We start from the raw sequence: 55,501 nt of genomic DNA, 5'->3' as shown, positions 1-55,501 counted from the left end.
CGCTGGGCGATATTCCCGGCACCCGATGCCAGCCCGGCCGTTGCCCGTTGTTCTCCAGCACCAGCTGGGCGCGGTTCCACGCCGCGGACAGCTCCCGCTCGTCGGCGCCGCGGATGCGCGCCACCCGCAGGCTGCCGGTGCACAACACCCTCGGGTCGATGACGATCGCGTCCACCCGGTCCAGGCGGCGCAGCGCGTCCGGTCGCAACGACAGGACCGCGTGCTGATCGGCCAACCCGCGCCCCAGGGCCGCGGCGAACGCCTCCGGGGTGGTGCGGGTGGCCTTGGGGGCGGTCACCAGCACGGCGGTCGCGGCCATGTTCAGGTTGCGGGTGGTGGCGCCGACCAGGCCGGCGCTTAGCGCCTGGACGAGCGCGAAACGACCGGCGTTGCGTTCCATGGGTCTGGACCGCGGTGGTCGGGGCGGCGCCGCCTCGGCGTGCGGTTGGTCGGCGTGGCGGGCAAGCTCGGGTTCGTGCTCGCGCCAGGCCCGCGCCTCGGCACGGCACTCGGCTGCCTTCAGCGACTGCATGAGGAGGCCGACGGTCAGGGATGCCGGGGACTGGGTGACCGCTTCGGCGGCCGCCATGGCGAGCGTCATCACGGTGTCGGTCGCGGGCCCGCCGATGCGGTCCTCGAGCAGGCGGCGCAGCCGCGGTTGGTACTCCACCGCCACCACGCCCGCCTGGAAGCCGATCGGCAATCGCGGCCAGCGCAGCGCCCGCCCGGCCACCGCGAAACCGAGCCCGGCCGCGTTGGCGGCGACGGTGACGGCCCTGGTCGCCGCCACCACGCCGTCGCCGGGCAGCGCGGCCCGAGGGACCGCTGTCCTCGTGCGGCAAGACTTTTCGGCACCCTCGACGATGCGGCACAGCTCACGCAGCGACGTGTCCGGGCCGTCGATGCCTACGACCACCCGCGACAAGGGGTAGTTCAGGCCGGCCGAAGTGACGCCGGGATGGTCCCGCAGCGCGGCGAGCACGGCCTCCCCGAGCTCATCTTCACCGCCGCCGTCGAGGCCGCGCACCTCGATCCAGGCGCGGCTCTCGCCCCGCCAGCAGCGCCGGCTCAGCGTTTCGTGGGGGAGGTCGCCGGTGAGCGCCCTGGCGCCTTCGCGCAGCGGTATCGCCGCGATGTGCAACGCCTCTTGCGCGAAGGCCCGCAACGGCATCGATCGTGGTAGCGACGGGACGATGCTCAAGGGCTGCTCAAACGGTTTCGTGTAGTTGTTGCCGCGCAACCTAATTGGTGCTGCGCAAGTTGGCGGACCCGGCCCGCCGCCCCGCCGCCTTCTTGGCCGCCGGCTTGCTGGCGGACTTCCGTGGCGCCGCCTTCTTAGCCGCCGGTGCCGACGGCACCGGCGTCAAGCTCGCCTTCGCCGACGCCGGCGTCCCGGGCTTGCGCTGCATCCGATGCAGCACCAGCGCGCCGCCGCCGACCGCCAGCAGCACCGGCCACTCGATCAGGCCGGCGACGCCCAGTGCACCCAAGGCCAGCGCGGCCGCCGGCGTCGAGTGGCTGCCGCTGCTGACGCCGCGCTTGATGCCCTCTGCGGCGCCGGTCACGCCGCCGACAATCCCATTGACGGCGGCCCCACCCACGGCGCCGGCGGCCGCAGTAGTCGCGTCCGCCGCACGACCCACCGTCCTGCTCACGTTCCGGACTGCACCGCCGACGACACCCATGATGACTCCCTAGTCCTACTCGCTCTCACCGGGAACCGCGTTGGCAAGATGTATACCCGTTGAACGCAAGGTTAACAGCAAAAACGAGGCCGTTTCTGCGCATCTATCAAGCGAAAGCCTGCCACGTTACAAACGCGCGTACAACGAGCAACTTTTGGATTTTGCTTGCCGCGGACGTGCATACCAACTTTCAACGCGACTCAAACGGGGCTCACATCGATCAGCACCGGCGCGTGATCGCTCGGCGCCTTCCCCTTGCGCTCGTCGCGGACGATCTGCGCGCCGGTCACGCGGCCGGCCAACGCGGGGGACGCGAGGATGAAATCGATGCGCATGCCCCGTCCCTTCTGGAACCGCAGCTGCGTGTAGTCCCAGTAGGTGTAGACCGCGGGGCCCGGGGTGAAAGGCCTTACCACGTCGGCGAACTGCGCGTCGACGATCGCGTTGAACGCGCGGCGCTCCGGCTCCGAGACGTGCGTGGCGCCCGCGTAGTATTCGGTGCTCCAGACGTCTTCGTCCCGCGGGGCGATGTTCCAGTCGCCGACCAGCGCGATCTGGGCCGCGGGATCGTCGCGCAGCCAGCCCGCCGCCGTATCACGCAGGGCTGCAAGCCAATTCAGCTTGTAAACGTAGTGCGGATCGCCCACCGCGCGGCCGTTGGGCACATACAGGCTCCACACCCGGATGCCGCCGCAGGTGGCGCCCAGCGCCCGGGCCTCCGCCGTGGCCGCCACGTCGGGCTTGCTGCTCCAGGTCGGTTGCCCTTCGAAGCCGATCTGCACGTCCTCGAGACCGACGCGCGAGGCGATGGCCACGCCGTTCCACTGGTTGAAGCCGACGTGTGCGACCTCGTAGCCCAGTGCGTAGAAGGGCAGGGCGGGGAATTGGCCGTCCGAACACTTGGTCTCCTGCATGGCCAGCACGTCGACCTCGGCGCGAGCCAGCCAGTCGACGACGCGGTCCAGGCGGCTGCGGATCGAATTCACATTCCAGGTGGCCAGCCGCAGCAGCGGCGATCGCAAGCGCGGCGAAGCCGGGCGCAGCGGGTCGCCGCCATGAACCGGCGATCGCAAGCGCGGCGAAGCCGGGCGCAGCGGGTCGCCGCCATCAGCCGGGTCGCCGCCATCAACCGTCCGCTCGGGCATGGCTAGACGGTATCGATTGCCGGCGCCGTGACGTAGCGGCGCCGGTGGTGCAGCCGGAAGCCCAGCGATTCGGCGAGTGTGATCTCATCGGTGTCGTCGTCGCCGACTTCGACGTACGCGCGGGTCGCCCCGCGGCTCGCACCCCAGGCCAACAGCGCCTCCACACCGGCGCGGTCGTCGGGCGCGCGTATTGCATCCACCCCCACCCACCGGGCGCCGTCGGGTGAGTCGGTCACTGCCGCGCGCCGGCTGCTGCGCGGCCGTTGCTCGAGCGTGACGCTCGACACGTCGCGCACCAGGACTCGTTCCGTGCGTTCGGCCGCCACGCCGGGAGGCAGCGACAGCAAGCGGTCGGGGATGGCCAGCCGCGGCGTCAGGCCCCGATCGCGATACCAGGCGACGATCTGCGGGAGCGCGCTTAGCCGCGCCGAAACATCAAGGGGTAAGGCCGAATTGGCGGCCAGCCGGGCTCCCGGTTCCGCCCGCAGCAGCCACCCGTCGAGCCAGGCTCGTTCGGCGCCGGGCCGGGCCGCCGCGGCCGCGTGCTCGAGCGCGCGGATCTGCGAGGTGCGGATCGGCGCGTCGGTCAGCACCCGTAGCGCTACGACGTCGGCGGGCGAGATTTCGACGACCGCACCCGTCTTCGTCCGCACCCGCACCACCGGATCGACCTCCAGCAGGTGTCCCACCGCGTCGGTCAGCGGCGGAACCGATCCGGCCGGGCGCCGGTAGCGAACCGTCACCCGCGTTCCCGGGTCCGGCCACGAGACCATCAGTGGCCGAACGGGTCCGGCCCCTCGCCCGGTAGCCACGACAGTCCCGGCACGCCCCAGCCGTGTGCCTTGACGGCCCGCTTCGCGCCGCGGGCGTACCGGCCGATGAGGCGGTCCAGGTACAAAAAGCCGTCCAGGTGGCCGGTCTCGTGCTGCAGCATCCGTGCGAAAAGCCCGGTGCCCTCGATGGTGACCGGGCTGCCGTCGGCGTCGAGCCCGGTGACCCGCGCCCACTTCGCGCGGCCGGTGGGGAACGATTCGCCGGGGACCGACAGGCAGCCTTCCTCGTCCTCGCCCGGGTCGGGCATGGTCTCGGGGACTTCGGAGGTTTCCAGCACCGGGTTGATGACGACGCCGCGGCGGCGGTCCGTCAACCCGCGGTCCTCGGCGCAGTCGTAGACGAAGAGACGCAGGCCATGGCCGATCTGGTTGGCGGCCAGCCCGACCCCGTGCGCGGCGTCCATGGTGTCGTACATGGTGGCGATCAACTCCGGCAGATCCGGCGGCGGCGAACCGTCGGTGCCGACTGGCACCGGCGTCGTCGGGGTGTGCAGGACGGGATCTCCCACGATGCGGATGGGTACGACTGCCATGGTCGGAAAGCTTAGGCCCGGCGACGATGCGCGCCGCAAAGCGGCGCGAGGAGGAGTCGGGCGATCGGGCCAGGCCCGGCGAGGATGCACGCTCGGGGTAGCCAGGGCAATCTCACCAGTCGGCCGACTCGCGGGTCTGGATTACGGCTTGAGGGTTCGTGGCGTGGTTCAATATTCGCGCGAAGCATGCCCTAAAACGCCTATATATAAGTCATTCGAGCACTTCGAGTATCTCCGGAAGGGTCCAGGAAGCGATATGGACAGCGCGATGGCGCGGGCAAATCGATCGGGGGACGACGCTGAAATCGCCGATGGGCTCACCCGCCGTGAACACGACATCCTGGCGTTCGAACGTCAGTGGTGGAAATACGCCGGGGTGAAGGAAGAAGCCATCAAAGAGCTGTTCTCGATGTCGGCGACACGCTATTACCAAGTGCTCAACGCGCTAGTGGATCGGCCCGAGGCGCTGGCCGCCGACCCGATGCTGGTGAAGCGGCTGCGACGGCTGCGCGCCAGCCGCCAGAAGGCGCGCGCGGCGCGGCGCCTGGGCTTCGAGGTGACCTGACTCGCTACAGTGGGGCTCGATGAAAGAGCGCGTCCCCGACTCGACGGGGCTTCCCCTGCGGGCCATGGTGATGGTGCTGTTGTTCCTCGGCGTCATCTTCCTGCTGCTGGGATGGCAGGCCCTGAGCTCCTCCGGGAAGTCCGACGACGACTCGGCGTCGGCGGGTTCGAGCGTCACAACCAGCGCACCGGCCGCGTCGACGAGTAGCAAGGCCCCGGCGACCCAGGCCGAGGTGCGCGTCTACAACATCTCGTCGAAAGAGGGCGTCGCCGCGCGCACCAAGGACCAGCTTGCCTCGGCCGGTTTCAAGGTGACCGATGTCGGCAACCTGGCGCTGCCGGAGGTCTCGGCCACCACGGTGTACTACACCGACGCCGACGACGAGCATGCCACCGCCGATGCGGTCGGCCAGAAGCTCGGAGCGCCCGTCCAGCCGCGGATCCCGGCGCTCACCAGCCAGCCGCCCGGCGTCATCGTTCTGGTGACGGGCTGACGCTCCGGCTGCTCGGAAAATCGGCGGTCGCCAAGATAGGCTTCCGCTATGCGTAAGCACCGCGTTGTCGCTGCCGCCGCCGTGTCCGCGATCTTTGTGGTGGCTGCGTGCTCGTCGCCCCAACACGCCTCGACGAACCCGGGCACCACGCCGGCGGTGTGGACGGGAGCTAGCGCACCATCGGCAACTTCGGGCATCGAGGGCGGCCAGCAGCCGGCGGCGGCACCGGCCGCGCGGAGCATCACCACGCTGTTGAAGGCGCCCGACGGCGCCGAGGTCGCGACCGCGAAGCTGGAATTCGGCAACGGCTACGCCACCATCACGATCGCGACCAGCGGCGCCGGTCACCTCGCACCGGGATTCCACGGCGTCCACATCCACAAGGCGGGCAAGTGTGAACCGAACTCGGTGGCCCCTACCGGCGGCGCGCCCGGCGACTTCCTGTCTGCCGGTGGGCATTTCCAGGCGCCCGGGCACTCGGGCGAGCCCGCCAGCGGCGACCTGACCTCGCTGCAGGTCCGCAAGGACGGCGTCGGCACGCTGGTCACCACCACCGATGCCTTCGCCATGGACGACCTGATCACCGGCGAGAAGACCGCGATCATCATTCACGCCGGAGCCGATAACTTCGCCAACATCCCGTCGGAGCGCTACCACCAGACCAACGGGACACCGGGTCCCGACGAGACGACGATGACCACCGGTGACGCCGGCAAGCGGGTGGCGTGCGGTGTCATCGGTGCCGGCTAGCAGGGCGAAAGCCCGCATCGATTTCGCGCCGTCACCGCGGCCGACCATTGGCGTGGAATGGGAGTTCGCGCTCGTCGACGCCCAGACCCGCGACCTGAGCAACGAGGCCACCGCCGTGATCGCCGAGATCGGCGAAAACCCGCGTGTACACAAGGAATTGCTGCGCAACACCGTCGAGGTGGTCAGCGGCATCTGCGACTGCACCGCTCAGGCGATGGAAGACCTGCGGCAGACGTTGCGCCCCGCACGGAAGGTCGTCCGGGACCGCGGCATGGAGCTGTTCTGCGCGGGCGCCCACCCGTTCGCTCGCTGGTCGGCCCAGAAGCTCACCGACGCACCGCGTTACGCGGAGCTGATCAAGCGGACCCAGTGGTGGGGCCGGCAGATGCTGATCTGGGGCGTGCACGTGCACGTCGGAATCTCCTCGGCGAACAAGGTGATGCCGATCATGACGTCGCTGCTGAAGTACTACCCGCACCTGCTGGCGCTGTCGGCCTCGTCACCCTGGTGGGTCGGCGAAGACACCGGGTACGCAAGCAACCGCGCGATGATGTTTCAGCAGCTGCCCACCGCCGGGTTGCCGTTTCACTTCCAGAGATGGTCGGAGTTCGAAGGCTTTGTCTACGACCAGAAGAAGACCGGCATCATCGACCACGTAGACGAAATACGTTGGGACATACGGCCTTCGCCGCACCTGGGCACGCTTGAGGTGCGGGTCTGCGACGGGGTGTCCAACCTGCGCGAGCTCGGCGCGCTGGTCGCGTTGACGCACTGTCTGGTCGTCGACCTGGACCGCCGGCTGGACGCCGGGGAGACGCTGCCCACCATGCCGCCCTGGCACGTGCAGGAAAACAAGTGGCGCGCCGCGCGTTACGGCCTGGACGCGGTGATCATCCTGGACGCCGAGAGCAACGAGCGGCTGGTCACCGACGACCTCCTCGAGGTGCTGAACCGCATGGAACCGGTCGCCAAGTCCCTGCATTGCGCCGACGAGCTGCGCGCGGTGGCCGACATCTGGGCCGACGGCGCGTCATATCAGCGGCAACGGCGGGTGGCCGAGGAACACGACGGCGACCTGCGGGCGGTCGTCGACGCACTGGTGGCCGAGCTGGACATCTAGGTGTAGGTGATGGCGGATCCCGAACCCGTTGAGCGGCCGATGTTTCCGCTCGAGTCGGCGCTGCTGCCCGACGAAGATCTGCCGCTGCGCATCTTCGAGCCCCGCTACGGCGCGCTGGGGCGGCGCTGCGTCGAGGGCGACGAACCGTTCGGTGTGGTGCTGATCTCGGCGGGCCGCGAGGTGGGCGGCGACGATGCGCGTTGCGACGTCGGTGTGCTGTCCACGATCGACGAATACGCCGATCTCGGCGCGGGCCGATACGTGTTGCGCTGCCGCACCGGTGCGCGGATCCGGGTGGCCGAGTGGTTGCCCGACCAGCCCTACCCGCGCGCGACGGTGACGTCGTGGCCCGACGAGCCCGGCGACCCGGTGACGCCCGCGGAGCTGCTCGACCTCGAGGACCGGGTGATGGCCCTGTTCGAGCGGATCGCGGCCGCCCGCGGCGCTTCGCTGCCGGGCCGCGAGGTGCTGCTTGGGCCGGGCGACGAAACCGATGCCGGGCAACGCCTTTACGCGTTGGCGTCTCGCATCCCGATCGGTGCGGCCGACCGGTACGCCGTGCTGTCGGCGCCGTCGGCCGCCGAGCGGCTCACCGCGCTCGGCGAGGCCGTCGACGCCGTCGCCGACATGGTGGAATTCCAGCTGTCCGAATAGGGGGCGATGCGATGAGCGCCGACGTGACGGTCGACATCGGCGGGGGCGTGGCGGTGCTCAGGCTCAATCGCCCCGAGCACCTCAACGCCTACACCGCCGACATGGGTCGGCTGTTGAGCCGGGCGTACTCCGACTGCGACGCCGACGACGACGTCCTGGCGATCGTGGTGACCGGGGCCGGGCCCGCCTTCTGCGTCGGAGCGGACTTCTCGGCCAACGTCTCGCCGTTCGACGCCCCGGCGGACGGCAGCACGTTCTCGGCCTCGCCGATCGATCCCGCCGCCTTCGAATTGCGCAAACCGGTGATCGCCGCGCTCAACGGCCACGCCATCGGAATCGGGCTGACCATTGCCCTGCAGGCCGACATCCGCGTGGTCTCCGACGACGCCAAATACGGTGTGGTGCAAGTGCGTCGGGGCGTCATTCCCGACTGCATGTCGCACTGGACGCTGGCGCACCTCAGCACCCTGGGGGTGGCCGCCGAGATCCTGCTGACCGGGCGCACGTTCACCGGGACGGAGGCGGTGGCGCTCGGTGTCGCGAACCGGGCGCTGCCCGCCGAGCGGGTGCTCGACCACGCGGTGGAGATGGCCCGCGACATCGCGGCCCACGTCGCCCCGATGTCGGCGGCGCTGTGCAAGCGGCTGTTGTGGGACGGCGCGATCAACAACTACACCCCGCGGCAGGTCGCATCGCTGGAAACCCAGCTACACCAGCGCGTGATGGGCACCGCCGACGCCCGCGAGGGGGTCAGCGCCTTCCTGGACCGGCGGCCGCCGCGGTTCAGCGCGCGGCTGTCGGCCGACTGGAGCGAGCTGCCGGAGCCCTGAGCGGCCGGGTCACGCTCTGTCACACAGCTTTTCGGAGAGCGTCCACCAGTCGGCCGCGCGCTGCTCGTCGCGGGCATAGGGCGCGACCGCCTCGCTGACCGCGCAATCCTGCAGGTACACGCCGCCCCGGCCTGCCAGCTGTGGGCTCACCGCCGCCCACACCTGCGTCGCCGCACCGTACTCGGGCGTGGTGACCTCGAGGCGGCCGGCGTTCCGGCGCAGCCGGGAGAAATCCGACCGCGACATGTGCCGCGCCAACGAAGTGGCCACGGTGCCGGGATGGACGGCGTAGGCGCGGATGCCGGTGTCCCGCAGCCGGCGATCGGCCTCGACGGCATGCAAGATGTTGGCCGTCTTGGACGCGCCGTACGCGACGAACTTGTCGTATTGCCTGCTCTCCCAGTTGGGGTCGTCGAAGTCGACGTCACCCATCATGTGGCCCGCGGAAGACAGGGCGACGATCCGGGCCTCCCCGGCGGCGGTCATCCGCGGGAGCAGCAGCCGGGTGAGCTCGAAGTGCCCGAAATGGTTTGTCCCGAGCTGCATTTCGAAGCCGTCGCGGGTCCGGCCGAACGGGGTGAACATGACGCCGGCGTTATTCATCAGGACATGGATCGCCGGCGCGATGTCGCCGATCGCGCTCGCCGCCGCACGGACGCTGGCCAGCGCCGTGAGGTCCAGCCCGACCGTCGAGGTCCGCGCGCCGGGCACCTCGTCCCGGACCCACGCGGCGGTCTGTGCCAGGGCGTCGAGGTTGCGCGCGGCCAGAATGACGTGTGCGCCGGCGGCGACCAGCGCGCGGGCCGATTCCCTGCCGAGCCCCGACGAGGCGCCCGTGATCACACACACCTTGCCCGACAGGTCGATTCCCTCGGCGACCTGTAGCGCGGTGCGCGCGTGGCCCGGGCCCGTCATAGCTGTCTAGTGCATCACGGGACCGTCGCCGCGTCGCGCTCGGCCAGCGACTTCAGCGTGAGCAATTGCTTGCGCATCATCACCAGGTCTCCCAGCGCCAGCACCCGCGCGACCACCCGCGGCCCACCGAACACCACGCGGGCGTGCAGGCGTGAGCCGGTCCCCTCGGGCCGCACGCGGTATGTCACGGCCACACCCTTCGACCGCAGGGTGAGTTGCTCGCCGTCGGTGAAGGATTGCAGCGTGAACACCGTCATGAACCGCTGGCCCGCTTCCAGGCGAACCAGTTTGGGATCCCTCGCCCGCGGGCTGCGACGCCCGCAGTTGTCGAGCGCGTCGTAGCTGTACGGGGCGACCCGCAGCTGGCACAACCACGCGAACGCGATGGCCGGCGCCGCGTGGATGGTGATTGCCCGGTCGGCTTGGATACCGGGGCGCACGAGCAGCCCGTCGCAGGGCAGGGGCACGGCTCGTTCTGCCGGCCTGACTCCCCACGTCAGCCCGGGCATCACGGGGTCGCCGCTCCACGCTCCATCAGCCGCGGTGCCACGGCCCGATGCAGCGGGCCGACCAAGGCCCAGACCGTTCGGGCGGCGACCTTGCGGCGATACTGCAGGCGCGTGACGAGCTTGGCGCGACCGTCCCGGCGTCGCAGCGTCAACTGGCCGAGCATGAGCGGCCCGCCCGTCTCCAGCACTATCTCGTCGTGACCCGAACGCACGATCCGCCAACCGATTACGTAATCACGACCCGAAGACGGACCCAGTCGGAACCTCAGAACGTGGCGGTGGATCCACAAGACGAGGCCCCCGAGCGCGCCGGGTGCAGCCCCGAGGGCGTCGCGGAACGCTTGTTCGGCACTGCGCGAGTCGCCGTCACGGATCGGGACTTCGAAGACGTCCGCGTAATCGGCCGGCTCCGTGGTCGCCGCCGCGGCAACGCGTTTCAGCGTCCATCGCACCGCGACGCGGTGCGCACCGGTGCCGATCACGAGCGCGCGGTAGATCTTGCCGTGGACACCCGGGAAGCGCGCCCAGGTTTGCGCGCTCAGGCGGGTGCGCCGCGGTGCTTCGTCCTCCAGCTCGAAAACCCAGCGGTAGACCGCGAAGGGATGGCGGCCCTTCAGCGCGAACCGTTCGGGCGGTCGCGCTTCATCCAGGACGAAACCGGTCGGCACGGTCGACGGATCGCGGGTGTCGCGGCACATCACCCGCAGCAACGCCGACCACGTTTCGTCCGGGCTCGCGCCGACAGTCAGGGCATGCGCGTCGATATAGGGCAATCGTTCCATATAGAAGGATCATACTAGTTTGTCAAGCCGGCACCAGTTCGTCGGGTGCGGGCTCGGCGGCAGCGGCGTGGTTTCTGATGGCCAGGCCGATGACGGCGCCGACGAAGAACAGCGCCGCGCTGACCTGGAGCAGCCGGACGAAGCTGGCGTCGGTGAGCCTGTTGGCGGTGATCACCCCCATGAAGGCCACGGCGATCAGCGCGGAAGTGCGGCCCGTCGCGTTCTGGATCGCGGCGGCGATCCCGCTGTGCGCGGACTTGACCGCAGACAGATTGACCACGGCCAGGGGTGTGATGGCCAGGACCATCCCGGCGGCCAGCACGACCCGGCCCGGCAATACGTCTGTGACGACGCGGGATCCGTGTGTCGTGGGGCCGATGAGCAGCAGCCCCAACCCGGCCAGCGCCGGACCCGCGACCAGGAAAACCCGGGGGCCGATCCGTGCGGCCATGTTGCCGACGCCGCGGGCGAACAGCAACGTAAGGATGGGGCTGGGCAAGGTGACCAGGCCCGCGGCGGTGGCCGAGAATCCCGCGACCTCTTGGAGGTACAGGCCGACGGCCAGCGAGCCCATCGTGATGCCGCCGTAGACGAACGCGGTGGCCAGGTTGACTCCCGCGAAATTGCGGACGGCGAACAGGCTCAGCGGCACCATCGGGTGGGGCGCGCGGCGCTGCCACGCCACGAATGCCGCCAGCGCCGTGACCCCCACCACCAGCGCCGCCGTGACCGCGGGGTCGCCCCATCCATGCCGCCCCTGTTCGATCAGTGCGTACACCGTGCCGGACAGCCCGACCGCGGACAGTGCGACGCCGACGATGTCGAGCGGGGCGCGTCGGGAGGGGCCCGGCACCCGGTGCAGCCAGAACGTCAGGGCGAAGCCGATGGCCATCGGGATCGCCGACAAGACGTAGATCCAGCGCCAGTTCAGGTAGTCCACGGTCAACCCGCCCAGCAGCGGCCCCACCGCGAAGGCGGTGCCGGTCCAGGCCGTCCAGGTCCCGATCGCCGCGGGCCGGTCCGCCTGGCCGAAGGACGAGTTGATCAGGGCCAGCGAGCCGGGGACCAGAAACGCGCCCCCCAAACCCTGAACGAGCCGACCCGCGATCAGCATCGCCGGGCTGGTCGCGGTCGCCGCCAGGAGGCAGCCCGCCCCGAAGGCCGCCAGCCCGAAGCGCATCACCGGTATCCGCCCGAACAGGTCGGAGATGGCGCCGCCCGGCAGCACTGTGGCCGCCACGGCGAGCAGGTAGCCGTCAACCACCCATTGCTGCGAGCACATGCCCCCGCCGATGTCGCGCGCGGTGGCCGGCAGGGCCAGATTTACGACGGTGCCATCGAGGAAGACAACCATCGACACCATGATCGCCACCGTCATCACCCGCATCGTCGGCGGGACGTCGCGCAAATTCACGCGTGATCCTGCCCTGGGCGCAACGGCGACGGAGCCGATACCGGCAGGCCGCGGAACGGCGATCATCTGTTCTCCTTGAAGGCGTTGGCACAACCCTTTCGGGATGATGTATGCGATGTGGTTACGAACGGCGGGGCCGGCGTGTTCAAGGGCGGTCCCGCCGCAGCGCCCGGATGGGAGGGATGTCACAGCTCGTGGCACCACCGCGGAAGCATGAAACCGATGTGATCCTCGACGCCGCGCGGGCGCTGGTGCTCGACGGCGGGCCGAGGGCGGCGAGCGTCGCGGCGATCGCGAAGGCGAGCGGCGCGCCCGCCGGCACCCTGTATCACCGCTTCGGCAACCGCGACGGAATTCTGACCGCGGCGTGGCTGCGCGCGCTGGAACGCTTCCAGGCCCGGGCGATGGCGGCCGAAGCGGAGACGGCGGCGGATACCGCCGTGGCGATGGCCGTCGCCGGCATCACCTTCGCCCGCGAGCTGCCCGAGGACGCCCGGCTGTTGTTGACGATCCGGCCGGGGGACCTACTGGACGGCGAGCCCGACGCGGCGTTTCGGGAAACGCTCGCCGCGATGAATGCGCCGCTGACCGAGCGGGTTTCCGCCTTGGCGGCGCAACTGTACGGCCGCGGCGATCCGCGATCCGTCGACGCCGTCGCGCGGGCGGTCGCCGACCTGCCCTACGCCGTCATTCGGCGCCACGCGCATGACGAGCCCATGCCGTCCTGGCTGGAAGCCGACGTCGCGGCCTCGGCGCGGGCGGTGCTAGACGGCCACTTAAACGGACCCGCCGAACGCGCGTAGGGATTCCACCTGCGTGCGATCCAACGAGGGGCGCACGGTTTTGCGGGCCGCGGCGAGGTCGTCGGCCGTCACGTCGGCGGCATCGATCGAGCGACGCATCGCGGTGAGCGCGGCCTCCCGCAGCAGCGCCACGCAGTCGGCGGCGCTGTAGCCGTCGAGCCCGGCGGCCACCTCGTCCAAATCGACGTCGGGACTCAGCGGCATGGATTTGCCTGCGGTGCCCAGGATTTCGCGGCGGGCCGCGGCATCGGGCGGTTCGATGAACACCAACCGCTCCAGCCGGCCGGGCCGCAGCAGCGCGGGGTCGATCAGGTCGGGCCGGTTGGTGGCGCCCAGCACCACGACGTCGCGCAGCGGGTCGATCCCGTCGAGCTCGGTCAGCAGCGCCGCCACCACCCGGTCGGTCACGCCGGAGTCGAAGCTCTGCCCGCGCCGGGGGGCCAGCGCGTCCACCTCGTCGAGGAACACCAGCGACGGCGCCGAATCCCTTGCCCTGCGGAATAATTCGCGCACCGCCTTCTCCGAGGCGCCCACCCACTTGTCCATCAGCTCGGAACCCTTGACGGCGTGCACGCTGAGCTGGCCGGTGCTGGCCAGCGCGCGGACCACAAAGGTCTTGCCGCAGCCGGGCGGCCCGTACAGCAACACCCCCCGCGGGGGATCGACACCGAGCCGGGCGAAGGTGTCGGGATGCTGCAACGGCCACAACACGGCCTCGGTCAGCGCCTGCCTGGCCTCGGCCATGTCGCCGACGTCGTCCAGGGTGACACTTCCTAGCTGCCAGCCGACGGCTAGCGACTCACTGGCCGAGCGGGACAGTGGCCGGATGACGGTCAGCGCGCCGAGCAGGTCGTCCTGACTGAGCTTCGGGGGTTGGCCGTCGCCGCTGGCCCGAGACGCCGCCCGCAGCGCCGCCTCACGGACCAGCGCGGCCAAGTCGGCAACGACGAAACCCGGCGTGCGACCGGCGATCTCGTCCAGATCGAGAGTGCCGGTGGGCGCGGGTTTGAGTAGCGCCTCCAGCAGCGCCTTGCGGGTGGGGCCGTCGGGCAGCGGAAGGCCCAGCTCGCGGTCGCACAAGTCGGGGGCGCGCAGCCGTGTGTCGAGCTGGTCGGGCCGCGCCGAGGTGGTGATCAGCGCGACCCCCTCGGTGGCGACCGCGGTGCGCAGCTCGCCCAGGATGAGCGCGGCCACCGGCTCCGCGGTGGCCGGCAGCAGGGCGTCGACGTCGGTGATCAGCAGCACACCGCCGCGGTCACGGACCGACTTCACCGCCGCGGCAACCGTTTTCAGCCGGTCGTCGGCAACCAGGGCACCGACCTCCGGGCCGTCCAGCATGATCAGCCGGCGGCCGTCGCACACCGCGCGGACCAGCGTCACCTTGCCCACGCCGGCCGGCCCGGACACCAGCACCCCCAGGTTGGTGCCGGCGCCCAGGGTCTTCAGCAGGTGCGGTTCGTCGAGCGAGAGCTTGAGCCATTCGGTCAGCTTGGCGGCCTGCGGCTGCGCGCCTTTGAGCTCCTCGACGACGATCTCCGGGGTGGCCACGTCGATCGAGTCGATCGATTCCCGCGGGGCCGGCCCGACGCCGGCGCCCCAGCTCACCAGCGAGTTGGGCTGCACGCTGACCGGTCCCTCGGGGTCGGCGCCGGTGACGGTCAACAGCTCCGATGTCCAGCTGATCCCGACCGCGGCCGCCAGCGCACGGGTGGCCGCCGACGTGGAGGTGCCGGGACCCAGATCGCGGGGCAGCAGCGACACGGCGTCGCCGACCGTCATCACCTTGCCCAGCAGCGCCTGCCGCAGCGTGATCGGCGTGATCGAGGCGGTGGCCAGCGCCGAGCCGGACAGGGTCACCGACCGGGCGCCGTAGACGGTGACCGGACCGACGATCACCGCGTTGCCCTCCCGCAGCCCGGCGTTGGACAGCGTCACGTCGTCGAGTAGCGCGATGCCGACCGGGGCGCCCGGGTCGGCCAGGCCCACGACCGCCGCGGTGGTGCGCGAGCCGGCCAGCGACACCGCGTCCCATTCCCGGATGCCAAGTGCGGCAACAGCGTTCGGATGCAGTCGGACGACGCCGCGGCGGGAGTCGACGGCGGAGGTGTTCAGCCGGGCGGTGAGGGTCAGTTGTCGGCCGCCCGGGCCGGGCATCATCGCGGGCGCCCGCTCGGCTTGCGCAGCCCGAGCCGCGTCATCGACCGGCGGTGCGGGCGGGCCTGACGGACCGCGCGCCGCGCGGCGCGCCGTTGCTTGGAATCGCCGTCCCAGGCCTCGGGGTGCGCGGCCAGCCAGCGCTGGTTGCGGACCGCGAAGGGGACATGGCACAGGTAGGCGATGATGATCACCCAGATCAACACGTAAGGGGCCAGCACGGCGGCGGCCGCGCAGCCCGCCAGCGCCAACAGCAGCGGGACCGCCCAGTTCGGTGGCACCGCCACGGCGTGCATCTTCTTCATCGGAATCTTGCTGACCATCAGCAGCGACGTTCCCGTCACCCAGATGCACAGGAACACCGTCGACGTCCACCAGCCCTCGCCGAACTGCAGCTTGAGCCCGATGAGACCGATCATCGAGACCGCCCCGGCCGGCGCGGGCATCCCGACGAAGAACTCGTGCGCGTAGGCGGGTTGGGTGCCGTCGTCGGCCAACGCGTTGTAGCGGGCCAACCGCAGCACCACGCACACCGCGTACAGCAGCACCACGACCCATCCGGCCGGCGACCCAGACAGCAGCGTCACGTACAGCACGATCGCCGGTGTCACGCCGAAGTTCACCGCGTCGGCCAGCGAGTCGATTTCCTCGCCCATCTGCGACTGGGCGTCCAGGATGCGGGCCACCCGCCCGTCCAGCCCGTCCAGGATGGCGGCCGCGGCGATCAGCGCCATCGCGGCCTTCGGCTGGTGCTCGAGCGCGAATTTGATCGACGTCAGGCCCGCGCAGATGGACAGCACCGTCATCGCGCTGGGCAGGATCTGCAGGTTGACCGGTCGCCTGCTGCGGGGCTTGCTGATCATCGCAGCTCGGCCAGCACTGTCTCGCCGGCCACCGCGCGCTGGCCCACCTTCACCAGTGGCTGCGTGTCCGGCGGCAGATAGGTGTCAAGCCGGGAGCCGAACCGGATCAGGCCGTAGGTGTCGCCGATCGACAGCTTGTCCCCGACGTGGGCGTCGCAGACGATGCGGCGCGCCAGCAGCCCCGCGATCTGCACCGCCACCACCTCGGCGCCGGTGTCCGTGCGCAGCCGCAGGCTGGTGCGCTCGTTTTCGGTGCTTGCCGCGGCCAGGTCGGCCGACCCGAAGCGGCCCGGCCGGTGCTGCACGGCGATCACCTCGCCGCTCACCGGGGCGCGCTGCACGTGGGCGTCCAGCAGCGACAGGAAGATGCTGACCCGCGGCAACGGTTTGTCTCCCATGCCCAGCTCGGCCGGCGGGGCCGCCGAGTCGATCACGCAGATCACCCCGTCGGCGGGCGCGACGACGGCGCCGGGCCGGCTGGGCGGCACCCGCGGCGGATGACGGAAGAACGCCGCGCAGGCACCGGCGGCCAGCAGACCCGCCCGGCGCAGCCACCGCGACCTGCGCCCCGTGACGGCGAGCGCCAGCCCGGCCGAGACGAACGGCAGCCCGGCGGGGTGAACCGGCGGAACGGTGGAGCGCACCAACTCGAGCACGTGTTTCGGGCCGAACGAGGGGTCCTCGGCGGTCGGGCCGAGAGTGCGGGGGCGTCGTGCCACCCGGCCATCTTACGAAGCCGCGGCCCGGTTCGTTTGTGCCCGCATCGGGAACGCCCGGGGAGAAATGCAATCGACTGACGGTCCGGCGGCACGGCTGCGCCGCGCGAAGATCGGTGTCACCGCCGCCTTCATCGCCCACGCCGTGGTGTTTTCGTCGTGGGCCGCGCACATCCCGCACGTCAAGGCGGAGCTGGGCCTGTCCGACGCGGCGCTGGGAACGGCGCTGTTCGGTGCGCCGCTGGGGTCTGTTGCGGCCACCGTGCTGGCCCACTGGGCGCTGCCGCGTTGGGGCAGTCATCGACTGGTTCCGATCCTGGTCGCGGGTTACGCCGCCGCCGGGACGACGGTGGGGCTGGCCACGTCGTGGTCGTGGCTGCTCGCGGCGTTGGGGCTGTGGGGGTTTTTCCAGGGCGGTCTCGACGTCGCGATGAACACCCAGGCCGCGACCCTCGAGCGGCTCGCCCGGGCGCCGATCATGGCCCGCTTCCACGGGATGTGGAGCGTCGGCGCGCTGCTGGGGGCCATGATCGGGGCCGCGTGCGTCGGCTTGGGCATCGGCCTGTTCCCGCAATTGGTGGTGGTCGGGGTCGTCGTCGTGGTGGTCGTGGAGGCGCTCACGTGTCGCCTGATTCCCGACGAGGTGACTCGGCCCGCGTCTGATGCCGGTCCGCGGCGGCGGGCGTGGATAACGCCGACCGTCGCCGTGCTGGCGGCCGTGGCGTTCGCGTCGTTCGTGTGCGAGGGCGCGGCCACCGACTGGTCGGCGACCTACGTGCGCGACGTGGTCGGCGCCGGGCCGGGCGTCTCGGCGTGCAGCTACGCCGCCTACACCCTGACGATGGTCGTCACCCGGTTCGGCGCGCTACGCCTGCACTCGCGGGTGCCCAGCCGGGTGCTGCTGCCGGCCCTCGCGCTGGTGGCCGCCGCGGCCATGGGCGTGACGCTGGCCACCGCCAACCCGATCGTCAGCGTCATCGGGTTCGCCGGGGTGGGGGTCGGGGTGGCGCTGCTGGTGCCGACGGCGTTCAGCGCCGCCTACTCGGCCAGCAGTGCGGGATCGGCGATCGCCCTCGTCGCCGCGACCGGCTGGGCGGGTTACCTGATGGGTCCGCCGCTGATCGGGCGCCTGGCCGGATGGTTCGGGCTGTCGGTGGCGCTGGTGATCATCCCGGTGATGCTCGCGGTCGCCGCGATCGCCATCCGTTGCACCGCGGCCTTCGACAAGGCCGACGAATTCCACCGGGAAGTGGCCACAGCGCAACTCAAGGGGGCCGGCTAGCTCAGGTCCCACACCTGCAGCTCGGTCCCGGCTGCCACCTCGACCACGTCTTCCGGGATGTCCAACAGCCCGTTCGCCGACGCCAGCCACCGCAAGTGGTGTGACGCCGGCGGCCCGTAGCTGGTGACGCGACCGGTCCCTCCTTCAGTGCGGTCGAGGATCGCCCGGCGGAACTGGCGCTTGCCGCGCGGCGAGGTCAGCGATTCGGTCAGCACCGCCGGCCGGTGCGGGCGGTCCGGGTCGGGCAGGCCCATGGCCTTGCGCAGCGCGGGACGGAGGAACACCTCGAAGGACACCAGCGCGCTGACCGGGTTGCCGGGCAGGGTGACGATCGTCGCGCCGGCCACCCGCCCGATGCCCTGCGGCATTCCGGGCTGCATCGCCACCTTGACGAACTCCACCCCCTGGTCGCCGTCCCGGCCGAAGGCGTCCTTGACCACCTCGTAGGCGCCGGCGCTGACGCCTCCGCTGGTGATGATCAGGTCGGTGCCACCGGCGTAGCGGTCGAGCAACTCGCTGAACTGTGCGACATCGTCTTCGGCGGTCTCGACGCCGATGACCTCCGCGCCGGCCTCGCGCGCGGCCCCGGCCAGCATGATCGAGTTGGACTCGTAGATCTGCCCCGGCCGCAGCGGGCTACCGGGCGACACCAGCTCCGAGCCGGTCGACATGACCAGCACCCGTTGGCGCGGGATCACCGGCAGTTCGGCCATTCCCAGCGCCGCGGCCAGGCCGAGCACGGCCGGCGTCACGACCTGGCCCTTGCGCAGGACGGTGGTGCCGGGGGCGACGTCCTCGCCCGCTCGCCGGATGTGCGCGCCCGGCGGGCGGGGCTGGCGGATCGCCACGGCCTGCACGCCGCCGTCGGTGTCCTCGACCGGCACGATTGCCGTCGTCCCGGCCGGCACCGGCGCGCCGGTCATGATGCGGTGCGCGGTGCCGGGTTGCAGCGTCAGGTTGTCGGTGCGCCCGGCCGGAATGTCCTCGGCGACCGGCAAGACCACCGGGCGCTCGGGCGTCGCCCCGGTGACCTCCTCGGCGCGCACCGCGTATCCGTCCATCGCGGAGTTGTCGAAAACCGGCAGCGCCAGCGGGGCGACCACGTCGTCGGCCAGCACCAACCCCTGCGCCTCGGTCAACGTGACCGCGGCCGCCGGGCGGGCGCAGATCATCTCGGTTACGACGCGCTGATGCTCTTCGACTGACCGCACCCGGCCATTATCGGTCGCTCACCCCGTCCCCGATCCGCACCGCCCGTCGTAGAGTCGAGAACGTGATTACCGGACTGGCCCACACCGGGGTGTGCGTACCCGACTGTGAGGCCGCGGTGGCGTTCTATCGAGACGTGTTGGGCCTGCGTGTGCTGTCGCCGCCGTATGTCATGAGCGGTAACGCCATTCGCGACGACATGGGCGAGCTGGTGTCCGACCCCACCATGAAGGCGGCCATCGTCGGATTGCCGGACGACGGCGACCGGGTGCTCGAAGTGATCGAATACCTCAACGTCGAAGGGGGCCCAGCGCATGGGCGGCGTGCCACCGCCCGAGCGCTGACCGATCACGGGCTGTCGCACGTCGGGCTGGTCTGCGAGGACCTCGACGCGACCCGCGCCGAACTGGAAAGCAAAGGGGTGCGCTTCCTGGTCAGCGGGATCGCCGACGTCGCCCGGGTGCGCACCACGTGGTTCGTCGACCCGTGGGGCGTGGTGTTCATCCTGGTGGAAAAAAGCCGGCCCGAGCGACCCTACTTCTCCCAATGGGACTAGGACGACCCAGAATCGGGATCATCGGCGCGGGTGCCGGCGGCATCGCGATGGGAATCCAGCTGGCCGAGGGCGGGTACGAGTTCACCATCTTCGACCGGGCCGACGGATTCGGCGGGACCTGGCGGCACAACACGTTCCCGGGCGCGGCGTGCGACGTGCCGTCGCATCTGTACTCGTATTCCTTCGCGCCCAACCCGCGGTGGAGCAAGACCTACGCGAACCAGCCCGAGATCCTGGCTTATCTCGAGAAGGTCGCTGCCGACCACGGGCTGGGCCCACACCTGCGGCCCCACACCGCCATCACCACGGCGCGGTGGTCGGACACCGCTCGGCGCTGGACGCTCACCGACGGCGACGGCCGCAGGCACGACTTCGACGTCGTGGTGAGCGCCGTCGGGATGCTCGACGTGCCCCACATCCCCGAGATTGCCGGGGCGCGGCGGTTTCGCGGCCGCCAATTCCATTCGGCGCGTTGGGATCACCGCAAGTCGACGGCCGGGGAGCGGGTCGCGTCCATCGGGACCGGCGCCAGCGCGGTCCAGTACGTGCCCGCGATCGCGCGAGAAACCGCGCACCTGACGGTGTTTCAACGCACACCGATCTGGATCGCGCCGCGGTTCGACTTCCCCTTCACCCCCGAGCAGCACGACCTTTTCGAACGCGACCCTGCGGCGGCGCAAAAGCTGCGCGACGAGGCCTTCGATGCCTATGAGTCGTCGAGTTTCGACGTCGACGCGCAGCAGACGCGCGAGGCGACGGAGCTCGCCCGCAGCTACCTCATGCGCAAGGTGGCCGACCCGGGGTTGCGCGCGAAGCTGATGCCGGACTACCCCGCCGGCTGTAAGCGGCCGCTGATGTCACGCGAGTGGTACCCCACGTTCGCGCTGCCCAATGTCAGCCTGGAGACCACGGCGATCGCCGAGCTGACCGAGCGCGGGGTGCGCACCGTCGACGGCGTGGAGCACCGCGTCGACACCGTCATCTACGGCACCGGATTCAAGGCGGCCGAGTACCTGGCGAGTATCGACGTGTACGGAACCGGCGGCCGTCGCCTTCGCGAGGAGTGGCACCAGGGCGCGGAGGCCTACCTCGGCACGCTGGTCGCCGGATATCCCAACCTGTTCGTCCTCTACGGCCCAAACACCAACGGGGTCAACTCAATTCTGTACATCCACGAGGCGCAGACGACGTTCATCCGCCAAATCCTCGAGGTGATGGGCCGTCGCGGCGCCCGCACGGTGGAGGTGACCCCGGGGGCGCAGCGCCGCTACAACGACGAGATCCAGGCCGCCATGGTGGGCAAGGTCTGGCTGGCCTGCACCAACTACTTTCGGCACCCCAGCGGCAAGGTGGTCACCCAATTGCCCTACAGCGGCCGGGAGTTCTACGAACGGACCCGCGAGCTGGTCGACGGCGACTACCGCTGGGGCCGTTGAGCTCAGCGCCGGTGGGCCCGGAAAGCCTGCGCCCGCGAGGGCTCGTCGGCCGCCCGTTTCGCTTCCGCCAGGTCGGCGCCGGCGGCAAGGCTTTTGGCGCCGGCGAGCGGGGCCGCACGCCGGGCTTGCTGGGGTGTCTCAGCGCTTTGACCCGTTCCCCGGTTCTGATCGGGGCGCTGAACGCCGTCTCGACTTTCATCCGCAGCCACGCGGCGGCGCGCTTCGTCCGCTTCTTCGGTTGCACGGCCACACCTTACTGCGGCTACTGGAGCCAGAAGTTGTCGTGGCGGATGAACCATTCGCGGCGTTCGTCGTCGGTCATGTCGGCCAGTGCCCCGAAGCCCTCGAAGTAGGCTTCGCGCGGGGCGCCGGGGGCGAACAGCATCAGGATCGATGCCGGTTCGTCGGCCTCGTTGCGGAAACCATGGATGCCGCCGGGCGGCACGTAGAGGAAGTCGCCCTGATGGCCGTCCACCCAGTCGCTGCCGTCGTAGAGCTTCATCGTCCCAGACAGGACGAAGAACGCCTCGGACATCGCACGGTGAAAGTGCGGTCCGGGACCACCGCCGGCCGGGGCGATGTCGACCCGATAGAGGCCGTAGTCGCCGTCGGTGGCCTGTTGATTGGCCAGGTAGTGGTACTTGGTTCCAAACGTCTCGTAGTCGGGCGGCTCATCCGAGCGCTTGAGCCAGGCGCTGACCTCCGGCTCGTCCTTGGTGTAGCGGGGCGGTGGGTAGGGCGGCACGGCGAGGGACATGCCTCCAGTGTGGCCCCGGGCGCCGCTCAGTCGACCGGATAGACCACGCCGGTGAGTTCCTCGGAGACCGCCCACAACCGGCGCTGCACGTCGACGTCGTGCGACTTCTCGCTGGAGGCAACGACTTTCGGGTAGCCGCGTGTCTGGCCGAGGCCGTCGGGTCCGTAGTACTGCCCGCCGAGCACTCCCGGATCGGTCGCTGCGCGCAGTTGCGGCAGCGCGCCCATATCCGCGCTTTGCGCGATGAGCCGCTCGAACAGCAATGAGGCACCGGCAAGCCATCCCGGCATGTTGCGCATCAACTCGGTGTTCGACCCGCCGGGGTGCGCGGCCGCGGCGATCGTCGTGCCGTGCGGCGCAAGCCGTCGCTGTAGCTCGTAGGTGAACAGCAGGTTGGCCAGCTTGGCCTGCCCGTAGGCCGCCACCCGGTGGTAGCGGCGTTCCCACTGCAGATCGTCGAAATGAATGTCGGCCAGGATGCGGTGACCGACGCTGCTGACCGTCACCACCCGCGAACCGGCGACCGGCAGCAGCCGATCCAACAGCAGGCCGGTGAAGGCGAAGTGGCCCAGGTGGTTGGTGCCGAACTGCAGCTCGAAGCCGTCTTTGGTGGTCCCCTTCGGCGTGTACATCACCCCGGCGTTGTTGATGAGCAGGTCGATGCGGTCGTGCGCGGACCGCAGCTCGTCGGCGGCGGATCGGATCGAGTCCAGCGAGGTCAGGTCGAGCTCCTGCAGCGCGACGTCGGCGTGCGGGCTCCGGGCGGCGATGCGTGCGGCCGCGTCCTTGCCCTTGTCCAGGTTGCGCACCGCCAGCACCACGTGAGCGCCGTGGTCGGCGAGCGCGGCGGCGGTCTCGTAGCCCAGGCCGGTGTTGGCTCCGGTGATGACGGCGACCCGACCGGATTGGTCGGGAATGTCCGCGGCTGTCCATTTGGCCATGACGGGCTCCTTGAACTAGTAGAGTAAACGGGGCGAGTGCTCCGGTTGACTTCACTATACGGAACGGGCGCCCCGCTTTGTCAACCGATGGGTGGTGAATAGATGGCGCAGCCCGAACGTCGGCTGCGTGCCGACGCGGCGCGCAATCGTGCGCGGGTGCTGGAAGTCGCCTACGACACCTTCGCGGCCGAGGGCTTGTCGGTGCCGATCGACGAGATCGCGCGTCGCGCCGGCGTCGGAGCCGGCACCGTCTACCGGCACTTCCCGACCAAGGAAGCGCTGTTTCAGGCGGTCATCGAAGATCGCATGCAGCGATTGGTCGACGACGGGCGCACCCTGCTCGAGTCCGTCGGAGCCGGGGAGGCGCTCTTCAGTTTCCTGCGGTCGATGGTGCTGCAGTGGGGTGCGACGGACCGGGGCCTGGTCGACGCGCTTGCCGGGTTGGGCATCGACATCGCCAGCGTCGCGCCCGACGCCGAGGACGCGTTCCTGGCCGTGCTCGGTGAGCTGCTGGGCGCCGCGCAGGAGGCCGGGACGGCGCGCCCGGACATCGGCGTGCGGGAAGTGAAGGCGATCCTGGTCGGATGCCAGGCGATGGAGTCGTACAACTCGGAGCTGGCCGAGCGGGTGACCGACGTGGTCGTCGACGGTTTACGCGCCCAGCGATAAGGAGGAGGGCCCGGGGCTGCATCGTCGCCGTGCCCGTCCTGATTGCCCGCCTCCTCCTCACCCCGCTGCGCGGGCTGCATCGTCGCCGTGCGTTCTTGCACTCGGCATAGGCGAGTGCTAAGAATGATCTTGGCACTCGCGACCGGTGAGTGCTAGGTCGGGACGGTGAGACCAGCTCTGGTCGTCCGTCGCGGGCACTGCACCCGGCCAGAACGTGTCATCCCCAATCTGGAGGAATCACTTCGCAATGGCCAAGACAATTGCGTACGACGAAGAGGCCCGTCGCGGCCTCGAGCGGGGCCTGAACGCCCTCGCCGACGCGGTAAAGGTGACGTTGGGCCCCAAGGGCCGCAACGTCGTCCTGGAGAAGAAGTGGGGTGCCCCCACGATCACCAACGATGGCGTGTCCATCGCCAAGGAGATCGAGCTGGAGGACCCCTACGAGAAGATCGGCGCCGAGCTGGTCAAGGAAGTCGCCAAGAAGACCGACGACGTCGCCGGTGACGGCACGACGACGGCCACGGTGCTGGCCCAGGCGCTGGTGAAAGAGGGCCTGCGCAACGTTGCCGCCGGCGCCAACCCGCTCAGCCTGAAGCGCGGTATCGAGAAGGCCGTCGAGAAGGTCACCGAGACCCTGCTGAAGTCGGCCAAGGAGGTCGAGACCAAGGACCAGATCGCGGCCACGGCGGCCATCTCGGCCGGCGACCAGTCGATCGGCGACCTGATCGCCGAGGCGATGGACAAGGTCGGCAACGAGGGTGTCATCACCGTCGAGGAGTCCAACACCTTCGGCCTGCAGCTCGAGCTCACCGAGGGCATGCGGTTCGACAAGGGTTACATCTCGGGCTACTTCGTCACCGACGCCGAGCGTCAGGAAGCGGTCCTGGAGGACCCCTTCATCCTGCTGGTCAGCTCCAAGGTGTCGACGGTCAAGGACCTGCTTCCGCTGCTGGAGAAGGTCATCCAGGCCGGCAAGCCGCTGCTGATCATCGCCGAGGACGTCGAGGGCGAGGCGTTGAGCACCCTGGTCGTCAACAAGATCCGCGGCACCTTCAAGTCGGTGGCGGTCAAGGCCCCCGGCTTCGGTGACCGCCGCAAGGCGATGCTGCAGGACATGGCCATCCTCACCGGTGGCCAGGTCATCAGCGAAGAGGTCGGCCTGACGTTGGAGAACGCCGACGTCAGCCTGCTGGGCAAGGCCCGCAAGGTGGTCATCACCAAGGACGAGACCACCATCGTCGAGGGCGCCGGTGACCCGGACGCCATCGCCGGCCGGGTGGCCCAGATCCGCACCGAGATCGAGAACAGCGACTCCGACTACGACCGCGAGAAGCTGCAGGAGCGCCTGGCCAAGCTGGCCGGCGGTGTTGCGGTGATCAAGGCCGGCGCCGCCACAGAGGTGGAGCTCAAGGAGCGCAAGCACCGCATCGAGGACGCGGTCCGCAACGCCAAGGCGGCCGTCGAGGAGGGCATCGTCGCCGGTGGTGGCGTGGCCCTGCTGCACGCGTCGCCGTCGCTGGACGAGCTGAAGCTCACCGGTGACGAGGCGACCGGCGCCAACATCGTGCGCGTTGCGCTCGAGGCTCCGCTGAAGCAGATCGCCTTCAACTCCGGGCTGGAGCCCGGCGTTGTCGCCGAGAAGGTCCGCAACTCGCCCGCCGGTACCGGCCTGAACGCCGCCACCGGTGAGTACGAGGACCTGCTCAAGGCCGGCGTTGCCGACCCGGTCAAGGTCACCCGCTCGGCGCTGCAGAACGCGGCATCCATCGCCGGGCTGTTCCTGACCACCGAGGCCGTCGTTGCCGACAAGCCGGAGAAGGCGGCCGCTCCCGCGGGCGACCCGACCGGCGGCATGGGCGGCATGGACTTCTAAGTCCCTTCACGAAGAAGCCCGGTCCCTCTGGGGGCCGGGCTTTTTCGTGTCGGCGACACGCTTGCCGAGACTGCGTACAGCGCTACCGAATCACGCCGGAGCACGCGCTCACCGCAGGCTCGGCGCGAAGAGGCTTAAGCCGGCAGCGAGAACACCACGCAGTCGTGCAGGCAGCCCTTGGCGGCCGACGGGGAATCGGCCTCGCGGTGCAGCAGCGCACGGGTCGGCACGACGCCCAGGTGGGCGGTCTCCGCATCGGCGTCGCTGACCTTGGCTTCGCCGTCGACGATCAGGGAGTAGCCGCCGGGTTCCCGCGGGGGCCACAGCAGGGTGACGTCGCGTCGGTGGTTCAGATTTTGCCGGGTGCGGCCGCCGATCGGCCCGACGTCGACGATCGCGGCGGGCCCGTCCGGGCCCTCGGGGAGGTCGCGCAAGCGCGGCTCGACCGTCACGGTGTGCACGCGGTAGCCGTCGTCGACGGTGATCAGATACGCGAAGGGATAGTCGGTGAGGGCGGCGGCCAGGCGCTTGACGTCCACCTTCTTCTTGGTGCGCATAATGCCGAGGATAGGCCAGGCGGACCGCTAGTCCGGTATGTCCGGCACCCGGATGCCCGGGCCGGGAACCCCGGGGGTGCGGTCGGGCTTGTTGAAGAATCCGGAGCTGGGGATGCCTGACTCGCGGGTGGCGGGGCCGCGGAACTCGTTGTCCCCGGGGGCGAAGAAGCCCGGGGGTGCGGAGGTCGTAGTCCGCAGGGCCGGCGGTGTGGGCGTGGACCCACTTGCCGCGCTGACGACACCGGAGCCGGTGCCCGATTGGAGGTTGCCGGCGATCGCGCTGGGGTCGGCCGCGGCGGCGAAGGCGGCGTTGGCCGCCGGGCCGAGCATGCCGGCGTTCGGCAGGCCGGCGTTGAGGCCGCCGGTCGCCGCACTGACCGAGCTGAGGACGCCGGAGCCGAGGTTGGCCGCGCTGACGCCGCCCGTGACGTAGTGGCCGGAGTTGAGCGCGCTCGAGTCCATGCCCTGGCCGGCCAGGGCGCCGTTGTCCTGGAAGAAGCCCGCGTTGGCGGTACCGGCGTTGAAAAATCCCATGTTGGACGACCCGGAGTTCGCGAAGCCGGTATTGAAGTTGCCCGAGTTCCCGATACCAAAGTTGCCGTTGCCGGAATTGAAAAACCCGATGTTGTTGGTCCCGGAGTTGAACAACCCGATGTTGCCGCTCCCGGAGTTGAAACCGCCAAATCCGATCTGGTTGCTGCCGGTCAGCCCGATCCCAAAGTCGTTGTTGCCGGTATTGCCAAACCCGATATTTCCGCTGCCTAGGTTGCCCCAGCCAAGATTGTTGTTACCCGAGTTTCCGGAGCCGACATTTTGATTACCGCTGTTTCCGTAACCGACGTTCGAATTGCCGGAGCCGAACAGGTTGAAATTGAGTTGGCCGTTGTTGAAGGTAATTCCGATCTTTTGCAGGACCGCCTGCCATGGTGCCAACTGGGCCGCGGCGGCCGACGCGTCGGCGTGGTAACCGAACATCGCCGCGACGTCCGACGCCCACATCTGCTCGTAGGCCGCCTCGGTGTCCATGATCGCGGGGGTGTTGAGCCCGAACCAGTTGGTCGACGCCAGTGCCTGGATGAGGGAGCGATTGGCCGCCACCATCGCGGGCTGGATCGTAGCCGCCAGCGCGGTTTCGAACGCGGTCGCGATGGCTGCGGCCTGGCTTGATGCCGCCTCCGCCTGGGCCGCCGCCGCGCTGAGCCAGCTCACGTACTGGGTGGCGACGGCCATCATCGCCGCCGCCGACGCCCCTTGCCACGAGCCGTTCGCCAGGTCCGACGTCACCGAGAAAAACGTCGATGCTGACGACGCCAGATCCTCGGCCAGCCCATCCCAGGCGGCCGCGGCAGCAAGCAGCGGCGCCGCCCCCGGACCGGCGAAGATTAGTGCCGAGTTGATTTCTGGCGGCAACCACGCGAAATGCGGGCTCGTCACTAAGCCAACTTAACCGGGATGGCCTGCGCTTCGTGGCGTTATCGCGCAGGTAAGGGGGTTGGCTTTCGGCCGCGGACCAACCTGCCGGGACGAGCATTGGTGGGAATGCCATTTTCGGCAATTATTTCGCCGGAAACAATCGTCGCCACATAGCCGTCGGCGGTCTGGTCCAGGCGACGTCCGCCCGCCGGAAGGTCATAACGGATCACCGGCTTGTGCAACCGCAGCCCCGCATGATCGATGACGTTGAGGTCCGCCTTGTATCCGACGGCAATGCGGCCGCGGTCGCCCAGCCCCGCCACCCGGGCGGGCACGGACGTGAGTTCGCGGACGGCCTCGGGAACCGAGAACCGCGCGGCCTTGCGGTCGCGCGCCCAGTGCGCCAGGAAGTACGTCGAGTAGCTGGCGTCGCAGATCATGCCGTAGTGGGCGCCGCCGTCGCCGAGCCCGAGGACCACGTCCTCGCGGTGCAGCAACTCGCCCACGGTGTCCAGCGAGTTGCCCTGCAGGTTGCTGGTCGCCACCAGCAGCATCGCGCGACCGTCGTCGTCGAGCAGCCGGTCGTAGGCCTCCTCCATCGGGTTGAGCCCGCGGGCCCGCGCGCGGGCCCCGATGCTGTCGGCCGGGTTCGGCTCGTAGTTGGGGTCGTCGCCCAGCGGGAAAATCCAGTCCCACATCTGGGCGACGTACAGGATCGGGTGACCGATACCCGGCTTGTCGGCCAGGATGCGGGCGCGGACCTCGGGTTTGCGCATCTCGGCCACCCGCTCGGGCAGCGGCAGGTGAGCGATCTCGCGGTAGCTGGGGTAGAGCACGAACGGGTTGGCGCTCAACTGCAGGCCGATGATCAGCCCGATCGGGCGCGGCAGCAGCTGCGCGGTGAATTGTGCCCCACCGGCCCCGGCATTTTTGTTGGCCTTCTCGATCATGGTGATGGCGTCCGGCCAGTTCGGGTCGCCCTGGTTGGCGACGACCAGGGTGAAGGTGACCGGCAGGCCGACGTCCTCGGCCACGTCGAACACCGTCTGCAGGACCGGCTGGTAGCCGCCGGCCGGGATGTCGGGCACGAACTGAAGCAGGCCGCCGCCGCCGTCCACGACGCCGCGGGCGATCTCTTCGATCTCCTCGCGGGCGGCGTCGTAGCTGGGGATCGGCGAACCGCTTTCGGTCTTGTGGATGGTCAGCCGCGACGACGCGAAGCCCAGCGCGCCCGCCTCGATGGCCTCCTTGGCCAGCGCCCGCATCTTCGCGAGATCGTCGGCGGTGGCCGGCTCGCGGTCGGCGCCGCGCTGGCCCATCACGTAGACGCGCAGTGGGGAGTGCGGCAGGTAGGCGGCCACGTCGATGTCGCGCTCGCCGGCTTCCAGGGTGTCCAGGTATTCGGGGAAGGTTTCCCAGGTCCACGGCAGGCCGTCCGTCATGACGACGCCGGGAATGTCCTCCACCCCGGCCATCACGTCGACGAGCACGTCGTGGTCTGCCTGCCGGCACGGCGCGAAACCGACCCCGCAGTTGCCCATCACCACCGTGGTCACCCCGTGCGCCGACGACGGGGTCAGGCGGTCCGACCAGATGGACTGGCCGTCGTAGTGGGTGTGCAGATCGACGAAGCCCGGGGTGACGAGCAGCCCGGTCGCGTCGATATCCCGCGCGGCGCTCTCGCCCTGGAGGTCGCCGTTCGACCCCACCGCCGCTATCACGCCGTCGCGCACCGCGACGTCGCCGACGTACGGCTCGCCCCCCAGCCCGTCGACGATGGTGCCGTTGCGGATGACGAGGTCGTAGGTCATCTAACTAATCTACGACCAGCCCGGCGCCTCGTGCCAGAATCTTTTCCCTGATCGATCACCCCGGATAATGCGGGGCCTTCGTCCGCGACCCCGACGGCAACAACGCCGAAGCGGTCTGGGACGGACGGCCGTAATGTCGCTGATATGCCAAGCACCGACGCCGCCACCCAGGAACTGCTGCGGGACGCGTTCACCCGGTTGGTCGAACACGTCGACGAGCTCACCGACGGGCTGACCGACGAAACGTCCGACTACCGGCCGACGTCGGCCGCCAACAGCATCGCCTGGCTGATCTGGCACAGCGCGCGGGTGCAGGACATTCAGCTGGCCGACGTGGCCGGCGTCGAGGAGGTGTGGATCCGAGACGGCTGGGTGGACCGGTTCGGGCTGGACCTGCCGCGCAACGACACCGGCTACGGGCACGGCCCCGAGCAAGTCGCGAAGGTACACGCGCCCGCCGACCTGCTGTCCGGCTATTACCACGCGGTGCACAAGCTCACCCTGGAATACATCGCCAGCGTCACCACCGACGAACTGTCCCGGGTCGTCGACACCAACTGGGATCCGCCGGTGACGGCCAGCGCGCGGCTGGTGAGCATCATCGACGACTGCGCCCAGCACCTCGGGCAGGCCGCGTACGTGCGGGGGATCGCGCCGTAGGGTCTAGACCGTGCGATCGGCGGTGACGGCGCTGTTGTGGCTGACGACGACCGTTGCCGTGGCCGTAGCCATCCCGGCGGTGTGGCTGCAGCTCAACGTCGTCGACGAGGGCGGCTACGCCGCGCTGGCGCGCGAAGCCGCAAGTGACCCCGCCCTGCAGTCGGCCGTGGCGGGGGAACTGACCACCCGGGCAATGGCGCTCATCGCCGAACGGGGCGGGGGGCGCTACCCGGTCGACAGCACGCAGGTCCGCGACGTCGCCGCCGCCTTCACCGCCGGCCCGGCGTTTCCGCCGCTGTTCGCGCAGCTGAACCGGGCGGCGCACGGCTGGCTGTTCACCGACCCGGGCCAGGGCCAAAACGGCAATCAATGGGTCGTCGACGTGGCCCCGATGCTCCAAGAGCCCTCGTTTCAGCAGGTGTTGAGCAGCCACAACGTCAAGGTGCCGGCCAATCTGGCGGTTCCGCTGACCGTGTCGATGCCGGGATCGCTGCGGCAGGGGCAGCTGAGCCGGCTGGCTGCCTGGGGTCCGTGGGTGAGCATCGGCGCGGCCGCCCGCGGCGGCCTCTTCGCGCTGCTGACGCTGGCCGCCGCGCGCCGCCGCGGCAGGGCCCTGACCGGTCTGGGCGTCTCGGCGCTGCTCGCCGGCGCGGCCGGATGGGCGGGCATCGAGGGCGGCGGCCGGTACGTCAACGACGCGCTGAATCGCACCACCGGTGACATCCGCCGGATCGCCGAGGTCATGGTGGACCACGCGGAGGCCGGCCTGCGCCACTGGCTCGACCTGACGCTGGTCGCCGGAGCCGCGCTGGTGGGGCTCGGCGTGCTCGTCGCGATCCTGGGCGGCCTGCGCAAGAAGTGCTAGCCCGTGGCGATCGCGAGGGCTGGGGAGCCGGACGAAGCGGGTCGCCACCTAACTAGCCGAGCGGCAGCTGCGCCAGGATCGGCGTGGTCGGCTTGGGCGATCCCGCGCCGGGTTCGACGGTGAACGCCAACGCCGTCGACGATCCGAGGTTGGTCAGCGTCTCCGTCGTCGACGGTGTCACGGCCGCGGTGCCCATCGTGCCCGCCGAGGTCGGGCCGTTCGACCCGATCAACCACATCTGGTACACGGTGCCCGGGGCCGGCGGCGGCACATTGTTCATCACCAGCACTCCTGCGTTGCGGTCGCGGGAAAACACCACGGTGGCCGTGCCGTCGGCGAGCGGGCGCGAGACGGTCCGCAGATCCGGTGCCGCCATCACCTGTTCGGCCACGGTCGACTTCGCGGGCGGACGCGTCAGCACCCCGACGCCGAACGCCGCGGCACCCACCACGATGGCCGCTGCCGCGGACGCCAAAGCCGCTTTGCGCCAAGTTATTTGGCGGACGTTGTCGGGTTTGGCGGCTTGGATCGAGGCGAGGATGGCGCCACGTAGACGTGCCGGCGGCTCGGTTGCCGTCGCCGAGGACACCACCGCCATCGTCTCGCGCACGGCACGCACTTCGTCGTTGAAGGCCGCCGCCACCGGCGACGGCGCGGCGGCCACCCGGCGGTCGATCTCGGCGCTTTCGGCGTCCGACACGGCGTGCAGTGCATACGGCCCGGCCAACTCGAGCAGTTCGAAATCGGTCGGCTCAGTCATCAGCGCCGCTCCTCGGCATCGCTGCGCTCTGCATCGTCGCCGGCGCGGTCATCAGCGCCGCTCCTCGGCATCGCTGCGCTCTGCATCGTCGCCGGCGCGGTCATACCACGTCCAAGCAGTTGCGCAGGCCGCGCAGCGCATCGCGGATGCGCGATTTGATCGTCGACAAGTTGGCGGCCAACCGCTGTGACACTTCGCTATAGGTCAGGCCCTCGTAGTAGGCCAGCTGAATGCACTGCCGCTGCGCATCGCTCAGCCCGTCCAGGCATTGGGTCACCCGGTGGCGCTCGTCCGAGGCGATCGCCGAGTCGGCCACTGGGTCTTGCGCCGCGGCGCTTGGGTGTTCGGCGCTCGCCGCGCCGTATCGGGATTCCCGCCTACTGCCGGCCTGCTCGGAGCGCACCCGGTCGACGGCCCGCCGGTGCGCCATCGTCAGCAGCCACGCCAGACCGGAGCCCTTGGCGGAGTCATACCCCGACGCCGCGCGCCACACCTCGAGATAGACCTCCTGGGTGGTTTCCTCGCTGTAGCCCGGGTCACGCAGCACCCGCATCACCAGTCCGTACACCCGTGTCCTGGTGAGGTCGTAGACCGTGGCGAAGGCGGCGCTGTCCCCGCGCGCGACCTGGCGCAGCAGGGCGTCCACCTCGTTGCTCATCGACCCGTAGCCTATCGCCCGTCGTCGATGTACCGGGCTCGGTGGCCGCCAACTTCGGGCAATGACAACCGGAGATGTCATCGAATCGCAAGCGGGCCGGCGTCACATTGGTAATTCGGAGCCACCGAGCCCGCGGACGGCCCGCGGCGCGCTCGCGGTGTCGTTAGCCGAACGTGAACGAAAACACCTGCAGGCCTTTGCTGACCTGCATGTCGAGCTGATCGCGGTGCGCGGTGTCGTCGGAGACGATCTGGTGCAAGGTGGGCGCCCCGCCGATGGCCGTCGCGGTCGTCTTGCCGCCGCGCGTCACGGTGATGGTGCCGGTGCCGCCGACGACGGCATAGACGTCTTTGCCGGTGTAGTTGAGCCGGATGGCGGCGTCGTCGCTGTCGGCGGTGGCGCCCTGGTCGTCCACCCTCCAGCGGCCGCGCAAGGCGAACCGGTCGTCGGCCAACTGCGCCGGGTAGCCGAATGTGGCTGTGCCCGGCTTGTATTCGCCGCCACCGTAGTAGACGGCCTTGCCGGCGCCCAGGTAGGTCTCCGGGGTGAGCCTGGTTTGCGGGGTGGTGTCGACCGTGTCCGTCGGTGCCGGCAGCCGGGCGCCGGGGTTGGCGTCGACAAGCAGTTGGCGGATCAGCTTTTCGGTCGCGCCGTAGTCGCCCTCGCCGAACTTGGTGTGCCGGACGGTTCCGCTCGCGTCGATCAGGTACTCGGCGGGCCAGTACAGGTTCTGGTAGCTGTTCCAGGTCGCGTAGTCGTTGTCGAGTGCGACGGGGTAGGTGATGTGCAGCGCGGCGGCGCCACTGGCCACGTTGCCGGGTACCCGTTCGAAGGCGTATTCCGGGGTGTGCACGCCGATGACGACGAGACCGTCGTCGCGGTAGCGGTTGTACCAATCGACGACATGCGGAATGGCGCGTTGGCAGTTGATGCAGGAGTAGGCCCAGAAGTCGATCAACACCACCTTGCCACGCAGGGACGCCAGGTCGATCGGTGCGCCGCCCGGGGTGTTGAGCCACTGGGTGATCCCGGTGACGGCGGGGGCCGGCCCGCATTGCTGCAGCTGGTCGGCGCCCCCGAAGTCCCTGCTGCAGTCGGCCAGCTGGCCCTTCACCGCGGCGCCCAAATTGAGTTTCTGACGAATCTCGTTGCCGCCGATGCCCTTCTGCATCGCGGTCGTGTAGTCGGGGACGGCGCGCTGCAGCATCGCGGGCAGGTTGAAGACCAGCGCCACCGCCAGCACGATCATCGTGATCCCGCCGGCGACCTGGATCACGCGCTGCCGGCGGCGAAACGCCGCGACCCGCTCGGCGATGCGCCGACCGGCCAACGCGAAAACCAGCAGCGGCAGCGCGGTGCCGATCGCGAACGTCGCGGTCAGGACCAGCGTCGCGGGCCCGATGGACGCGGTGCCGCCGGCGACCACGATGGCCGCCAGCACCGGTCCCGCGCACGGGACATAGAGGGCGCCCAGCGTCAGCCCCAACCCGAAACCGCTTCTCGCCGAGCCGATTTGACGCTGCGGAATGCGGGAAAACGGGCGCTCGATCAGGTGCTGCAGCGGCGGGAAGATCAAGCCGAGGCCGATGAGCGTCAACGTCACCAGCGCGGCCCAACGGATCGCGTCCTGCGGCAGGTGCAGCGCTGAGAGCAGCGCCGAACCGGCCAGCGTGACCGCGCTGAAGCTGCAGACCAGGCCGGCGATCACCAGATACGGCCGCGCCGCGGGGGTGCTGTCACGGCTGCTGACTCGGCGGCCATTCAAGCCGGAGAAGAACACCACCGGCAGCACCGGCAGGATGCACGGCGAGATGCCGGTGATCAGGCCGCCGAGGAATCCGATGAGCGCGACTGTTCCCATGACTGGTATTCGGAGCTAGCGGGCCGACGGGCTAATCGCTGTAGGCTAAGGACGGCCGGGGCCCGACCGGCCGTGACGAAAACCTGGGGGGCCGGGAACGCACCCGCATCGGCCACCAGAACCAGCGCCCCAGCAGCGCGGCGATGGACGGGGTCATGAACGCGCGCACGATCAGCGTGTCGAATAGCAGGCCCAGGCCGATGGTGGTGCCGACCTGACCGATGATCCGTACGTCGCTGACGACCATGGAGGCCATCGTGAACGCGAAGACCAGGCCCGCGTTGGTCACCACCTTCCCGGTGCCGCCCATCGACCGGATGATTCCGGTATTCAGTCCGGCGTGAATTTCTTGTTTGAACCTCGACACCAGCAGCAGGTTGTAGTCCGATCCGACGGCCAACAAGACGATGACGGACATCGCGAGCACCAGCCAGTGCAGCTGAATGCCGAGAATGTGTTGCCAGACGAGCACGGACAGCCCGAAGGAAGCGCCCAGCGAAACCGCCACCGTGCCCACGATGACGGCGGCGGCGACGAGGGCGCGGGTGAGGATCAGCATGATGATGAAAATCAGGCACAGCGAGGAGATTCCGGCGATCATCAGGTCCCACTTGGCGCCCTCGGAGATGTCCTTGAACACCGCACCCGTGCCGGCCAGGTAGATCTTCGCGTCCTCCAGCGGGGTCCCCTTGAGCGATTCCTCGGCGGCGGTGCGGATCTTGTCGATGCTCGCGATGCCCTCGGCCGAGGCGGGGTCTCCGCGATGCAAGATGATGAAGCGAGCCGAGCGTCCATCCGGTGACAGGAAGTTCTTCATGGCGCGCTGGAAGTCCTTGTTTTTGAAGACTTCTGGCGGAAGGTAGAACGAATCGTCGTTCTTGGACGCGTCGAACGCGTGGCCCATCGCCGTCGCGTTGTCGCTCATCTCGTCCATCTGGTCGAAGATCCCGGACATGGTGCTGTGCATGTCGAGCATCATGGTCCGCATGTTCGACATGGTTTCGATCATCGGCGGGAACTGCGCGACCATCTGCGGCATGAGCCGGTCGAGGTCCTTGATGTCGCCGACCAGCGTGTTCAGTTTCTCGTCGATCTGGTCCAGGCCGTCGAGCGCGTCGAATATCGAACGAATCGACCAGCAGATCGGGATGTCGAAACAGTGCCTCTCCCAATAGAAATAGCTGCGGATCGGCCGCCAGAAGTCGTCGAAGTCGGCGATTCGGTCGCGCAGCTCGTTGGTGATCTGCTGCATCTGTTCGGTGTCGCCGACCATGCGGTGCGTGGTGGCGACCAGCTGCGTCATCAGCGCGTACATCCGTTGCATGGTGGCGATCGTCTTGGTCATCTCGTCGGCCTGCTTGAGCATGTTGTTCATCTGGTCACGCTGGTATTTCATGCTCTGCATCTGGCCGGCGCTTTGCATGCTCATCTGGAACGGGATCGACGTGTGGTCCATCGTCGTCCCGTCGGGCCGGGTGATCGCCTGGACGCGGGAGATCCCCGGGACGCGGAAGATGCCCTTGGCCAGCCGGTCGAGGACCAGGAAGTCGGCCGGATTCCGCATGTCGTGGTCCGCCTGAATCATCAGGATCTCGGGCTTCATCCGGGCCTGGGAGAAGTGGCGATCCGCGGCGGTGAGGCCCGCGTTGGCGGGGATGAACGAGGGCAGGTATTCCCGGTCGTTGTAGTTGGCCTTGTAGCCGGGCAGGGTGAGCAGGCCGATGAGGGCGACGGCGCACGTGACCGCCAGGATCGGCAGCGGCCAGCGAACCACCGCGGTCCCGACGCGTCGCCAGCCGCGAACCCCGAGCTTGCGCTTGGGGTCGAACAGCCCGAACCGGGCGCCGACGGTCAAAACCGCCGGACCCAGCGTCAACGCGACCAGCACCGCGACCAGCATCCCCACCGCGCAGGGGACGCCCAGGGTCTTGAAATACGGCATCCGGGCGAAGCTGAGGCAGAACGTCGCCCCGGCGATCGTCAAACCGGAGCCCAGGATGACGTGGGCCGTCCCGCGATACATGGTGTAGAAGGCCGCTTCCCGGTCCTCGCCGGCCTGGCGGGCTTCCTGATAGCGCCCGATGATGAAGATTCCGTAGTCCGTCCCGGCCGCGATCGCCAGCGACGTCAAAAGCGACACCGCGAAGGTGGTCAGGCCCACCAGCCCGAAATGCCCCATCAGCGCGACGCCGCCACGCGCCGCGGTCAATTCGAAGCCGACCGTGACCAGCAGCAGGATCACGGTGACTATCGAGCGGTAGACGAACAGCAGCATGATCAGGATCACCGCCACCGTCGTCACGGTGATTCGGATCATGGACTTGTCGCCACTGTGGTGCAGATCCGCGGCGAGCGCGGCCACGCCGGTCACATAGACCTTCACCCCGGGCGGCGGTGGCGTGCTGTCCACGATTTTGCGGACGGCGTCGACGGAGTCGTTGGCCAGCAGCTCGCCCTGATTGCCGGCCAGATTCACCTGCACGGTGGCGGCCTTGCCGTCGTTGCTTTGCGCGCCGGCGGCCGTGAGCGGATCGCCCCAGAAATCCTGGACGCTCAGCACGTGCGCCTTGTCTTCGCGCAACTTACGGATCATCGCGTCGTAGTACTTGTGGGCGTCGTCGCCCAGGGGCTGATCACCCTCCAGCACGATCATCGCCGAGCTGTCGGTCTCGCCCTCGTTGAAGGCGTGACCGATGTGCTTCATCGCCACGAACGACGGCGCGTCCTTGGGGCTGAGCGACACCGACCGCTCTTGGCCGACCACCTCCAGCGAGGGGACGAACAAACTGAGGATGACGGCGACCCCCACCCAGAACAGGATGATCGGCACCGCGAGGGTGTGGATCGTCCTGGCGAGAAACGGCCTTTCGGCGTGAGCGCTCGGGGCGGGGGCGGATTGCGTGATCACGCCGACTTCACCAGACAGTACGTATACGCGTGGACCTCGTTGGAAATTCGCTCGGCCTTGACCACGTCGTCCACCGTGATGCGGCAGCCGATGCTGTCGCTACTGCCCCGCGCCGTGAGGTTTCCCATCATCGCCGCCTTGTCGGTGGTGATGCGCAGCGTCCACGGCAGCGGCGCCCCGTCGATGCGTTGGGGGTCGGCGTTGACGTCGAAATAGCTGATGTCCGCGACGGTTCCGGGCGGCCCGAAGACCTCGTACACGATGCGTTTGGGGTTGAACGGCTTGGGGTTTTGCAGGTTGCTGTCGGCATACGACTCGCGCTTTTCCGAGCCGAAGTAGCCGTGCACCCGGTACACGATGAAGCCACCGACCACCACCACCGCCACGATGACGAGTGGAATCCAGGTTCGGGACAGCACCTTGAAAATTTGGAATCCCTTTCACCGGTTCGGCACCTGCTGCGGGCGGACGGTCCGCTGAATCGCGGCGCCGCCCGATCGTTAGCGCAGCCAAGGCTTACCTAAGTAAATCACGGCTGGCTCGCCACCCGGCCGGACCGTTGGACTCCTTCCCCTCGCGACCTGGAGTGTAACGCATATCACGTGCGTAACACCGAAAACGTATGTGTTCTGTGACCCCCGACAAATCACACGGCGTGCGTTATGCAAATCGCATGATGGTGCGCACGGCCAGCCAGATGTTTCGGCCCTACGGACCGCGTCCGGCAGTGCGCGCCCTGCTGTCGCACGAGGGTCCCGAGTCGGCCAACACCGACCGGTTCCCGGTGAGCTCACCGCATTACTGATCGAGAAGGCGCCGTCAGGCGTAGATGCGAAGCTGCACGACCCTGCGCATGATGTCGCTCAGCTTGTCCACCGGGGCCCCGCAGGTCAGGCAGTAGCCGCCGGGGCACCGGCTGATCCGGTCCACCTGTTGCAGGACGTCGGCCTTGAGCCGGCGCACGCAGCGGATGCACAGAACGTCGACGACGTTTCCGGACGGGTCGAGGTTGGGGCGGTTGCATTCGTCCACGGCATGCCGGTACACGATGTGCGTCGCCGGGTTGGTACAGCCGGTTTCGGATTGGCACGTCATTTCGTGCCAATCCAGCGCCGCAAGCGCGTCGGGAATTGGGCTGGCCGACTGGGGGTCCACGGTGCTCATCGCGTCCTCACTGCGCCGCATCATTCCGGCACGAACCGTCCGTCGTCCCAGTATGGATTGCGGTCATGTGCATGATGTGAGTCCTGGTTAAGCAGTGGCTGAGCGGACTACTGTTACGAGCAAGATTTCCGGGGCGGGTCGCCGGGGACTATGCGCCGAATAACCAGTCAGCCATATTGATTTGTCCCGTAGAGCGATGAAAAGCGATACCCGACAAAGGCAGATCTTAAGCTCGCGGGCCAATAAAGGCCAGGGTCAATCCGCTACGACCAGTTCCACACGGACATGTCGCCGGGCGGGTATTGGTTGCACACGTCGGTCGCCTTGGCGACGACACCCTTGTTGTTGAAGAAGATCTTCATGTGGTTGACCCAGGCGAACGTCAGCGGATCGCCATTGTAGAAGTTTTCGGAATAGTCCCTGCGCTCCGCCGGTGACAGCGAGTAGAACCAGTGGGCTTTGTCGATGGTTGCCTGCTGGACGTTCGGGTGGTTGTTGAAGTCGATCATGTACCGCTGGTAGTACACCGGGCTGGTATCCCTGACGGCCGCCAGATACTGCTCGGCGTCGCAGGTGGTCGCGATCTGCCTGCGGGGCACGGGGAAATCTTCTGTGGAATCGGCCGCGGCGGTCTTGGGGAAGGTCGCAGCGGCGAAGCTCAAGGTGATCAAGAATGCGATGAAAACGACGCCTGCACGCAGGCCGGAACTCAGCCGAGACATAACTTTCACCGTAACACTTCTGAGGCTAGGGCGCACATGCGTAGGCCATCTCACTATCCATTGCCATCAGGCACGATGACGTGGCTGGGATCCGGCCGCAGTTCCGGCGGGGCCTGGCTATAGTCTCCGAACGGACCGTCGCGGCGCTCGACCGCCGCGCGCACGCCCTGGGCCTGGGCGGTGTTGATGAAGTCCAGCGCTTCGGGGGTGTTGCGCATCAGGCCGTCGAGGATGCCGCCGAGCATCTGCGTGGACGCCAGGCCCATGTTCTCGTAGGCCTGATTGACGATCAGCTTCTGCGCCCGCAGCTGCGACAGCGGGATCCGGGCCAGCTCGGCGGCGACTTCGGCGACCCGCGCTTCCAGCCGCTCGAAGGGGACCGCCTCGTTGATCAGCTCGACCTCGGCGGCCTGGGCGCCGCTCAGCGGCCGGCCGGTCAGGGAGTGCCACTTGACCCTGGCCAGGCTCAGGCGATAGAGCCACATGCCGGTCAGGTACGCGCCCCACATCCGGCTGTAGGGGGTGCCGATCACGGCGTCCTCGCTGGCGATGACAAGGTCGGCGCACAGCGCGTAGTCGCTGGCCCCGCCGACGCACCAGCCGTGCACCTGGGCGATGACGGGCTTGGAGGCCCGCCAGATCGCCATGAACTTCTGGGTTGGGCCCGTCTCGCGCGCGCTGACCATCGCAAAATCCTTGCCGGGGTCCCACCGGCCGTCGGTCATCATCGCCTCGCCCCACTGCTGGAAGCCGCCGCCGAAGTCGTAGCCGCCGGAGAAGGCGCGGCCGGCGCCGCGCAGGACGATGACCTTGATGTCGTGGTCTCGCTCGGCCAGCCCGATGGCGGCCTCGATCTCGTCGGGCATGGGCGGAACGATGGTGTTGAGGTGCTCGGGGCGGTTCAGTGTGATCGTGGCGACCGGGCCGGCCGTCGTGTACAGCAGGGTGTCGAAGGCGGGCATGGCTTCCTAGGGGTCGGGGAGACGGTTTTCCGGCGATGACGCATAAATTCGTTCGCCGATTTTGAGATAGGGCGTCGTCAGGTAGGCCGAAAAGACGACGACGGCCGAGAAGATCGCGGCCGCGAGGATCCCGTTGGGCCAGATCCTGCCCGTCCCCAGCGCAAAGCAGACGATGCCGATGATCGAGGTGGCCCAATAGAAACGCCGTCCCGGCCGGCGCTCGCGGATGAAGCGGTAGCGTGCCTGCGCCGCCCCGGCCACGATGAAGATCAATCCGGTCGCCAGCAAGGTGAGTTCGATACGTTCGGTCGCTGACACGTCGACGATCTTATGGCCGGTCAACGTAAGGCTCGCTAGCATTTCTAACCAGATGGGATGTGGGAAGGTCTGCCAGTGGGCGGGGCGGCGTTCGAGCGAATGGGCGCGGTTATTGCGACGGCGGTAGCCGCGATAGCGCTCGCCTCGTTCTCGGTGGTAGCCACCACACCCGGTGTGGCGCAAGCGGCTCCATGTGCCGGCGCTGGGGCAAACCCCGAGTCCTGCCAGAACTGTCTGGTTTACGTGGAGGCGTATCACACTTCGAACGTGTGCTACAGCGCCGCGCCGCCCCGCCCCGCCCCGCCGCCCCCGAGCAGGGTGCCGGTGTGGTCTCCGGAGGCTCCGGAGCCGGCTCCGCTACAGCCCGCGCCGCCGGTGCATCCGCCACAGGTTGTTCCGCCGAATCCCCCTCCCCCGAGCGTGATTCCGGTCCAGACCCCGAAGCTCAATCGGGTGGCCGGGGTGCCAAGAAACGCTTCGATCGTGGCACCGCCGAAGGGTCTGGATGCGCCACCGCAGGCGGTCGCGGAGGCCAGGGCCGCGCCTGCGACGCGGATCAATCCCGCCAGCCCGCTGGAGCCGCCCAGCCGGGTGTACGACTTCAAGCACCAGGTGCAGAATGCCGTCGACACCCATAGCGGCAACGTTGACCTGGTAAAGGCCGACAACCAGCAACTGGTGCGCCCCCGACATTGGGACTACATCGACTACGACGACAACCACCGCCCGACCCTGTACAACCCGCTCAGTGAGGCGATGACCTTCCGCTACTTCTACGGCGGCGCCTATCGGGAGGCGTTCGTGCCGGCCGGTGGCCGGATCGTGCTCGACGTCGCGACCGTTGGGCTGTTCCCGTTCACCGCCGTCGGCTACAGCCATGTGGCGTCGGGCAGCTTCTACGGCGGGGCCTCGATACCGCCGGCGGGTTCGGACGGCCCGCCGCCGCCGAACTACACCCCGCCCGCGCCCCCGGAGGTGTACCCAGACGTCGCCGCCTACGTCGCCGCTGTCAACCAGACCGTCGGAATCGGTCAAGTGCAGGTGCTGGGCCACGACGACAGCCAACCCGCGGGCAGCCAGGACAGCTTCCTGCTCGACGACTCCACCTTGGCCTGGGGTCAGGTGAACGATCCAAGCAGCCCCGCCCAGATCAGGGTCACCAGGACCCAGTCGCTGCCGGGTGCCGGGCCAACCGACAATGGCAGCTACTTGGTGGCCCTCGCCGCTCTCAAGGAGCCCACCGAATCCGCCGAACCCTGGTGGCCCTCGGCGCTGAGCTACGGGGGGCTCGCGTTAGCGGTGAGCCTTGGCGTCTGGATGATCAATCGGCGGAAACGGGGCGCTGATCCGACCGCCGGCCCCTAGGGGTGATTCACGCAGAACGCCACGCACATGTCTGAAACGGGAATGGAGACCCATTGCAGTTGCCCATCCGCCTGGCGCGCGCAGTAGATCGGGCCCGGGTTCCCCCATACTTTGGCGCCTTCCGGCGAACATGTTTTGCCGAGGTCGGTATCGGCATGCGCCGGGCTACTTCCGAGCAGGACCGCGATTGGGGCGACCGCCGTCAATGTCGCCAAGCCGACGAACCTCAGTGCGCGCATGATCCATGCCTTCCTCGACAACATCCGCTACATCACCATCGAGCTTAACGGCTCGACCCGGCACGACGCCCGCTGCTCAACCGCCCAGCGTCCGCCACAGGAACGAGTAGGTGAGCGCCGACTTGAAGGCCACTTGCTCGTTGTCGGCCGCGCCGGCGTGGCCGCCCTCGATGTTTTCGTAATACCAGACCCGGTGCCCCGCGGCCTGCAGGGCCGCCGTCATCTTGCGGGCGTGGCCCGGATGGACGCGGTCGTCGCGGGTGGACGTGGTCATCAGCACCGGCGGGTAGCGGCGTTCGGCCGAAATGTTTTGGTAGGGCGAGTATTCGGAGATGAACGCCCAGTCAGCGGGTTCGTCCGGGTCGCCGTACTCGGCCATCCACGAGGCGCCGGCCAGCAGCAGGTGGTAGCGCTTCATGTCCAGCAGCGGCACGTCGCACACCAGCGCGCCGAACTTCTCGGGGTACTGGGTGAGCATGATGCCCATCAGCAGCCCGCCGTTGCTGCCCCCGCGCGCCGCCAGTTGCGCGACCGTCGTGATTTTCCGGTCCACCAAATCCGTGGCCACCGCGGCGAAGTCCTCGGCCACCTTGTGCCGGCGCTCGCGCATCGCCTGCGTGTGCCAGCCCGGACCGTATTCGCCGCCGCCGCGGATGTTGGCCACCGCGTAGGTGCCCCCGCGGGCCAGCCACAGCCGGCCCAACACGCCGTCGTACCCGGGGGTGCGCGACACCTCGAACCCGCCATAACCACTCAGCAGCGTGGGTCCGGTCGCCCCGCGCGGGCGCACGACGAAGTACGGGATTGCGGTGCCGTCGGCGGATGTCGCGAAATGTTGTGCCACGCTGATGTTTTCGCCGTCGAAGAACGCCGGGGCCGACTTGATCGGGTCCAGTGGGCCGTTGCCGGCGCCGCGCATCAGCCTCGACGGCGTGGCGAATCCGCTGGAATCCAGGAAGAATTCGTCGCCGGTGTCGTCGGCGGCGACGACGACGGTGTTGGTCGCCGGCGGGATGCCCCCGACCGGTTCCAGCTCCCAGACGCCCGGGGTGGCGATCTCGACGCGGCTCTCCACATCGGCCAGCGTGACCATCAGCAGGCGGTCTTTGGTCCACGCGTAGTGATTCAGCGCGGTGTGTTCGTCGGGCTCGAACACCACCCGCAATTGCGCTGTGCCGGCGAGGAATTCGTCGTAGTCGGCCGCCAGCAGCGAGCCCGCGGCGTAGATGGCGTCGCGGAAGTACCAGTCGGAGCGCAGCTCGATCAGGATCCACTCGCGGTGTATCGAGACGCTCGCATCGGTGGGCGCGTCGATGCGAATCAGCTCCGGACCGCGCAGTTCGTAAAGCTCGTCGTTCCAGAAGTCCAGGGCCCGCCCGAGCACGGTGCGCTCGAAGCCGGGCGTGCGATCCACCGAGGCCGACACGCGGACATCCGAACGAGCGCCTTCGAAGACCGTTTCCGCGTCGGTCAGCGGCGTGCCCCGTCGCCAACGTTTGACCACTCTCGGATAGCCGGATTCGGTCAGCGAGTCGGCGCCGAAGTCGGTGCCGACCAGGACGGTGTCAGGGTCGGCCCAGGCGATCTGTGACTTGGCCTCCGGCAGCTCGAACCCGCCGGCGACGAATTCGCGTGTCAGCATGTCGAATTCGCGGACGATCGAGGCGTCCGAGCCGCCACGCGACAGCCCGATCAGCGCCCGGGTGTGGTCGGGCTCGATGACGCCCGCGCCCGCCCATACCCATTTCTGATCGTCGGCTCGCCCTAGTTCATCTATGTCGATCAGCACGTCCCACTCCGGTGCGTCGGTGCGGTAGCTGTCCAGCGTGGTGCGCCGCCACAGCCCGCGCGGGTTGGCGGCGTCGCGCCAGAAGTTGTAGAGGTACTCCCCGCGGCGCACCACGTACGGAATCCGGGCGTCGGTATCGAGCACCTCGAGCGCCTCGGCGCGCATGCGGTCGAACTGCGGGTCGCGGAATTCCGCCAGCGTCGGTTCGTTGCGCGCGCGCACCCAGTCGAGCGCTTCGTCGCCCGCGATGTCCTCGAGCCACAGGTAGGGGTCGTCAGTCACGACCGCCATTGTGTCGTGTACGCCGAAGCGGACCGTCAGGAGAGGCTGGTGACCACGGCCTGCCAGGGAAGTTCGAGCGCGCCGCCGCGCTCGTACGGCGCCACCGACGGGGCAAGCGTCGCGCGGACGGCGTCGATCTGCCCGGCCGGCAGTGACCCGACCAGTTCGGCCACCGGCCCTGCGACCGCAGTGACGTACGTCCAGTAGTCGTCCAGGTCGTCGAAGCGCATGACGCCGGTGAGCTCTTCGACGGTGACTTCTTCGAAGCCGCCGGCGGCGGCGAGGGCGTGGTTGCGTTCGGATGTGGACAGCGAGAACAAGCCTCCCGGAGCGAAGGGGTCCCCGGGTGGCGCGACGCCGTTTTGCAGCAGCGCCGCCACGATGTGAAAGATCCACGGGTTGCGGTCCGGCGGTCCCCATGTCGCGTAGGCGCACCGGGCGCCCGGCCGCAGCACCCGCCGGATCTCCGCCATCGCCCGGTCCTGCTCGGGCACCAGCATCAGCCCGAACCGCGAAAGCACCCCGTCCACGCTGCCGTCGGGCAGGTCGATCTGCCGTGCGTCCAGGACGCGGCACTCGACGTTGGCCAGGCCCCGCTCGGCGGCGCCGCGACTTGCCGCCGCGACCATGGCGGGCGCGAAGTCACTGCAGATGAGGCGGCCGGTCGGGCCGAGGCGGGCGGCGGCGAGGAAGCCGGTTTCGCCGGGGCCGGCCGTCAGCTCCAAAACGGTGTGGCCGGGCTGCGGATCGACGTGCTCGACCAGCCGGTCCGACACCGATCGCACGTCGGAGAAGAGGCGGTCCCGATAGCTTTCCCAGGCCGGAGCGACCGACGTCCAATGACGCAGGGCGTCTGCGGCCGAATGGCTTTCGGGCATTCGTCACCATCCCAGTGCTGTGAGCTCCGGCGCCCACTGTACGGCTGGGCGCGGCGGTAGTGTGAGGTGTGTTACACGAGGAGAGAAGGAGGAGACGGGCAATGACTGTTTTCGCACGTCCGGGGTCTGCCGGGGCGTTGATGTCGTACGAATCCCGGTACGAGAACTTCATTGGGGGCGGGTGGGTGGCGCCGGTCGGCGGCCGGTATTTCGAAAATCCGACACCCGTGACCGGCCAGACGTTCTGCGAGGTCGCCCGCTCCGACGAAGCCGACATCGACAAGGCGCTCGATGCGGCCCACGCGGCGGCCCCGGCGTGGGGCAAGACCGCGCCCGCCGAGCGGGCGGCGATCCTGAACAAGATCGCCGACCGGATCGAGGAGCACAAGGCCGCGCTGGCGGTGGCCGAGGTGTGGGACAACGGCAAGCCGGTCCGCGAGGCGCTGGCCGCCGACATCCCGCTGGCCGCCGATCATTTCCGGTACTTCGCCGGGGCGATCCGCGCGCAGGAGGGAACGCTCTCGCAGATCGACTCCGACACCGTCGCCTACCACTTCCACGAGCCGCTCGGCGTGGTGGGGCAGATCATCCCGTGGAACTTCCCCATCCTGATGGCCGCCTGGAAGATGGCGCCGGCGCTGGCGGCCGGCAATGCAGTGGTGCTCAAGCCGGCCGAGCAGACGCCGGCCTCGGTGCTCTACCTGATGTCGCTGATCGGGGATCTGCTGCCGCCCGGAGTGCTCAACGTCGTCAACGGGTTCGGCGCGGAGGCCGGCAAGCCGCTGGCGTCGAGCAACCGGATCGCCAAGATCGCGTTCACCGGGGAAACCACCACGGGGCGGCTGATCATGCAGTATGCCTCGCAGAACCTGATCCCGGTGACTTTGGAACTCGGCGGCAAGAGCCCCAACATCTTCTTCTCCGACGTGATGGCCAAGGGTGACGATTTTCAGGACAAGGCCCTGGAGGGCTTCACCATGTTCGCCCTCAACCAGGGCGAGGTGTGCACGTGCCCGTCGCGCAGCCTGATCCAGGCCGACATCTATGACGAATTCCTCGAGCTCGCCGCGATCCGCACCAAGGCGGTCCGGCAGGGCGACCCGCTGGACAGCGAGACGATGCTGGGCTCGCAGGCGTCCAACGATCAGCTGGAAAAGATCTTGTCCTACATAGAAATCGGCAAGGACGAGGGCGCCAAGATCATCACCGGCGGCGAGCGCGCCGAGCTGGGCGGTGACCTCGCCGGTGGCTACTACATGCAGCCGACCATCTTCGGCGGCAACAACAGGATGCGGGTCTTCCAGGAGGAGATCTTCGGGCCGGTGGTGGCGGTGACGTCCTTCACCGATTACGACGACGCCATCTCGATCGCCAACGACACCCTCTACGGCCTGGGCGCCGGCGTGTGGAGCCGCGACGGCAACACCGCGTATCGGGCCGGGCGCGACATCCAGGCCGGCCGGGTGTGGGTCAACTGCTACCACGTCTATCCCGCGCACGCGGCGTTCGGCGGCTATAAGCAGTCCGGCATCGGGAGGGAGAACCACAAGATGATGCTCGACCACTACCAGCAGACCAAGAACATGCTGGTGTCCTACTCCGACAAGGCGCTCGGTTTCTTCTGATGAGCGCGGGGGCTCCGTCGGGTGCGGTCATGACGGCCGCGGCCGCCGACCTGCTGGCGCGCCTGCACGAGCGTCACGGCCCGGTGATGTTCCATCAGTCCGGCGGCTGCTGCGACGGGTCGTCGCCGATGTGCTACCCGCGCGGGGACTTCATCGTCGGCGACCGCGACGTGCTGCTCGGGGTGCTCGACGTTGCGGACGGGGTGCCGGTGTGGATTTCGGGTCCGCAGTTCGCCGCCTGGAAGCACACCCAGCTGATCATCGACGTGGTGCCGGGCCGCGGCGGCGGGTTCAGCCTGGAGGCCCCGGAAGGCGTGCGGTTCCTGTCCCGCGGGCGCGTCTTCACCGACGAAGAGATGGCCCAGCTGGGGGCCGCGCCGGTGATCACCGGCGCTGCCTACGAGCGGGGCGAACGCCCGTCGGTGCGCGGCCAGGTGATGGCCCTGGACAAGTAAGGTCGTCGGCGTGATCCCGCTGCCCCGCCCCTGGCTGCTGGCCGGCGCCATGCTGATCGGTTGTGCCGCCGGGTTTTTGGCCGGCGTCGCGTTCACCGTGCTGGTCCACGCGCGGATGCATCCCGATGTCGTCATCGCGCTGGTGGTCGGGGTGCCCACCGTGACCGGGCTGCTGACCACTCTGTTTTCCGGACGGCGCTGGATCACCGCGCTGGGCGCGTTCGTCCTGTCGCTCGGGCCCGGCTGGTTCGGCGTGCTCGTCGCCCTGCAGGTGGCCTCCGGTGGCTGACGACGACCACCCGTCGAACCCGGGCACTCAGGCGTTCGTGCCGGACTTCTCGGATGACGAGGACGCCGAGGACACCGGGACGCAATCGTGGGTGCCGGACTTCTCGGATGACGAGGACTCCAAGGACTCCGGGGCCCCGAAGTCCGCGCAGCCCGCGGCCGAGACGCCCGAGCCCACCCCGCCGGGCACGCCGGAGCGGGATGCCGGCCCCGGCGCGGCGCCCGTGCACCCGGTCACCGTTCCCGGTCGCTACGTCTTTCTGAGGTGGTGGAAGCTGGTCCTGGTGCTGCTGGGCGTGTGGATCGTCGCGGCCCCCGTCGGGCTCGCGCTGTTCTATTGGTGGTACCACAGCACCGACAAGACCCTGGCGGTGTTCGCGGTCCTGGTCTACGTCGTGGCGTGCGCGGTGGGTGGCGTGATGCTGGCGATGGCCGAGGGCCGGCCGCTGATCTCGGCGCTGTCGCTGGCGGTGATGTCGGCGCCGTTTGCCGCCCTGGCCGCCGCGGCGCCGCTGTACGGCTATTACTACTGCGCGCGCACGGGCCACTGCGTGATCGGCGTCATCCCGTACTAGGCCGCTGGCGCGGAGTAAGGGCCCGCGAGCGTGGGGCTTACGGCCGAATTCAAGGCCGTCCGGATACCTAGGGCCCACACTCGGGGCCCTGGGGGCGGTGGGCGCGCACTAGGGTGGGCTCGTGACTTCTCACTATGACGTCGTCGTCCTCGGGGCCGGTCCCGGCGGATATGTGGCAGCGATCCGTGCCGCGCAGCTGGGCCTGAACACCGCGGTCATCGAGCCCAAGTACTGGGGCGGAGTGTGCCTCAACGTCGGCTGCATCCCGTCCAAGGCGTTGCTGCGCAACGCCGAGCTCGCCCACATCTTCACCAAGGAAGCCAAGACTTTCGGCATCAACGGCGAGGCGACCTTCGATTACGGGGTCGCCTTCGACCGCAGCCGCAAGGTGGCCGAGGGCCGCGTCGCCGGGGTGCACTTCCTGATGAAGAAGAACAAGATCACCGAGATCCACGGGTATGGCCGGTTCACAGATCCGCGCACTTTGTCCGTCGAATTGAATGAAGGCGGCGCTGAAAATCCGGTGACGGTCACGTTCGACAACGTCATCATCGCCACCGGCAGCAGCACGCGGCTGGTTCCCGGGACGTCGCTGTCGGCCAACGTCGTGACCTATGAAGAACTGATCATGTCCCGCGAGCTGCCGGAGTCGATCGTCATCGCCGGGGCGGGGGCCATCGGCATGGAGTTCGGCTACATACTGAAGAACTACGGCGTCGACGTCACCATCGTTGAATTCCTGCCGCGCGCGCTGCCCAACGAGGACGCCGAGGTGTCCAAGGAGATCGAGAAGCAGTTCAAGAAGCTGGGCGTCAAGATCTTGACCGGGACCAAGGTCGAGGGCATCAAGGACGAGGGTTCCGTGGTGACGGTGACCGTCAGCAAGGACGGCAAGTCCGAGGACCTCAAGGCCGAAAAGGTGTTGCAGGCCATCGGGTTTGCTCCCAACGTCGAGGGCTACGGGCTGGAGGCGGCCGGCGTCGCGCTGACCGACCGCAAAGCGATCGGCATCACCGATTACATGCGCACCAACGTCGAGCACATCTACGCCATCGGCGACGTCACGGGGCTGCTGCAGCTGGCCCACGTCGCCGAGGCGCAAGGGGTGGTCGCGGCCGAAACCATCGCCGGCGCAGAGACTTTGGCCCTTGGCGATTACCGCATGCTGCCGCGCGCGACGTTCTGCCAGCCGAACGTGGCCAGCTTCGGGCTCACCGAGCAGCAGGCCCGCGACGAGGGCTACGACGTGGTGGTGGCCAAGTTCCCGTTCACCGCCAATGCCAAGGCGCATGGCGTGGGCGACCCCAGCGGTTTCGTCAAGCTCGTCGCCGACGCCCGCTACGGCGAGCTGCTGGGCGGGCACCTGATCGGCCACGACGTGTCCGAGCTGCTGCCGGAGCTCACGCTGGCCCAAAAATGGGACCTGACCGCCACCGAATTGGCCCGCAACGTGCACACCCACCCGACCATGTCGGAGGCGCTGCAGGAGTGCTTCCACGGCTTGACCGGCCACATGATCAACTTCTGAGACTGATGCGCAGCGACATTGTTGTGGGCGCCATCGGCGGGGTCGCCGCGGGCTACGTGCTGTGGCTGGTGGCCTTTTCGCTCGCCGACGACAACGCGGCAGTGGGCCGATGGGCGCCGACGGTGTTGCTGCTGTCGGTGGCGCTGGGGATCGGCGCCGTGCTGTGGGGCCTGGTGCAGCGGCGGCGCCGCAAGTACGCGTGGTCGGCGTTCGGGTTCGGCCTGCCCGTGCTTCCGGTGGTGCTGACCCTGGCCGTCTTAGCCGACGTCTACGCCTGACGCGGATTGTCCAGCGGGATGTCGAGCGCGGACATGGTCGCCGCCAGCCCGTCGTATTGGCTTGTGAGCAAGCAGAATTCGATCAGCTCACGCCGATTCAGGTGAGTCGCGAGCCGCTGCCAGGTAGCGGCGGTGATCGTGCGCTCCTCGACCAGTTCGTCCGTCGCCGCCAGCAACGTCCGTTGCCGGGAGCTCAGTTGGTTCGCCGCGTCCGCTGCGGCGTCGGGCCACGCGAAAATCGTAGACTGAATTTGCGCGTCCAACCCCTGCTTGGCGGCCATCCGCCGATGGTGCTGCAGCTCGTATTCGCAGGCGCGCAGGTGCGCGACCCGCAGGATCACCAGCTCGGTATCGATGGCGGGCAGCCGGCCCCGCAGCAGCCGTCCGCTGTAGAGCAGCCACACCAAAAACAGCAGCCGGTGCTGACCCAACGTCGTCATCAGATGCATCTCCGGCGCGCGGACCGTGCGCGCGCCGAACTTGGCGATCACCCAGTTGATCGGGCCCAGCTCGCGAAACCGCCCCGACGGGATGCGACCGACGGGGCCGTCTGGGGCGCTGGTCACGCTTGCTTCACCAGGTAGGGGGAGACGGTGCTGCGGTGCTCGTCGAGATCGAGGGCGCGACCCAACGCCGGGAACGCCCGCTGCGGGCAGTTGTCGCGTTCGCAGACCCGGCAGCCCGCGCCGATCGGTGTGGCTGCAACATTCGGGTCGCCCGACAAGTCCAATCCTTCCGAGTAGACGAGCCGGTGCGCGTGGCGAAGCTCGCAGCCCAGGCCGATCGCGAAGGTTTTACCGGGCTGACCATACCGCGCGGCGCGGCGCTCCACGGTGCGGGCCACCCACATGTAGTTGCGGCCGTCGGGCATCTGGGCGATCTGCACCAGGATCTTGCCCGGGTTGGCGAACGTCTCGTAGACGTTCCACAGCGGGCACGTGCCGCCGCTGGAGGAGAAGTGAAAACCGGTGGCGGACTGGCGTTTCGACATGTTGCCGGCCCGGTCCACCCGGACGAAGGAGAACGGCACCCCCCGCATCGTCGGCCGCTGCAGCGTGGAGAGCCGGTGCGCGATGGTCTCGTAGCTGACCGAGTAGAACGACGACAGCCGCTCGACGTCGTAACGGAAATTCTCTGCGACGTCGTGGAATTGGCGGTAGGGGAGCACCGCGGCCGCGGCGAAGTAATTGGCCAGCCCCAGCCGCGCCAGTGTGTGCGACTCGTCGCTGGTGAACTTGCCTTCGGCGACCAGGCTGTCGATCAGGTCTCCGAACTCCAGGTACGCCAGTTCGGCGGCCAGCTTGAATACCTGCTGACCCAAGGACAGGTGATTGCTGATTTCCAGCGTCTTGGTCTTGGGATCGAAGCGGTGCAGGACGGTGTCGCCGAGGTCGATGCGCCGGGTGATGTGCACCCCGTGCACCTCGGTGAGCCGGCGGGTCAGCTCGCGGGCCAGGTCGCCGTGGTGCAACCGCATCTTGACGGTGAGGTCTTCGGCGGCGGTGTCGAGCTCGTGCAGGTAGTTCTGGCGCTGGTAGAAGTAGTCGCGCACCTCTTCGTGGGGCATGGTGATCGACCCGCTGCCGCTGCCGTCGGAGAACCGCTCCTCGGTGGCCGCGGCCAATTGGGCGGTGGTGATGCGGTACCGCCGGTGCAGGTTGACCACGGCGCGGGCCAGCGTGGGATGGGCGCCGACCATCTCGGCCACTTCGGTCGGGTCGACGTCGATGTCCAGATCGCGGTCCATCGTCACCTCGCGCAGCTCGGCGACCAGCCGAGTGTCGTCGTGCGAGGCGAAGAACGTCGCGTCCACCCCGAACACCTCGGTGATGCGCAGCAGCACGGCCACCGTCAGGGGGCGGACGTCGTGCTCGATCTGGTTGAGGTAACTCGGCGAGATCTCGAGCATCTGGGCCAGCCCGGCCTGGCTGAATCCGCGCTCGTTGCGCAGCTGGCGAACGCGGGAGCCGACGAAGGTTTTGGCCACTTAACGAAGCGTACCCGCCGCTGCGAAGACGCGGTTCGCAGAGTTGGCATGGCCGCCGAATCCCTCACGATTGGTGTTCGTCAGATGCGATTTGGCATCATTCGCAGCGGGCCCCAGGGTTAACCTGAGGTACCGACGAGGAGGAAAACGGGGAGCGTAGCCGTGAGCCTGGACAAAACACTGATGCCCGTGCCCGACGGTCACCCCGATGTATTCGATCGCGAATGGCCGCTGCGGGTCGGCGATATCGACCGCACGGGGCGGCTGCGGCTGGACGCGGCCTGCCGCCATATCCAGGACATCGGCCAAGACCAGCTGCGCGAGATGGGCTTCGAGGAGACCCATCCGCTGTGGATAGTCCGTCGCACCATGGCTGATCTCATCCGGCCCATCGAGTTTCAGGACATGCTGCGCCTGCGCAGATGGTGTTCGGGGACGTCGAACCGGTGGTGTGAGATGCGGGTTCGCATCGACGGCCGCAAGGGCGGGCTGATCGAGTCCGAGGCGTTCTGGATCAATATCAACCGGGAAACCCAGATGCCGGCCCGCATCGCCGACGACTTCCTGGCGGGTCTGCACAAGACCACCAGCATCGACCGGCTGCGCTGGAAGGGCTACCTGAAGCCGGGCAGCCGCGACGACGCCGCCGAGATCCACGAGTTTCCGGTCCGGGTCACCGACATCGACCTGTTCGACCACATGAACAACTCGGTGTACTGGAGCGTGATCGAGGACTACCTGGCCTCGCATCAGGAGCTGTTGCAAAGGCCGCTGCGGGTCACGATCGAACATGAGGCACCGGTCGCGCTGGGCGACAAACTGGAGATCATCTCGCACGTCCACCCCGCCGGCTCGACCGAGCAATTCGGTCCCGAGCTGGCCGATCGCCCTGTTACAACGCTCACATACGCGGTCGGTGACGAGACAAAAGCCGTCGCCGCAATCTTCGCTCTGTAGCCGGACCGCCGTTACCGAGAATTGCCGCGCTGACGTGCGGATATGCGGTTACTGACCGGTAGTTTCTGAAACGGTTAAGTTGTTGGTAACCTTTGCAAGATTCGCAAAATCGCGCGAAGTTGTTGCCGAAATTGGCAAATGAAACGGGTGGACCTGCATCAACAAGCTGTGCCATGGTCGAGTTAGCACGCCAGTGAAGTTGAGCCCCTAGCTACCGCCGCAAGGCGGGTGGCGGCGCAGTTCAGCAACAGTTCAGCAACTGAAAACCGTATAAGGAGTAAGCCCAATGTCTGTCGTTGGCACCCCCAAGAGCGCCGAGCAGATCCAGCACGACTGGGACACGAACCCGCGCTGGAAGGACATCACCCGCACCTACACCGCCGAGGACGTCGTCGCGCTGCAAGGCACCGTGGTCGAGGAGCACACCCTGGCCCGCCGCGGCGCGGAGGTGTTGTGGGAGCAGCTGCACGACCTGGAGTGGGTCAACGCGCTCGGCGCGCTGACCGGCAACCAGGCCGTCCAGCAGGTCCGCGCCGGGCTGAAGGCCATTTACCTGTCGGGTTGGCAGGTCGCCGGTGACGCCAACCTGTCCGGCCACACCTACCCCGACCAGAGCCTGTACCCGGCCAACTCGGTGCCGCAGGTGGTGCGGCGGATCAACAACGCGCTGCAGCGCGCCGACCAGATCGCCAAAGTCGAGGGCGACAAGTCGGTGGAGAACTGGCTGGCGCCGATCGTCGCCGACGGCGAGGCCGGCTTCGGTGGCGCGCTCAACGTCTACGAGCTGCAGAAGGCCCTGATCGCGGCCGGCGTCGCCGGGTCGCACTGGGAGGACCAGCTGGCGTCGGAGAAGAAGTGCGGCCACCTGGGCGGCAAGGTCTTGATTCCGACCCAGCAGCACATCCGCACGCTGACCTCGGCCCGGCTGGCCGCCGACGTCTGCGGCGTGCCGACCGTCGTGATCGCTCGCACCGACGCCGAAGCGGCCACGCTGATCACCTCTGACGTCGACGAGCGCGACCAGCCGTTCATCACCGGTGAGCGCACCAAGGAGGGCTTCTACCGGACCAAGAACGGCATCGAGCCCTGCATCGCGCGGGCCAAGGCCTACGCGCCGTTCTCCGACCTGATCTGGATGGAGACCGGTACCCCGGACCTCGAGGTCGCGCGGAAGTTCTCCGAGTCGGTCAAGGACGCGTACCCGGACCAGATGCTGGCGTACAACTGCTCGCCGTCGTTCAACTGGCGTAAGCACCTCGACGACGGCACCATCGCGAAGTTCCAAAAAGAGCTTGCCGCAATGGGATTCAAGTTCCAGTTCATCACACTGGCCGGCTTCCACGCGCTGAACTACTCGATGTTCGATCTGGCCTACGGCTATGCCCGCAACCAGATGAGCGCCTACGTCGAGCTGCAGGAGCGCGAGTTCGCCGCCGAGGAGCGGGGTTACACCGCGACCAAGCACCAGCGCGAGGTCGGTGCCGGTTACTTCGACCGCATCGCCACCACGGTGGACCCCAACTCGTCGACGACGGCGCTGACCGGTTCCACCGAAGAGGGCCAGTTCCACTGATTCTCCGCCGAGCAGACGCAAAGGTACCCCCGTTGCTCCATGAATAGGGGCTTTTGCGTCTGCTCGCGGACCAGGCAATAGAGTAGGCCCCGCCCAGCCAACCTGGGCGGGGCCTATTGCGGTGCACGACAATACGACTGGAGAGAACGACAAGTGAGCGACGCAGCGATCCAGCGGGTAGGCGTTGTCGGGGCCGGGCAGATGGGCTCCGGCATCGCCGAGGTCTCCCTCCGCGCCGGTGTGGACGTGACGGTGTACGAGCCCACCGAGGCGCTGATCACGGCGGGACGCAACCGCATCGTGAAGTCGCTGGAGCGCGGGGTCAGCGCGGGCAAGGTCACCGAGCGGGAGCGGGACCGCGCGCTCAGCAAGCTGGCCTTCACCACGGACCTGAAAGACCTGGCCGACCGGCAGCTGGTGATCGAGGCCATCGTCGAGGACGAGGCCGTCAAGGCCGAGATCTTCGCCGAGCTCGACCGGGTCATCACCGATCCCGACGCGGTGCTGGCGTCGAACACGTCGAGCATCCCGATCATGAAGATCGCCGCGGCCACCAAGAACCCACAGCGCGTGCTGGGGCTGCACTTCTTCAACCCGGTCCCGGTGCTGCCGCTGGTGGAGCTGGTCTGCACGCTGGTCACCGACGACGGCGCCGCCGCCCGCACCGAGGAGTTCGCCGGCGCCGTCCTGGGCAAGCAGGTGGTGCGCTGCTCCGACCGGTCCGGCTTCGTGGTGAACGCGCTGCTGGTGCCCTACCTGCTGTCGGCGATCCGGATGGTTGAGGCCGGCTTTGCCAGCGTCGAGGACGTCGACAAGGCCGTCGTCGCCGGGCTGTCGCACCCCATGGGGCCGCTGCGGCTCTCCGACCTGGTTGGCCTGGACACCCTCAAACTCATCGCGGACAAAATGTTCGAGGAATTCAAAGAACCGCAATACGCCCCGCCGCCGTTGCTGCTGCGCATGGTCGAGGCCGGTCGGCTGGGCAAAAAATCACGTCAGGGCTTCTACACCTACTGAAGCGGACGGCTTGTCGTGTAGCAGTCGGCGTGCGCATCCGATATTATGCCCCCTGTCAACAAAATGAGAGGTATATCGGGCCCCATGACTGCGCTGAAGCCGTACTACGAAGAATCGCAATCTATCTACGACATCTCGGACGAGTTTTTCGCGCTATTCCTAGACCCCACGATGGGCTACACCTGCGCTTACTTCGAGCGTGACGATATGACACTCGAGGAGGCGCAGAATGCAAAGTTCGACCTGGCGCTGGGAAAGCTGAACCTCGAGCCGGGGATGACGTTGCTCGACATCGGTTGCGGTTGGGGCGGAGCGCTGCAGCGGGCGATCGAGAAATTCGACGTCAACGTCATCGGAATTACGCTCAGCCGCAACCAATTTGAGTACAGCAAGACCAGGCTGGCGGCGATCCCGACCGGGCGCAACGTCGACGTGCGGTTGCAGGGCTGGGAAGAGTTCGACGACAAGGTCGACCGGATCGTCTCGATCGGCGCGTTCGAGCACTTCGGCCGCCAACGG

At 68.5% G+C, this 55,501-nt stretch carries 57 protein-coding genes and 1 pseudogene; 26 read left to right on the top strand and 32 right to left on the bottom strand.

The window, feature by feature from the left end; genetic code table 11:
* Positions 1–1,241: 1,241 nt before the first annotated feature.
* From A5764_RS05585 to A5764_RS05570, 4 genes are all read right to left on the bottom strand, one after another.
* Entirely contained in the window at positions 1,242–1,685 is a 444-nt protein-coding gene (locus tag A5764_RS05585; protein WP_067109825.1) for a hypothetical protein, read from the bottom strand.
* Positions 1,686–1,885: 200 nt separating this feature from the next.
* Positions 1,886–2,692: an exodeoxyribonuclease III gene (locus A5764_RS05580; RefSeq protein WP_067109858.1), complete on the bottom strand. Its 807-nt coding sequence runs from the start codon at positions 2,690–2,692 to the stop codon at positions 1,886–1,888.
* A gap of 140 nt (positions 2,693–2,832) precedes the next feature.
* The gene (locus A5764_RS05575) at positions 2,833–3,603 is read right to left on the bottom strand and encodes a GCN5 family acetyltransferase (RefSeq protein ID WP_067109822.1); all 771 of its coding nucleotides are present in this window, start codon (positions 3,601–3,603) and stop codon (positions 2,833–2,835) included.
* The gene (locus A5764_RS05570) at positions 3,603–4,196 is read right to left on the bottom strand and encodes a peptide deformylase (protein ID WP_067109817.1); all 594 of its coding nucleotides are present in this window, start codon (positions 4,194–4,196) and stop codon (positions 3,603–3,605) included. The genes A5764_RS05575 and A5764_RS05570 overlap by 1 nt, the downstream gene beginning before the upstream one ends.
* A gap of 256 nt (positions 4,197–4,452) precedes the next feature.
* Here A5764_RS05570 and A5764_RS05565 point away from each other — a divergent pair, with 256 nt between their 5' ends.
* Genes A5764_RS05565 through A5764_RS05540 form a run of 6 tightly spaced genes read left to right on the top strand, consistent with a single transcriptional unit; the run spans position 4,453 to position 8,608 of the window.
* Positions 4,453–4,761: a DUF3263 domain-containing protein gene (locus tag A5764_RS05565; RefSeq protein WP_067109814.1), complete on the top strand. Its 309-nt coding sequence runs from the start codon at positions 4,453–4,455 to the stop codon at positions 4,759–4,761.
* A 19-nt stretch (positions 4,762–4,780) separates the two neighbouring features.
* The gene (locus A5764_RS05560) at positions 4,781–5,254 is read left to right on the top strand and encodes a LytR C-terminal domain-containing protein (protein ID WP_067109812.1); all 474 of its coding nucleotides are present in this window, start codon (positions 4,781–4,783) and stop codon (positions 5,252–5,254) included.
* Between the two features lie 48 nt (positions 5,255–5,302).
* Positions 5,303–6,004 carry a superoxide dismutase family protein gene (locus A5764_RS05555; RefSeq protein ID WP_067109809.1) on the top strand — a complete coding sequence of 234 codons (702 nt, stop codon included), beginning with the start codon at positions 5,303–5,305 and terminating at the stop codon, positions 6,002–6,004.
* Positions 5,994–7,124, top strand: coding sequence for a glutamate--cysteine ligase (locus tag A5764_RS05550; protein ID WP_082951510.1), 1,131 nt, complete (start codon positions 5,994–5,996; stop codon positions 7,122–7,124). Before A5764_RS05555 ends, A5764_RS05550 begins: the two co-directional genes overlap by 11 nt.
* 9 nt (positions 7,125–7,133) lie before the next feature.
* On the top strand, positions 7,134–7,778 hold the full coding sequence (locus tag A5764_RS05545; protein WP_067109855.1) for an LON peptidase substrate-binding domain-containing protein: 645 nt from the start codon (positions 7,134–7,136) through the stop codon (positions 7,776–7,778).
* An 11-nt stretch (positions 7,779–7,789) separates the two neighbouring features.
* Positions 7,790–8,608, top strand: a complete 819-nt coding sequence (locus A5764_RS05540; protein WP_067109804.1) for an enoyl-CoA hydratase/isomerase family protein — start codon at positions 7,790–7,792, stop codon at positions 8,606–8,608.
* Positions 8,609–8,617: 9 nt separating this feature from the next.
* Here A5764_RS05540 and A5764_RS05535 read toward each other — a convergent pair whose 3' ends face one another.
* From A5764_RS05535 to A5764_RS05520, 4 genes are read right to left on the bottom strand one after another with little or no spacing between them, the layout of a single operon-like run.
* Complete coding sequence (locus tag A5764_RS05535) at positions 8,618–9,523, bottom strand: SDR family NAD(P)-dependent oxidoreductase (protein ID WP_067109801.1); 906 nt, start codon at positions 9,521–9,523, stop codon at positions 8,618–8,620.
* Positions 9,524–9,537: 14 nt separating this feature from the next.
* Positions 9,538–9,990, bottom strand: coding sequence for a hypothetical protein (locus tag A5764_RS05530; RefSeq protein WP_231989617.1), 453 nt, complete (start codon positions 9,988–9,990; stop codon positions 9,538–9,540).
* A 41-nt stretch (positions 9,991–10,031) separates the two neighbouring features.
* Positions 10,032–10,814 carry a DUF2867 domain-containing protein gene (locus A5764_RS05525; protein WP_067109795.1) on the bottom strand — a complete coding sequence of 261 codons (783 nt, stop codon included), beginning with the start codon at positions 10,812–10,814 and terminating at the stop codon, positions 10,032–10,034.
* A gap of 22 nt (positions 10,815–10,836) precedes the next feature.
* Positions 10,837–12,228, bottom strand: a complete 1,392-nt coding sequence (locus A5764_RS05520; protein ID WP_231989616.1) for an MFS transporter — start codon at positions 12,226–12,228, stop codon at positions 10,837–10,839.
* Between the two features lie 194 nt (positions 12,229–12,422).
* Here A5764_RS05520 and A5764_RS05515 point away from each other — a divergent pair, with 194 nt between their 5' ends.
* Positions 12,423–13,031: a TetR/AcrR family transcriptional regulator gene (locus A5764_RS05515; RefSeq protein WP_067109851.1), complete on the top strand. Its 609-nt coding sequence runs from the start codon at positions 12,423–12,425 to the stop codon at positions 13,029–13,031.
* Here A5764_RS05515 and A5764_RS05510 read toward each other — a convergent pair.
* The 3 genes from A5764_RS05510 to A5764_RS05500 are packed head-to-tail and all read right to left on the bottom strand — an operon-like array spanning position 13,005 to position 16,767.
* Positions 13,005–15,188 carry an AAA family ATPase gene (locus tag A5764_RS05510; protein ID WP_156664512.1) on the bottom strand — a complete coding sequence of 728 codons (2,184 nt, stop codon included), beginning with the start codon at positions 15,186–15,188 and terminating at the stop codon, positions 13,005–13,007. The two genes, A5764_RS05515 and A5764_RS05510, sit on opposite strands and share 27 nt — an antisense overlap.
* Complete coding sequence (gene pssA / locus A5764_RS05505) at positions 15,185–16,048, bottom strand: CDP-diacylglycerol--serine O-phosphatidyltransferase (protein WP_067109790.1); 864 nt, start codon at positions 16,046–16,048, stop codon at positions 15,185–15,187. The genes A5764_RS05510 and pssA overlap by 4 nt, the downstream gene beginning before the upstream one ends.
* On the bottom strand, positions 16,045–16,767 hold the full coding sequence (locus tag A5764_RS05500; protein ID WP_067109787.1) for a phosphatidylserine decarboxylase: 723 nt from the start codon (positions 16,765–16,767) through the stop codon (positions 16,045–16,047). Before A5764_RS05500 ends, pssA begins: the two co-directional genes overlap by 4 nt.
* A 64-nt stretch (positions 16,768–16,831) precedes the next feature.
* On the opposite strand from A5764_RS05500, the gene A5764_RS05495 reads away from it, so the two are divergent.
* On the top strand, positions 16,832–18,046 hold the full coding sequence (locus A5764_RS05495; RefSeq protein WP_067109784.1) for an MFS transporter: 1,215 nt from the start codon (positions 16,832–16,834) through the stop codon (positions 18,044–18,046).
* On the opposite strand, the gene glp is transcribed toward A5764_RS05495, so the two are convergent.
* Positions 18,043–19,257: a gephyrin-like molybdotransferase Glp gene (gene glp, locus A5764_RS05490; protein ID WP_067109781.1), complete on the bottom strand. Its 1,215-nt coding sequence runs from the start codon at positions 19,255–19,257 to the stop codon at positions 18,043–18,045. The two genes, A5764_RS05495 and glp, sit on opposite strands and share 4 nt — an antisense overlap.
* 62 nt (positions 19,258–19,319) lie before the next feature.
* Between glp and A5764_RS05485 the strand changes: the two genes are divergently transcribed.
* Both A5764_RS05485 and A5764_RS05480 read left to right on the top strand, forming a co-directional pair.
* The gene (locus tag A5764_RS05485; RefSeq protein WP_067109778.1) at positions 19,320–19,811 is read left to right on the top strand and encodes a VOC family protein; all 492 of its coding nucleotides are present in this window, start codon (positions 19,320–19,322) and stop codon (positions 19,809–19,811) included.
* The gene (locus A5764_RS05480; protein ID WP_067109775.1) at positions 19,802–21,247 is read left to right on the top strand and encodes an NAD(P)/FAD-dependent oxidoreductase; all 1,446 of its coding nucleotides are present in this window, start codon (positions 19,802–19,804) and stop codon (positions 21,245–21,247) included. The genes A5764_RS05485 and A5764_RS05480 overlap by 10 nt, the downstream gene beginning before the upstream one ends.
* A gap of 262 nt (positions 21,248–21,509) precedes the next feature.
* Here the strand turns inward: A5764_RS05480 and A5764_RS05475 are convergent, their stop codons facing one another.
* Together A5764_RS05475 and A5764_RS05470 are read right to left on the bottom strand one after the other, a co-directional pair.
* The gene (locus A5764_RS05475; RefSeq protein WP_067109772.1) at positions 21,510–22,004 is read right to left on the bottom strand and encodes a cupin domain-containing protein; all 495 of its coding nucleotides are present in this window, start codon (positions 22,002–22,004) and stop codon (positions 21,510–21,512) included.
* A gap of 26 nt (positions 22,005–22,030) precedes the next feature.
* Positions 22,031–22,945: an SDR family NAD(P)-dependent oxidoreductase gene (locus A5764_RS05470; RefSeq protein ID WP_067109770.1), complete on the bottom strand. Its 915-nt coding sequence runs from the start codon at positions 22,943–22,945 to the stop codon at positions 22,031–22,033.
* 102 nt (positions 22,946–23,047) lie between these two features.
* On the opposite strand from A5764_RS05470, the gene A5764_RS05465 reads away from it, so the two are divergent.
* Complete coding sequence (locus A5764_RS05465; RefSeq protein ID WP_067109767.1) at positions 23,048–23,614, top strand: TetR/AcrR family transcriptional regulator; 567 nt, start codon at positions 23,048–23,050, stop codon at positions 23,612–23,614.
* A 247-nt stretch (positions 23,615–23,861) separates the two neighbouring features.
* Complete coding sequence (groL, locus tag A5764_RS05460; protein WP_067109764.1) at positions 23,862–25,487, top strand: chaperonin GroEL; 1,626 nt, start codon at positions 23,862–23,864, stop codon at positions 25,485–25,487.
* A 134-nt stretch (positions 25,488–25,621) separates the two neighbouring features.
* Here groL and A5764_RS05455 read toward each other — a convergent pair whose 3' ends face one another.
* Genes A5764_RS05455 through A5764_RS05445 form a run of 3 tightly spaced genes read right to left on the bottom strand, consistent with a single transcriptional unit; the run spans position 25,622 to position 29,268 of the window.
* The gene (locus A5764_RS05455) at positions 25,622–26,044 is read right to left on the bottom strand and encodes a hypothetical protein (protein ID WP_067109761.1); all 423 of its coding nucleotides are present in this window, start codon (positions 26,042–26,044) and stop codon (positions 25,622–25,624) included.
* A 27-nt stretch (positions 26,045–26,071) separates the two neighbouring features.
* Positions 26,072–27,478, bottom strand: a complete 1,407-nt coding sequence (locus tag A5764_RS05450; RefSeq protein ID WP_067109758.1) for a PPE family protein — start codon at positions 27,476–27,478, stop codon at positions 26,072–26,074.
* 38 nt (positions 27,479–27,516) lie between these two features.
* Entirely contained in the window at positions 27,517–29,268 is a 1,752-nt protein-coding gene (locus tag A5764_RS05445; protein WP_067109755.1) for an amidohydrolase family protein, read from the bottom strand.
* A gap of 144 nt (positions 29,269–29,412) precedes the next feature.
* Between A5764_RS05445 and A5764_RS05440 the strand changes: the two genes are divergently transcribed.
* On the top strand, positions 29,413–29,928 hold the full coding sequence (locus A5764_RS05440) for a mycothiol transferase (protein WP_067109752.1): 516 nt from the start codon (positions 29,413–29,415) through the stop codon (positions 29,926–29,928).
* 10 nt (positions 29,929–29,938) lie between these two features.
* Positions 29,939–30,793 (top strand): hypothetical protein, encoded by an 855-nt coding sequence (locus A5764_RS05435; protein ID WP_067109749.1) that lies wholly within the window; start codon positions 29,939–29,941, stop codon positions 30,791–30,793.
* 52 nt (positions 30,794–30,845) lie between these two features.
* Here A5764_RS05435 and A5764_RS05430 read toward each other — a convergent pair whose 3' ends face one another.
* The 6 genes and pseudogenes from A5764_RS05430 to A5764_RS05410 all read right to left on the bottom strand — a co-directional run bounded on the left by A5764_RS05430 (position 30,846) and on the right by A5764_RS05410 (position 37,399).
* Positions 30,846–31,553: an anti-sigma factor domain-containing protein gene (locus A5764_RS05430; protein ID WP_067109746.1), complete on the bottom strand. Its 708-nt coding sequence runs from the start codon at positions 31,551–31,553 to the stop codon at positions 30,846–30,848.
* 16 nt (positions 31,554–31,569) lie between these two features.
* A pseudogene (locus tag A5764_RS29990) lies at positions 31,570–31,657 on the bottom strand (sirohydrochlorin chelatase); the annotation flags it as partial.
* Positions 31,654–32,211 (bottom strand): ECF RNA polymerase sigma factor SigK, encoded by a 558-nt coding sequence (sigK, locus tag A5764_RS05425; protein WP_067109744.1) that lies wholly within the window; start codon positions 32,209–32,211, stop codon positions 31,654–31,656. The pseudogene A5764_RS29990 and the gene sigK, both read right to left, overlap by 4 nt.
* A 163-nt stretch (positions 32,212–32,374) precedes the next feature.
* On the bottom strand, positions 32,375–34,072 hold the full coding sequence (locus A5764_RS05420) for a cytochrome c biogenesis protein DipZ (RefSeq protein WP_067109740.1): 1,698 nt from the start codon (positions 34,070–34,072) through the stop codon (positions 32,375–32,377).
* 31 nt (positions 34,073–34,103) lie between these two features.
* Complete coding sequence (locus tag A5764_RS05415; RefSeq protein ID WP_067109737.1) at positions 34,104–36,980, bottom strand: RND family transporter; 2,877 nt, start codon at positions 36,978–36,980, stop codon at positions 34,104–34,106.
* The gene (locus tag A5764_RS05410) at positions 36,977–37,399 is read right to left on the bottom strand and encodes an MmpS family protein (RefSeq protein ID WP_067109734.1); all 423 of its coding nucleotides are present in this window, start codon (positions 37,397–37,399) and stop codon (positions 36,977–36,979) included. Before A5764_RS05410 ends, A5764_RS05415 begins: the two co-directional genes overlap by 4 nt.
* A 254-nt stretch (positions 37,400–37,653) precedes the next feature.
* Between A5764_RS05410 and A5764_RS29660 the strand changes: the two genes are divergently transcribed.
* Positions 37,654–37,785, top strand: coding sequence for a hypothetical protein (locus A5764_RS29660; protein WP_255361050.1), 132 nt, complete (start codon positions 37,654–37,656; stop codon positions 37,783–37,785).
* A gap of 14 nt (positions 37,786–37,799) precedes the next feature.
* On the opposite strand, the gene A5764_RS05405 is transcribed toward A5764_RS29660, so the two are convergent.
* The 4 genes from A5764_RS05405 to A5764_RS05390 form a co-directional block, all read right to left on the bottom strand.
* The gene (locus A5764_RS05405; protein WP_067109848.1) at positions 37,800–38,144 is read right to left on the bottom strand and encodes a hypothetical protein; all 345 of its coding nucleotides are present in this window, start codon (positions 38,142–38,144) and stop codon (positions 37,800–37,802) included.
* Positions 38,145–38,407: 263 nt separating this feature from the next.
* Positions 38,408–38,866, bottom strand: coding sequence for a DUF5078 domain-containing protein (locus A5764_RS05400; RefSeq protein WP_067109731.1), 459 nt, complete (start codon positions 38,864–38,866; stop codon positions 38,408–38,410).
* 53 nt (positions 38,867–38,919) lie between these two features.
* Positions 38,920–39,828, bottom strand: a complete 909-nt coding sequence (locus tag A5764_RS05395; RefSeq protein ID WP_067109728.1) for a crotonase/enoyl-CoA hydratase family protein — start codon at positions 39,826–39,828, stop codon at positions 38,920–38,922.
* Between the two features lie 6 nt (positions 39,829–39,834).
* Positions 39,835–40,188: a hypothetical protein gene (locus A5764_RS05390; protein WP_197501211.1), complete on the bottom strand. Its 354-nt coding sequence runs from the start codon at positions 40,186–40,188 to the stop codon at positions 39,835–39,837.
* A 57-nt stretch (positions 40,189–40,245) separates the two neighbouring features.
* Between A5764_RS05390 and A5764_RS05385 the strand changes: the two genes are divergently transcribed.
* The gene (locus tag A5764_RS05385) at positions 40,246–41,511 is read left to right on the top strand and encodes a hypothetical protein (protein WP_067109725.1); all 1,266 of its coding nucleotides are present in this window, start codon (positions 40,246–40,248) and stop codon (positions 41,509–41,511) included.
* Here A5764_RS05385 and A5764_RS05380 read toward each other — a convergent pair.
* From A5764_RS05380 to A5764_RS05370, 3 genes are all read right to left on the bottom strand, one after another.
* Positions 41,508–41,750 (bottom strand): hypothetical protein, encoded by a 243-nt coding sequence (locus tag A5764_RS05380; RefSeq protein ID WP_067109842.1) that lies wholly within the window; start codon positions 41,748–41,750, stop codon positions 41,508–41,510. The genes A5764_RS05385 and A5764_RS05380 overlap by 4 nt on opposite strands.
* A gap of 76 nt (positions 41,751–41,826) precedes the next feature.
* Positions 41,827–43,821 carry a prolyl oligopeptidase family protein gene (locus A5764_RS05375; protein WP_231989614.1) on the bottom strand — a complete coding sequence of 665 codons (1,995 nt, stop codon included), beginning with the start codon at positions 43,819–43,821 and terminating at the stop codon, positions 41,827–41,829.
* Positions 43,822–43,856: 35 nt separating this feature from the next.
* The gene (locus tag A5764_RS05370) at positions 43,857–44,699 is read right to left on the bottom strand and encodes a class I SAM-dependent methyltransferase (protein WP_067109719.1); all 843 of its coding nucleotides are present in this window, start codon (positions 44,697–44,699) and stop codon (positions 43,857–43,859) included.
* Between the two features lie 101 nt (positions 44,700–44,800).
* Here A5764_RS05370 and adh point away from each other — a divergent pair, with 101 nt between their 5' ends.
* From adh to A5764_RS05340, 6 genes are all read left to right on the top strand, one after another.
* Complete coding sequence (adh, locus tag A5764_RS05365; protein WP_067109716.1) at positions 44,801–46,324, top strand: aldehyde dehydrogenase; 1,524 nt, start codon at positions 44,801–44,803, stop codon at positions 46,322–46,324.
* Positions 46,324–46,779 carry a DUF779 domain-containing protein gene (locus tag A5764_RS05360; RefSeq protein WP_067109713.1) on the top strand — a complete coding sequence of 152 codons (456 nt, stop codon included), beginning with the start codon at positions 46,324–46,326 and terminating at the stop codon, positions 46,777–46,779. The genes adh and A5764_RS05360 overlap by 1 nt, the downstream gene beginning before the upstream one ends.
* 10 nt (positions 46,780–46,789) lie before the next feature.
* Complete coding sequence (locus A5764_RS05355) at positions 46,790–47,068, top strand: putative holin (RefSeq protein ID WP_067109710.1); 279 nt, start codon at positions 46,790–46,792, stop codon at positions 47,066–47,068.
* Positions 47,061–47,642, top strand: a complete 582-nt coding sequence (locus tag A5764_RS05350; RefSeq protein ID WP_067109708.1) for a hypothetical protein — start codon at positions 47,061–47,063, stop codon at positions 47,640–47,642. Before A5764_RS05355 ends, A5764_RS05350 begins: the two co-directional genes overlap by 8 nt.
* Before the next feature lie 121 nt (positions 47,643–47,763).
* Positions 47,764–49,170 (top strand): dihydrolipoyl dehydrogenase, encoded by a 1,407-nt coding sequence (lpdA, locus tag A5764_RS05345; protein ID WP_067109706.1) that lies wholly within the window; start codon positions 47,764–47,766, stop codon positions 49,168–49,170.
* Positions 49,171–49,175: 5 nt separating this feature from the next.
* Positions 49,176–49,448 carry a hypothetical protein gene (locus A5764_RS05340; RefSeq protein WP_067109703.1) on the top strand — a complete coding sequence of 91 codons (273 nt, stop codon included), beginning with the start codon at positions 49,176–49,178 and terminating at the stop codon, positions 49,446–49,448.
* Here the strand turns inward: A5764_RS05340 and A5764_RS05335 are convergent.
* The gene (locus A5764_RS05335; RefSeq protein ID WP_067109700.1) at positions 49,439–50,014 is read right to left on the bottom strand and encodes a carboxymuconolactone decarboxylase family protein; all 576 of its coding nucleotides are present in this window, start codon (positions 50,012–50,014) and stop codon (positions 49,439–49,441) included. The genes A5764_RS05340 and A5764_RS05335 overlap by 10 nt on opposite strands.
* Positions 50,011–51,435 (bottom strand): acetate metabolism transcriptional regulator RamB, encoded by a 1,425-nt coding sequence (gene ramB / locus A5764_RS05330; RefSeq protein WP_067109697.1) that lies wholly within the window; start codon positions 51,433–51,435, stop codon positions 50,011–50,013. Before ramB ends, A5764_RS05335 begins: the two co-directional genes overlap by 4 nt.
* A 162-nt stretch (positions 51,436–51,597) precedes the next feature.
* Here ramB and A5764_RS05325 point away from each other — a divergent pair, with 162 nt between their 5' ends.
* From A5764_RS05325 to A5764_RS05310, 4 genes are all read left to right on the top strand, one after another.
* Positions 51,598–52,392 (top strand): acyl-[acyl-carrier-protein] thioesterase, encoded by a 795-nt coding sequence (locus A5764_RS05325; RefSeq protein WP_067109694.1) that lies wholly within the window; start codon positions 51,598–51,600, stop codon positions 52,390–52,392.
* A gap of 286 nt (positions 52,393–52,678) precedes the next feature.
* Positions 52,679–53,965 carry an isocitrate lyase gene (gene aceA / locus A5764_RS05320; RefSeq protein WP_067109692.1) on the top strand — a complete coding sequence of 429 codons (1,287 nt, stop codon included), beginning with the start codon at positions 52,679–52,681 and terminating at the stop codon, positions 53,963–53,965.
* Positions 53,966–54,118: 153 nt separating this feature from the next.
* Positions 54,119–54,982 carry a 3-hydroxybutyryl-CoA dehydrogenase gene (locus A5764_RS05315; protein ID WP_067109689.1) on the top strand — a complete coding sequence of 288 codons (864 nt, stop codon included), beginning with the start codon at positions 54,119–54,121 and terminating at the stop codon, positions 54,980–54,982.
* A gap of 84 nt (positions 54,983–55,066) precedes the next feature.
* Positions 55,067–55,501: class I SAM-dependent methyltransferase (locus A5764_RS05310; RefSeq protein ID WP_156664511.1), on the top strand; the 435-nt coding region annotated here is incomplete at its 3' end.

The sequence above is a fragment of the Mycobacterium sp. 852002-51057_SCH5723018 genome, from assembly GCF_001667035.1.
GTDB lineage: Bacteria > Actinomycetota > Actinomycetes > Mycobacteriales > Mycobacteriaceae > Mycobacterium.
This window is presented reverse-complemented; position numbering and strand designations above follow the sequence as displayed.

Excerpts from the sequence above, each read along its gene's own strand:
- A5764_RS05570 (WP_067109817.1), bottom strand. The coding sequence starts at position 4,196 with ATGGCAGTCGTACCCATCCGCATCGTGGGAGATCCCGTCCTGCACACC.
- A5764_RS29660 (WP_255361050.1), top strand. The coding sequence starts at position 37,654 with ATGATGGTGCGCACGGCCAGCCAGATGTTTCGGCCCTACGGACCGCGT.
- A5764_RS05540 (WP_067109804.1), top strand. The coding sequence starts at position 7,790 with ATGAGCGCCGACGTGACGGTCGACATCGGCGGGGGCGTGGCGGTGCTC.
- A5764_RS05455 (WP_067109761.1), bottom strand. The coding sequence starts at position 26,044 with ATGCGCACCAAGAAGAAGGTGGACGTCAAGCGCCTGGCCGCCGCCCTC.
- A5764_RS05555 (WP_067109809.1), top strand. The coding sequence starts at position 5,303 with ATGCGTAAGCACCGCGTTGTCGCTGCCGCCGCCGTGTCCGCGATCTTT.
- A5764_RS05395 (WP_067109728.1), bottom strand. The coding sequence starts at position 39,828 with ATGCCCGCCTTCGACACCCTGCTGTACACGACGGCCGGCCCGGTCGCC.
- pssA (WP_067109790.1), bottom strand. The coding sequence starts at position 16,048 with ATGATCAGCAAGCCCCGCAGCAGGCGACCGGTCAACCTGCAGATCCTG.
- A5764_RS05525 (WP_067109795.1), bottom strand. The coding sequence starts at position 10,814 with ATGGAACGATTGCCCTATATCGACGCGCATGCCCTGACTGTCGGCGCG.
- A5764_RS05380 (WP_067109842.1), bottom strand. The coding sequence starts at position 41,750 with ATGCGCGCACTGAGGTTCGTCGGCTTGGCGACATTGACGGCGGTCGCC.
- sigK (WP_067109744.1), bottom strand. The coding sequence starts at position 32,211 with ATGAGCAACGAGGTGGACGCCCTGCTGCGCCAGGTCGCGCGCGGGGAC.
- A5764_RS05340 (WP_067109703.1), top strand. The coding sequence starts at position 49,176 with ATGCGCAGCGACATTGTTGTGGGCGCCATCGGCGGGGTCGCCGCGGGC.
- A5764_RS05430 (WP_067109746.1), bottom strand. The coding sequence starts at position 31,553 with ATGACTGAGCCGACCGATTTCGAACTGCTCGAGTTGGCCGGGCCGTAT.
- A5764_RS05390 (WP_197501211.1), bottom strand. The coding sequence starts at position 40,188 with ATGCTAGCGAGCCTTACGTTGACCGGCCATAAGATCGTCGACGTGTCA.
- A5764_RS05420 (WP_067109740.1), bottom strand. The coding sequence starts at position 34,072 with ATGGGAACAGTCGCGCTCATCGGATTCCTCGGCGGCCTGATCACCGGC.
- groL (WP_067109764.1), top strand. The coding sequence starts at position 23,862 with ATGGCCAAGACAATTGCGTACGACGAAGAGGCCCGTCGCGGCCTCGAG.
- A5764_RS05465 (WP_067109767.1), top strand. The coding sequence starts at position 23,048 with ATGGCGCAGCCCGAACGTCGGCTGCGTGCCGACGCGGCGCGCAATCGT.
- A5764_RS05535 (WP_067109801.1), bottom strand. The coding sequence starts at position 9,523 with ATGACGGGCCCGGGCCACGCGCGCACCGCGCTACAGGTCGCCGAGGGA.
- A5764_RS05480 (WP_067109775.1), top strand. The coding sequence starts at position 19,802 with ATGGGACTAGGACGACCCAGAATCGGGATCATCGGCGCGGGTGCCGGC.
- A5764_RS05470 (WP_067109770.1), bottom strand. The coding sequence starts at position 22,945 with ATGGCCAAATGGACAGCCGCGGACATTCCCGACCAATCCGGTCGGGTC.
- A5764_RS05405 (WP_067109848.1), bottom strand. The coding sequence starts at position 38,144 with ATGAGCACCGTGGACCCCCAGTCGGCCAGCCCAATTCCCGACGCGCTT.
- A5764_RS05475 (WP_067109772.1), bottom strand. The coding sequence starts at position 22,004 with ATGTCCCTCGCCGTGCCGCCCTACCCACCGCCCCGCTACACCAAGGAC.
- A5764_RS05560 (WP_067109812.1), top strand. The coding sequence starts at position 4,781 with ATGAAAGAGCGCGTCCCCGACTCGACGGGGCTTCCCCTGCGGGCCATG.
- A5764_RS05445 (WP_067109755.1), bottom strand. The coding sequence starts at position 29,268 with ATGACCTACGACCTCGTCATCCGCAACGGCACCATCGTCGACGGGCTG.
- A5764_RS05440 (WP_067109752.1), top strand. The coding sequence starts at position 29,413 with ATGCCAAGCACCGACGCCGCCACCCAGGAACTGCTGCGGGACGCGTTC.
- A5764_RS05585 (WP_067109825.1), bottom strand. The coding sequence starts at position 1,685 with ATGGGTGTCGTCGGCGGTGCAGTCCGGAACGTGAGCAGGACGGTGGGT.
- A5764_RS05400 (WP_067109731.1), bottom strand. The coding sequence starts at position 38,866 with ATGTCTCGGCTGAGTTCCGGCCTGCGTGCAGGCGTCGTTTTCATCGCA.
- A5764_RS05370 (WP_067109719.1), bottom strand. The coding sequence starts at position 44,699 with ATGCCCGAAAGCCATTCGGCCGCAGACGCCCTGCGTCATTGGACGTCG.
- adh (WP_067109716.1), top strand. The coding sequence starts at position 44,801 with ATGACTGTTTTCGCACGTCCGGGGTCTGCCGGGGCGTTGATGTCGTAC.
- aceA (WP_067109692.1), top strand. The coding sequence starts at position 52,679 with ATGTCTGTCGTTGGCACCCCCAAGAGCGCCGAGCAGATCCAGCACGAC.
- A5764_RS05360 (WP_067109713.1), top strand. The coding sequence starts at position 46,324 with ATGAGCGCGGGGGCTCCGTCGGGTGCGGTCATGACGGCCGCGGCCGCC.
- A5764_RS05565 (WP_067109814.1), top strand. The coding sequence starts at position 4,453 with ATGGACAGCGCGATGGCGCGGGCAAATCGATCGGGGGACGACGCTGAA.
- A5764_RS05385 (WP_067109725.1), top strand. The coding sequence starts at position 40,246 with ATGGGCGCGGTTATTGCGACGGCGGTAGCCGCGATAGCGCTCGCCTCG.
- A5764_RS05575 (WP_067109822.1), bottom strand. The coding sequence starts at position 3,603 with ATGGTCTCGTGGCCGGACCCGGGAACGCGGGTGACGGTTCGCTACCGG.
- A5764_RS05510 (WP_156664512.1), bottom strand. The coding sequence starts at position 15,188 with ATGATGCCCGGCCCGGGCGGCCGACAACTGACCCTCACCGCCCGGCTG.
- A5764_RS05545 (WP_067109855.1), top strand. The coding sequence starts at position 7,134 with ATGGCGGATCCCGAACCCGTTGAGCGGCCGATGTTTCCGCTCGAGTCG.
- A5764_RS05495 (WP_067109784.1), top strand. The coding sequence starts at position 16,832 with ATGCAATCGACTGACGGTCCGGCGGCACGGCTGCGCCGCGCGAAGATC.